60 protein-coding genes (2 of these 60 running past the window's edge) are annotated in these 56,410 nt (G+C 69.5%); 48 read left to right on the top strand and 12 right to left on the bottom strand.

What is annotated here, in order from left to right:
• The 6 genes from BM199_RS04780 to BM199_RS04755 form a co-directional block, all read left to right on the top strand.
• Positions 1-1,302, top strand: the 3' portion of a protein-coding gene (locus tag BM199_RS04780; protein ID WP_245788163.1) for a lyase family protein. 54 nt of this gene lie to the left of the window's left edge; only the last 1,302 of its 1,356 coding nucleotides appear in the window; its start codon lies off the left edge, out of view; its stop codon occupies positions 1,300-1,302.
• A complete protein-coding gene (gene pcaD, locus BM199_RS04775) occupies positions 1,299-2,096 on the top strand; it encodes a 3-oxoadipate enol-lactonase (protein WP_091670146.1) in 798 nt (265 codons plus the stop codon). Before BM199_RS04780 ends, pcaD begins: the two co-directional genes overlap by 4 nt.
• Positions 2,089-2,493, top strand: a complete 405-nt coding sequence (pcaC, locus tag BM199_RS04770; protein ID WP_091670144.1) for a 4-carboxymuconolactone decarboxylase — start codon at positions 2,089-2,091, stop codon at positions 2,491-2,493. The genes pcaD and pcaC overlap by 8 nt, the downstream gene beginning before the upstream one ends.
• Before the next feature lie 9 nt (positions 2,494-2,502).
• Positions 2,503-3,306: an IclR family transcriptional regulator gene (locus BM199_RS04765; protein WP_091670141.1), complete on the top strand. Its 804-nt coding sequence runs from the start codon at positions 2,503-2,505 to the stop codon at positions 3,304-3,306.
• Positions 3,303-3,878 (top strand): nucleotidyltransferase family protein, encoded by a 576-nt coding sequence (locus BM199_RS04760; RefSeq protein ID WP_091670139.1) that lies wholly within the window; start codon positions 3,303-3,305, stop codon positions 3,876-3,878. Before BM199_RS04765 ends, BM199_RS04760 begins: the two co-directional genes overlap by 4 nt.
• 238 nt (positions 3,879-4,116) lie before the next feature.
• The gene (locus BM199_RS04755; protein ID WP_091670136.1) at positions 4,117-5,004 is read left to right on the top strand and encodes an AAA family ATPase; all 888 of its coding nucleotides are present in this window, start codon (positions 4,117-4,119) and stop codon (positions 5,002-5,004) included.
• A 105-nt stretch (positions 5,005-5,109) separates the two neighbouring features.
• Here BM199_RS04755 and BM199_RS04750 read toward each other — a convergent pair whose 3' ends face one another.
• Both BM199_RS04750 and BM199_RS04745 read right to left on the bottom strand, forming a co-directional pair.
• Positions 5,110-5,460 carry an STAS domain-containing protein gene (locus BM199_RS04750; protein WP_091670133.1) on the bottom strand — a complete coding sequence of 117 codons (351 nt, stop codon included), beginning with the start codon at positions 5,458-5,460 and terminating at the stop codon, positions 5,110-5,112.
• A gap of 170 nt (positions 5,461-5,630) precedes the next feature.
• The gene (locus BM199_RS04745; RefSeq protein ID WP_091670130.1) at positions 5,631-5,939 is read right to left on the bottom strand and encodes a WhiB family transcriptional regulator; all 309 of its coding nucleotides are present in this window, start codon (positions 5,937-5,939) and stop codon (positions 5,631-5,633) included.
• A 301-nt stretch (positions 5,940-6,240) separates the two neighbouring features.
• Between BM199_RS04745 and BM199_RS04740 the strand changes: the two genes are divergently transcribed.
• From BM199_RS04740 to BM199_RS04695, 10 genes are all read left to right on the top strand, one after another.
• Positions 6,241-6,615, top strand: a complete 375-nt coding sequence (locus tag BM199_RS04740; RefSeq protein WP_245788162.1) for an ATP-binding protein — start codon at positions 6,241-6,243, stop codon at positions 6,613-6,615.
• A 62-nt stretch (positions 6,616-6,677) separates the two neighbouring features.
• Positions 6,678-7,406, top strand: coding sequence for a SigB/SigF/SigG family RNA polymerase sigma factor (locus BM199_RS04735; RefSeq protein WP_091670857.1), 729 nt, complete (start codon positions 6,678-6,680; stop codon positions 7,404-7,406).
• A gap of 74 nt (positions 7,407-7,480) precedes the next feature.
• A complete protein-coding gene (locus BM199_RS04730; protein ID WP_245788161.1) occupies positions 7,481-8,875 on the top strand; it encodes a PP2C family protein-serine/threonine phosphatase in 1,395 nt (464 codons plus the stop codon).
• 60 nt (positions 8,876-8,935) lie between these two features.
• Entirely contained in the window at positions 8,936-10,042 is a 1,107-nt protein-coding gene (locus tag BM199_RS04725) for a vWA domain-containing protein (protein ID WP_091670125.1), read from the top strand.
• Positions 10,035-11,147: an XdhC family protein gene (locus BM199_RS04720; protein WP_091670122.1), complete on the top strand. Its 1,113-nt coding sequence runs from the start codon at positions 10,035-10,037 to the stop codon at positions 11,145-11,147. Before BM199_RS04725 ends, BM199_RS04720 begins: the two co-directional genes overlap by 8 nt.
• Positions 11,148-11,400: 253 nt before the next feature.
• On the top strand, positions 11,401-11,952 hold the full coding sequence (locus tag BM199_RS04715) for a (2Fe-2S)-binding protein (protein WP_091670119.1): 552 nt from the start codon (positions 11,401-11,403) through the stop codon (positions 11,950-11,952).
• Positions 11,952-14,420, top strand: coding sequence for a xanthine dehydrogenase family protein molybdopterin-binding subunit (locus BM199_RS04710; RefSeq protein ID WP_091670116.1), 2,469 nt, complete (start codon positions 11,952-11,954; stop codon positions 14,418-14,420). The genes BM199_RS04715 and BM199_RS04710 overlap by 1 nt, the downstream gene beginning before the upstream one ends.
• Complete coding sequence (locus BM199_RS04705) at positions 14,417-15,271, top strand: FAD binding domain-containing protein (protein ID WP_091670113.1); 855 nt, start codon at positions 14,417-14,419, stop codon at positions 15,269-15,271. The genes BM199_RS04710 and BM199_RS04705 overlap by 4 nt, the downstream gene beginning before the upstream one ends.
• 84 nt (positions 15,272-15,355) lie before the next feature.
• Entirely contained in the window at positions 15,356-16,063 is a 708-nt protein-coding gene (locus tag BM199_RS04700; protein WP_091670110.1) for an SRPBCC family protein, read from the top strand.
• A gap of 32 nt (positions 16,064-16,095) precedes the next feature.
• Positions 16,096-17,199 (top strand): NAD(P)-binding domain-containing protein, encoded by a 1,104-nt coding sequence (locus BM199_RS04695; RefSeq protein WP_245788160.1) that lies wholly within the window; start codon positions 16,096-16,098, stop codon positions 17,197-17,199.
• Positions 17,200-17,373: 174 nt separating this feature from the next.
• Here BM199_RS04695 and BM199_RS04690 read toward each other — a convergent pair whose 3' ends face one another.
• The 5 genes from BM199_RS04690 to BM199_RS04670 all read right to left on the bottom strand — a co-directional run bounded on the left by BM199_RS04690 (position 17,374) and on the right by BM199_RS04670 (position 21,100).
• Positions 17,374-18,729 carry a nucleobase:cation symporter-2 family protein gene (locus tag BM199_RS04690; RefSeq protein WP_091670105.1) on the bottom strand — a complete coding sequence of 452 codons (1,356 nt, stop codon included), beginning with the start codon at positions 18,727-18,729 and terminating at the stop codon, positions 17,374-17,376.
• A 34-nt stretch (positions 18,730-18,763) separates the two neighbouring features.
• A complete protein-coding gene (gene pucL / locus BM199_RS04685) occupies positions 18,764-19,666 on the bottom strand; it encodes a factor-independent urate hydroxylase (RefSeq protein WP_091670102.1) in 903 nt (300 codons plus the stop codon).
• Between the two features lie 6 nt (positions 19,667-19,672).
• Positions 19,673-19,999 carry a hydroxyisourate hydrolase gene (gene uraH / locus BM199_RS04680; RefSeq protein ID WP_091670099.1) on the bottom strand — a complete coding sequence of 109 codons (327 nt, stop codon included), beginning with the start codon at positions 19,997-19,999 and terminating at the stop codon, positions 19,673-19,675.
• Positions 19,996-20,496 carry a 2-oxo-4-hydroxy-4-carboxy-5-ureidoimidazoline decarboxylase gene (gene uraD, locus BM199_RS04675; protein WP_091670096.1) on the bottom strand — a complete coding sequence of 167 codons (501 nt, stop codon included), beginning with the start codon at positions 20,494-20,496 and terminating at the stop codon, positions 19,996-19,998. Before uraD ends, uraH begins: the two co-directional genes overlap by 4 nt.
• A gap of 133 nt (positions 20,497-20,629) precedes the next feature.
• Positions 20,630-21,100 carry a helix-turn-helix domain-containing protein gene (locus BM199_RS04670; RefSeq protein WP_177242471.1) on the bottom strand — a complete coding sequence of 157 codons (471 nt, stop codon included), beginning with the start codon at positions 21,098-21,100 and terminating at the stop codon, positions 20,630-20,632.
• Between the two features lie 124 nt (positions 21,101-21,224).
• On the opposite strand from BM199_RS04670, the gene BM199_RS04665 reads away from it, so the two are divergent.
• The 6 genes from BM199_RS04665 to BM199_RS04640 all read left to right on the top strand — a co-directional run bounded on the left by BM199_RS04665 (position 21,225) and on the right by BM199_RS04640 (position 27,990).
• Positions 21,225-22,052, top strand: a complete 828-nt coding sequence (locus tag BM199_RS04665; RefSeq protein WP_091670091.1) for a hydroxypyruvate isomerase family protein — start codon at positions 21,225-21,227, stop codon at positions 22,050-22,052.
• Positions 22,049-22,939: a 2-hydroxy-3-oxopropionate reductase gene (locus BM199_RS04660; RefSeq protein WP_091670088.1), complete on the top strand. Its 891-nt coding sequence runs from the start codon at positions 22,049-22,051 to the stop codon at positions 22,937-22,939. Before BM199_RS04665 ends, BM199_RS04660 begins: the two co-directional genes overlap by 4 nt.
• Before the next feature lie 6 nt (positions 22,940-22,945).
• Positions 22,946-24,670, top strand: coding sequence for a glyoxylate carboligase (gcl, locus tag BM199_RS04655; RefSeq protein ID WP_091670085.1), 1,725 nt, complete (start codon positions 22,946-22,948; stop codon positions 24,668-24,670).
• Entirely contained in the window at positions 24,667-26,004 is a 1,338-nt protein-coding gene (gene allB / locus BM199_RS04650; RefSeq protein ID WP_091670082.1) for an allantoinase AllB, read from the top strand. Before gcl ends, allB begins: the two co-directional genes overlap by 4 nt.
• Before the next feature lie 2 nt (positions 26,005-26,006).
• Positions 26,007-27,032, top strand: a complete 1,026-nt coding sequence (gene alc / locus BM199_RS04645; RefSeq protein WP_091670079.1) for an allantoicase — start codon at positions 26,007-26,009, stop codon at positions 27,030-27,032.
• 82 nt (positions 27,033-27,114) lie between these two features.
• Positions 27,115-27,990: an aldo/keto reductase gene (locus tag BM199_RS04640; protein ID WP_091670077.1), complete on the top strand. Its 876-nt coding sequence runs from the start codon at positions 27,115-27,117 to the stop codon at positions 27,988-27,990.
• 9 nt (positions 27,991-27,999) lie between these two features.
• Here the strand turns inward: BM199_RS04640 and BM199_RS04635 are convergent, their stop codons facing one another.
• Positions 28,000-28,671, bottom strand: coding sequence for a (2Fe-2S)-binding protein (locus BM199_RS04635; RefSeq protein WP_091670850.1), 672 nt, complete (start codon positions 28,669-28,671; stop codon positions 28,000-28,002).
• 35 nt (positions 28,672-28,706) lie between these two features.
• Entirely contained in the window at positions 28,707-29,585 is an 879-nt protein-coding gene (locus BM199_RS04630) for a methyltransferase domain-containing protein (RefSeq protein ID WP_091670074.1), read from the bottom strand.
• Positions 29,586-29,900: 315 nt separating this feature from the next.
• On the opposite strand from BM199_RS04630, the gene BM199_RS04625 reads away from it, so the two are divergent.
• From BM199_RS04625 to BM199_RS04530, 20 genes are all read left to right on the top strand, one after another.
• Positions 29,901-31,190 carry an ammonium transporter gene (locus tag BM199_RS04625; RefSeq protein WP_091670071.1) on the top strand — a complete coding sequence of 430 codons (1,290 nt, stop codon included), beginning with the start codon at positions 29,901-29,903 and terminating at the stop codon, positions 31,188-31,190.
• Positions 31,187-31,525 (top strand): P-II family nitrogen regulator, encoded by a 339-nt coding sequence (locus BM199_RS04620; protein WP_091670069.1) that lies wholly within the window; start codon positions 31,187-31,189, stop codon positions 31,523-31,525. Before BM199_RS04625 ends, BM199_RS04620 begins: the two co-directional genes overlap by 4 nt.
• A 32-nt stretch (positions 31,526-31,557) precedes the next feature.
• A complete protein-coding gene (locus tag BM199_RS04615; RefSeq protein ID WP_425425492.1) occupies positions 31,558-33,906 on the top strand; it encodes a [protein-PII] uridylyltransferase in 2,349 nt (782 codons plus the stop codon).
• A gap of 524 nt (positions 33,907-34,430) precedes the next feature.
• The gene (gene ffh, locus BM199_RS04610) at positions 34,431-35,996 is read left to right on the top strand and encodes a signal recognition particle protein (protein ID WP_091670066.1); all 1,566 of its coding nucleotides are present in this window, start codon (positions 34,431-34,433) and stop codon (positions 35,994-35,996) included.
• Between the two features lies 1 nt (position 35,997).
• Complete coding sequence (locus BM199_RS04605) at positions 35,998-37,065, top strand: amidohydrolase family protein (RefSeq protein WP_177242470.1); 1,068 nt, start codon at positions 35,998-36,000, stop codon at positions 37,063-37,065.
• A 94-nt stretch (positions 37,066-37,159) separates the two neighbouring features.
• Complete coding sequence (locus tag BM199_RS04600; RefSeq protein WP_091670064.1) at positions 37,160-37,906, top strand: CPBP family intramembrane glutamic endopeptidase; 747 nt, start codon at positions 37,160-37,162, stop codon at positions 37,904-37,906.
• A gap of 59 nt (positions 37,907-37,965) precedes the next feature.
• Positions 37,966-38,775 carry a CPBP family intramembrane glutamic endopeptidase gene (locus tag BM199_RS04595; RefSeq protein WP_091670062.1) on the top strand — a complete coding sequence of 270 codons (810 nt, stop codon included), beginning with the start codon at positions 37,966-37,968 and terminating at the stop codon, positions 38,773-38,775.
• A 208-nt stretch (positions 38,776-38,983) separates the two neighbouring features.
• Entirely contained in the window at positions 38,984-39,469 is a 486-nt protein-coding gene (gene rpsP, locus BM199_RS04590; RefSeq protein WP_091670059.1) for a 30S ribosomal protein S16, read from the top strand.
• Positions 39,466-39,705, top strand: coding sequence for an RNA-binding protein (locus BM199_RS04585; RefSeq protein ID WP_091670056.1), 240 nt, complete (start codon positions 39,466-39,468; stop codon positions 39,703-39,705). The genes rpsP and BM199_RS04585 overlap by 4 nt, the downstream gene beginning before the upstream one ends.
• A 22-nt stretch (positions 39,706-39,727) precedes the next feature.
• The gene (rimM, locus tag BM199_RS04580; RefSeq protein ID WP_091670052.1) at positions 39,728-40,312 is read left to right on the top strand and encodes a ribosome maturation factor RimM; all 585 of its coding nucleotides are present in this window, start codon (positions 39,728-39,730) and stop codon (positions 40,310-40,312) included.
• An 8-nt stretch (positions 40,313-40,320) separates the two neighbouring features.
• Complete coding sequence (gene trmD, locus BM199_RS04575; RefSeq protein ID WP_091670049.1) at positions 40,321-41,085, top strand: tRNA (guanosine(37)-N1)-methyltransferase TrmD; 765 nt, start codon at positions 40,321-40,323, stop codon at positions 41,083-41,085.
• 151 nt (positions 41,086-41,236) lie between these two features.
• Positions 41,237-41,596: a 50S ribosomal protein L19 gene (rplS, locus tag BM199_RS04570; protein WP_091670046.1), complete on the top strand. Its 360-nt coding sequence runs from the start codon at positions 41,237-41,239 to the stop codon at positions 41,594-41,596.
• 42 nt (positions 41,597-41,638) lie between these two features.
• Positions 41,639-42,595 (top strand): signal peptidase I, encoded by a 957-nt coding sequence (gene lepB / locus BM199_RS04565; RefSeq protein WP_091670044.1) that lies wholly within the window; start codon positions 41,639-41,641, stop codon positions 42,593-42,595.
• Between the two features lie 3 nt (positions 42,596-42,598).
• Positions 42,599-43,429, top strand: a complete 831-nt coding sequence (locus BM199_RS04560; RefSeq protein ID WP_245788158.1) for a ribonuclease HII — start codon at positions 42,599-42,601, stop codon at positions 43,427-43,429.
• Positions 43,426-43,749: a DUF2469 domain-containing protein gene (locus tag BM199_RS04555; RefSeq protein ID WP_091670041.1), complete on the top strand. Its 324-nt coding sequence runs from the start codon at positions 43,426-43,428 to the stop codon at positions 43,747-43,749. The genes BM199_RS04560 and BM199_RS04555 overlap by 4 nt, the downstream gene beginning before the upstream one ends.
• Before the next feature lie 224 nt (positions 43,750-43,973).
• Positions 43,974-44,375, top strand: a complete 402-nt coding sequence (locus BM199_RS04550) for a YraN family protein (protein WP_245788157.1) — start codon at positions 43,974-43,976, stop codon at positions 44,373-44,375.
• Positions 44,375-45,886 carry a YifB family Mg chelatase-like AAA ATPase gene (locus tag BM199_RS04545; RefSeq protein ID WP_091670038.1) on the top strand — a complete coding sequence of 504 codons (1,512 nt, stop codon included), beginning with the start codon at positions 44,375-44,377 and terminating at the stop codon, positions 45,884-45,886. The genes BM199_RS04550 and BM199_RS04545 overlap by 1 nt, the downstream gene beginning before the upstream one ends.
• Positions 45,883-47,055, top strand: coding sequence for a DNA-processing protein DprA (gene dprA / locus BM199_RS04540; protein ID WP_091670035.1), 1,173 nt, complete (start codon positions 45,883-45,885; stop codon positions 47,053-47,055). The genes BM199_RS04545 and dprA overlap by 4 nt, the downstream gene beginning before the upstream one ends.
• A 33-nt stretch (positions 47,056-47,088) precedes the next feature.
• Positions 47,089-48,126, top strand: coding sequence for a tyrosine recombinase XerC (locus BM199_RS04535; protein ID WP_091670032.1), 1,038 nt, complete (start codon positions 47,089-47,091; stop codon positions 48,124-48,126).
• A 157-nt stretch (positions 48,127-48,283) separates the two neighbouring features.
• Positions 48,284-49,093, top strand: a complete 810-nt coding sequence (locus BM199_RS04530; protein ID WP_342741692.1) for a FliA/WhiG family RNA polymerase sigma factor — start codon at positions 48,284-48,286, stop codon at positions 49,091-49,093.
• A gap of 19 nt (positions 49,094-49,112) precedes the next feature.
• Here the strand turns inward: BM199_RS04530 and BM199_RS04525 are convergent, their stop codons facing one another.
• Positions 49,113-49,661: a M23 family metallopeptidase gene (locus tag BM199_RS04525; RefSeq protein WP_177242469.1), complete on the bottom strand. Its 549-nt coding sequence runs from the start codon at positions 49,659-49,661 to the stop codon at positions 49,113-49,115.
• 423 nt (positions 49,662-50,084) lie between these two features.
• Here BM199_RS04525 and rpsB point away from each other — a divergent pair, with 423 nt between their 5' ends.
• The 5 genes from rpsB to BM199_RS04500 all read left to right on the top strand — a co-directional run bounded on the left by rpsB (position 50,085) and on the right by BM199_RS04500 (position 54,293).
• Positions 50,085-50,966, top strand: a complete 882-nt coding sequence (rpsB, locus tag BM199_RS04520) for a 30S ribosomal protein S2 (protein ID WP_091670022.1) — start codon at positions 50,085-50,087, stop codon at positions 50,964-50,966.
• 108 nt (positions 50,967-51,074) lie between these two features.
• Positions 51,075-51,899: a translation elongation factor Ts gene (gene tsf, locus BM199_RS04515; protein WP_091670019.1), complete on the top strand. Its 825-nt coding sequence runs from the start codon at positions 51,075-51,077 to the stop codon at positions 51,897-51,899.
• A 112-nt stretch (positions 51,900-52,011) separates the two neighbouring features.
• The gene (pyrH, locus tag BM199_RS04510; RefSeq protein ID WP_091670016.1) at positions 52,012-52,758 is read left to right on the top strand and encodes a UMP kinase; all 747 of its coding nucleotides are present in this window, start codon (positions 52,012-52,014) and stop codon (positions 52,756-52,758) included.
• 55 nt (positions 52,759-52,813) lie between these two features.
• Positions 52,814-53,371: a ribosome recycling factor gene (gene frr / locus BM199_RS04505; RefSeq protein WP_091670013.1), complete on the top strand. Its 558-nt coding sequence runs from the start codon at positions 52,814-52,816 to the stop codon at positions 53,369-53,371.
• A gap of 25 nt (positions 53,372-53,396) precedes the next feature.
• The gene (locus BM199_RS04500) at positions 53,397-54,293 is read left to right on the top strand and encodes a phosphatidate cytidylyltransferase (protein WP_091670010.1); all 897 of its coding nucleotides are present in this window, start codon (positions 53,397-53,399) and stop codon (positions 54,291-54,293) included.
• 309 nt (positions 54,294-54,602) lie between these two features.
• Here the strand turns inward: BM199_RS04500 and BM199_RS04495 are convergent, their stop codons facing one another.
• Positions 54,603-55,439 (bottom strand): VOC family protein, encoded by an 837-nt coding sequence (locus BM199_RS04495; RefSeq protein ID WP_091670834.1) that lies wholly within the window; start codon positions 55,437-55,439, stop codon positions 54,603-54,605.
• 160 nt (positions 55,440-55,599) lie between these two features.
• On the opposite strand from BM199_RS04495, the gene BM199_RS04490 reads away from it, so the two are divergent.
• Entirely contained in the window at positions 55,600-56,406 is an 807-nt protein-coding gene (locus BM199_RS04490) for a class I SAM-dependent methyltransferase (RefSeq protein WP_245788156.1), read from the top strand.
• Here BM199_RS04490 and BM199_RS04485 read toward each other — a convergent pair.
• Positions 56,361-56,410, bottom strand: the 3' end of a protein-coding gene (locus BM199_RS04485; protein WP_245788155.1) for a PadR family transcriptional regulator. Its footprint extends 562 nt past the window's final position; the window shows 50 of its 612 coding nt (coding positions 563-612); the start codon falls outside the window, past its right edge; it ends in the stop codon at positions 56,361-56,363. The genes BM199_RS04490 and BM199_RS04485 overlap by 46 nt on opposite strands.

Below are 56,410 nucleotides of genomic sequence, written 5' to 3'. Positions count from 1 at the left end.
CGCGGCGAGGTCGGCGACCGTGCCTGGCTGCGGGCGATGCTCGACGTCGAGTCCGCGCTCGCCGCGGCCGGGGCGGACGCCGGCCTGATCGAGCGGGCACACGCCGACCGGATCGCGGAGGTGTGCCGGATCGGGAACTGGACGACCGAGGACCTCGCGGTACTGGGCGAGCAGGCAGCGGGCACCGGCAATCCGGCGGCGCCGCTGGTCAGGATGATCACCCGGCGCGCGGGGGAGGCAGGCCGCTTCGTGCACCTCGGTGCGACGAGCCAGGACATCGTGGACTCCGCCGCGATGCTCCTGTTCACTCGTGCCCGCACCCTGCTGCTGGCCGACCTGGATGCGTGTGCCGAGGCTGCGGCGACTCTGGCCGAGGCACATGCCACGACCGTCCAATCCGGACGGACGTTGGGGCAGCAGGCTTTGCCCGTCACCTTCGGCCTGGTCGCGGCGGGCTGGCTCGGTGCGCTCGAGCGCGCGGCCGCAGGGCTGCGAGAGCCGCGTCCCGCCGTGCAGCTCGGCGGGGCGACCGGCACTCTCGCCTCGCTCGGCGTCGAAGGGCCTGTCGTACTCGCGGCGTTGAGCCGCAGGCTCGGCCTCGCCGAGCCTGTGCTGCCCTGGCACACCGAAAGGACGCGGATCACCGAGCTCGCGGGAAAGCTGGGCACGGCCGCGGGCGCGGTGTCCGGGATCGCCCGCACGATCACCCTGCTGGCGCAGACAGAGGTGGGGGAGGTGACCGAGCAGGGGCCATCCGGCAGCGGCGGGTCGTCCACGATGCCGCACAAGCGAAATCCGGTCGCCGCCGTCGCCGCTGTGGCCTGTGCCCGGCAGGCCCCCGGCCTGGTCGCGACGTTGCTCGCCGCGGCAGAGCAGGAGCACCAGCGAGCGGCCGGAGCCTGGCACGCGGAATGGCGCCCATTCAGCGAACTGTTGCGCAGCACCGGATCCGCGGTGCACTGGCTGAGCAGGAGCCTGCACCGCCTTGACGTCGACCCGGCGCGGATGCGACGCAATCTCGAAGCGACCGGTGGGCTGATGCTCGCCGAACGGATCACCACCGAACTCGCTCCGGTGGTCGGCAGGCTGACCGCGCACGACGCCGTCACGGCCTGCTGCTCGCGGGTCGCCGAGGGGGAGGGTGAGCTGACCGAGCTGCTTGCCGCCGATCCGGTGGTCGGTGCCGAGCTGTCGCGGGAGCGGATCGCCGAGCTGCTCGACCCCGCGGACTACCTCGGCAGCGCGGGAGAGTTCGTCGGGCGTGCGGTGGGGCAGTACCGGAATCGAAGGGAGAACAGGTGACGGTCGCGGTCAACCATGTCGTCGACGGCCCCGGGAACGGCAGGGACGGCGGGGACAGTGAGGTCGTCGTGCTCAGCGGATCGCTCGGAAGTGACCTGCGGATGTGGCAGCCGCAGGTCGCGCCGCTCACCGGAGCCGGGTACCGGGTGGTGCGCTACGACCACAGAGGACACGGTGGTTCTCCCGCTACGCAGGGACCGTACGATCTTTCCGACCTCGGCGGGGACCTGTTGTCCCTGCTGGACGCGTTGGGCGTCGAGGCCGCGCATGTCGCCGGCCTCTCGCTCGGTGGCATGGTCGGGATGTGGGTCGGGGCGCATGCGCCGGAGCGCGTCCGGAGCCTGACCCTGTGCTGCACGTCCGCCGAACTCGGTCCGCGTGGCATGTGGTCCGAACGTGCGGAACTCGTGCGGGTGCGGGGAATGGCGCCGATCGCGGACGCGGCCCTCGAGCGCTGGTTCACCCGGGGCTGGCGTGCCGGGAACCCGCGGCGCGCCGAGGAGTTCGGCGAAATGATCCGTGCGACGGATCCTGTCGGCTACGCGGGCTGTTGTGCCGCGATCGAGAACATGGACCTGCTCGGAGCGCTCCCCCGGATCACCGCGCCGACGCTGGTGATCTCCGCGGCCGAGGACCCGTCGACACCGCCGGAGCACGGCCGCCGGATCGCCGAGGCCGTGGCCGGCGCCCGGCTGGAGATCGTGCGAGAAGCCGCGCACCTGGGCAATGTGCAGCAGCCGGAGCGCTTCGCCGACCTGATGGTCGAGCACCTGGAGGTGCAGAAGCATGAGTGAGCAGGACAGCTACGAGGCCGGGATGGCGGTGCGCCGCGAGGTACTCGGTGACGAGCACGTGGATCGTGCCGTCGCCGGCACCACGGAGTTCACCGCGCCGTTCCAGGAGTACATCACCAGGTCCGCGTGGGGCGCGGTGTGGACGCGGGACGGGCTGGACCGAAGGACCCGCAGCTGCATCACCCTCGCCGTCCTGACCGCGTTGCACTGTCACGACGAACTCGCCATGCACGTGCGAGCGGCTGTCCGCAATGGACTGACCGCGGCCGAGATCGGCGAGGTGTTGCTGCACACCGGCGTTTACGCGGGCGTGCCTGCCGCCAACGCCGCGTTCGCCATCGCCCAGCGGACGCTCGGTGAACTCGGTGAGTTCGGCGACGTCGCCGAACCCGGATAGGCTGGCGGGATGGACGACACCGCACCGGAACCGCGCGGAGCGCACCATGTGCAGTCGCTGGAGCGTGGGCTCGCGGTGATCCGAGCGTTCGGCACGGGGGCGCAGACGTTGACGCTCAGCGACGTCGCCCGCACCACCGGGCTCACCCGGGCCGCCGCCCGGCGGTTCCTGCTCACCCTGGTCGATCTCGGCTACGTCGCCTTCGACGGCAAGTTCTTCTCCCTGACGGCACGGGTGCTTGAGCTCGGCTACTCGTTCCTGTCCGGACTGTCGTTGCCCGAGGTCGCTCAGCCGCATCTGGAGCAGCTGTCCACGGAGGTGCACGAGTCCTGTTCCGCCTCGGTGCTCGACGGCACGGACATCGTCTATGTCGCGAGGGTCGCGGTGTCGCGGATCATGACGGTGAGCATCAGCGTCGGGACGCGGTTTCCCGCGCACGCCACCTCGATGGGGCACGTGCTGCTGGCCGGGCTGGACAAGGACGCGCTCGACGACTACTTCGCGGACGCCCGGTTGAACCGGCTCACCTCGCACACCCTGACCGCTCCCGAGGATCTGCGCGCCGAGCTGGCGCGGGTACGGGAGCAGGGATACGCGCTGGTGGACCAGGAGCTAGAGGAGGGACTGCGATCGGTGGCAGCTCCGGTGCACGACCGCCACGGCAGGGTCACAGCTGCGGTGAACGTCTCGACGCATGCCAGCCGGACCACCTCGGAGGCGCTGCGCGGGGACATCCTGCCACGACTGGTGGCGGCCTGCCGCAGGATCGAGGCGGACCTGGCCGTCACCGCGCCGGCGCGGTCCGATCGGTGAGTACCGCTGGACTGTTGCTCGCCGCGGGTGCAGGCCGCCGCTTCGGCAGGCCCAAGGCGCTCGTCGAGTCCGGCGGGGAACGGTTCGTGCAACGCGGGCTGCGCACTCTCGTCGACGGTGGCTGCGAGCCGGTGCACGTGGTTCTGGGGGCGGGCGCGGGCGAGGCACGGGCGTTGCTGCCCGAGGACACGGTCACGGTCGAGGCAGCGGACTGGGCGTCGGGCTTGGGTGCGTCGCTGCGGGCGGGACTGGACTCGCTGCACACGGTGGACCGGCAGGTGCAGGCGGTGCTCGTGCAGTTGGTGGACCTGCCGTGGGTCGGGCCCGAGATCGTGACCAGGCTGCGCAGGCTGAGCGCTGCGGACGTCGTCGCACGGGCGGCCTACGCCGGAGTGCCGGGCCACCCCGTGCTGCTCGGCCGCCGCTGGTGGGCGGAGATCGCCGAGGGGGCCGTCGGCGACCGCGGTGCCCGGGACTGGCTGGCCGCACGCCCGGACCTGCGGCTCGTCGAGTGCGCGGACCTCGGCAGCGGCGCCGACGTCGACACCCCCGCCGATCTCCCAGACCCCTGACCCAGCCCTCCCGCACTCAGCTTGGAGGGCCTGCAAGTACTACCAAGCAAGATCAAGACCACCCCCAACCCACTCCAACCGAGCCCACTCGAGGCGCTGGGTTGGTGGCAGTTGAAGACGGAGTCGATCTTGCTTGGTAGTACTTGCAGACGCCCTAACCTGGTGCGGGAGAGACGGGTCGTCAGGGGCGCCGGGTTGGGCGCGCTGCGGAAGATCGCCGAGGCTTTAGACTGCGGGTGTGACAGGTGCCACCGAGTTGCCGGGCTCCCCAGCAAAGGTCGCCGACGCGCTGGAGAAGGCCGGGTACCTTGCCGACGCCGGGGTGGCCACCGCAGCCTTCCTCGCCATGCGGATGCGCAAGCCACTGTTCTGCGAGGGCGAGCCAGGCACGGGGAAGACCTCGTTGGCGCTGGCCCTTGCCGAGGCGCTCGGTCAGCCGTTGATCCGTCTGCAGTGTCACGAAGGGATCGACGCTTCGCAGGCGCTGTACGAATGGGACTTTCCCCGGCAGTTGCTGCACCTGCGCGCGATGGAGGCCGCGAGCGGCGGCACTCTCGACGTCGACGCCGCGGAGCAGTCGCTCTACACCGATCGGTTCCTGCTGGCCCGGCCACTGCTCCGGGCGCTCACGACCGCGCCCTGCGTGCTGCTGATCGACGAGATCGACAGGGCCGACGACGAGTTCGAGGCGTTCCTGCTGCAGCTGCTCGACGAGAACGCGGTCACCATTCCCGAGTACGGCGAGGTCCGTGCGCAGACGCCGCCGCTGGTCGTGCTGACATCGAACCGGACAAGGGAGGTGCACGACGCACTCAAGCGCCGCTGCCTCTACCACTGGCTCGAGCACCCGGACCTGGCGAGGGAGATCGCCATCCTGCGGGCCCGGATACCCGGGATCGGTGCACGACTGGCCGGCCAGGTCGCCGATGCGGTGCGCAGGCTCAGGGAACTGGAGCTACTCAAGCCACCCGGTGTGGCCGAGTCCCTGGACTGGGCACAGGCACTGCTGGCGCTGGACCGTGACGAACTCGACGCCGAGGCCGCCGCGCTGACGCTCGGCGCGGTGCTCAAGTACAGCGAGGATGCCGAGCGGGTGCGAGCGAAGCTGGACGCCTTGCTCGCGTGACCGGCGCAGGCTCAGTGGCCGTGGCGAGAACTCGGGTCCGCTGCCCGAGTCGCCAGGGCTCTGACTCGCCACGACCACGCAGACCACAGTTCCTCAGCCGCCCACTCAGGCCTGTGCCGCACTCCAGGTCAGGTGCTCGTCCACGCCGGCCAGCGTGATCACCCGTTCCACGGCGCTGCTCGCCACCACCGACATGGGCACCTTGCGCTCCTGTGCATGCCGCTGCACCTGAAGCAGCGTGTTGAGCGCCGACGAGTCGAAGAACGTCACGCCGGACAGGTCGGCCACCAGGCTCCCGGGCCGTTCGTCGTTGACGACCGAGGCCAGGGCCTCCTGCAACCGCGGACTGGTCAACAGGTCGAGTTCCCCGGCGACGGCCACACGCCACTCGCCGTCTCCGGCCGTGGTGGTGATGCTGAAGCCGGGCGTCTGGGCATCCAGACCAGGGACGCTCATAGGAACTCTCCTCAGGCTTACCGATGCGCCCCCGGTTTGCGCCTGTGGTCTCAAGCGCCGGCTGCGGCATCGGGTGGGGTACTCACACTGGACGGTGAGCGCTGTCCATGCAACAGAACAGCCCCGACTCTAGCCGAGCGGATGAGGAGCTTGTCGATCACCCGGAGTGTTCAGTTTCTCCCTGCGGTCTCCCTCGGTGCGCGGCGCTGCCGCCGGAACATCTCGCGCCGCTCGATCTCGCCGAGTCCGCCCCAGATCCCGTACGGCTCCTGCACCGAAAGGGCGTGTTCCCGGCACTGCTCCAGCACGGGACAGGACCGGCAGATCGCCTTGGCGCGCTGCTCCCGGGTCTCCCGCGCCAGTCCGCGCTCATTGTCGGTATGAAAGAAGAGGCTGCTGTCCGCGCCTCGGCAGGCGCCGTGCAGTTGCCAGTCCCACTCCTCAGCGACCACGACCGGCAGTCGGCTCACATCGGCCATCTCGTCCCCGCCCTTTCAGCGATCTTCACGTCCGGTGTGCTGCTACCCGGCTGTCGCCGCGGTCAAACGTCGCTGTCTTGTTCACGAGTCGGGTTGGTCACCCGCCGACGTGCGGTCGTGTCCGTGGCCCACCTTCAGTCGGCAGTGAGGGGCCTCCCCGTCCACCGACTTGTGAATAGCCTTCCGGGTTTGAACTACCGTGTGAGGGGGCATCTCAGCGGCGCAGCCGCGATCGATGGAGGAGGCGACAGTGCCGCAGGATTTCGTGGCGAGGGAATCAGCAGGGCATGCGATGCACTCGATGACAGTGCAGACCTCCGCCACGGCGGAGGTGATCCCCACGTTGCGTACGATTGGCGCAGACCTGGCGATGCGTCTGGACTTCGATCTCGATGCGATCGACGATCTGCGGATGGCCGTGGACGAAGCCTGCTCGCTGTTGCTTCCTGCGGCCTCGGACGGCCTGCTCGACTGCGCTTTCCGGTACGGCGCCGGACGGATCGAGTTGAGTGTCTCCGTCTTCACGGAGCAGCCCGACCTGGTCGTCCAGGACGCGCTCGGCTGGCAGCTGCTGAACGCGCTGGTCAGCTCCGTCGACAGGTCGATGGATCAGGTGGACGGGGGCTTTCGGGCCAAGGTCGACCTCGCGCGGGACAGCGCGACGGTCGCCCGGTGACCGAGCGGGAACACGACGGCAGGCGCGGCTCGGTCGGCATCCGCGACGAGGACGTCCCGGAGATGTTCCGGCAGCTGCGTGCGCTGGCGCCGGGGGACCGCCGCCGCGAACGCCTGCGTGAGCAGCTCGTACACCATCATCTCGGCCTCGTGCGCAATCTCGCCCGCCGGTACCGCGGCCAGACGGAGTCGATGGAGGACCTGCTCCAGGTCGGCACCGTCGGCCTGATCAATGCCATCGACCGGTTCGATCCCGAGCACGGCACCGAGTTCCTCGGCTATGCCGTCCCGACGATCACCGGCGAGATTCGCCGCTACTTCCGCGATTCCGGCTGGTCGGTACGCGTACCCCGCAGGCTGAAGGACCTGCACGGCAAGCTCGCGACGGCACGGGAGGAACTCACCACGAGGCTGGCGCGGGCGCCTCGGCCGAGCGAACTCGCCGAGTATCTCGGCATCAGCAGGGAAGAGGTGCATGAAGGTCTGCTCGCCGAGCGAGGGCAGTACGGCACCTCCCTCGACGCGCTGATGGAGGAGTCGGCACATCCCGTTTTCGGTTCGGCTGACGACAACCTCGACCAGGCCGAACTGCGCGCGCTGATCGGTCCCTTGGTCGAGGACCTGCCGGAGCGGGAACGCAAGATCGTCCTGCTGCGATTCGGTTTCGGCCTGAGCCAGTCCGACATCGCCCGCCGGGTCGGCGTTTCCCAGATGCAGGTGTCCCGGCTGCTGGCCAGCACCCTGCGCCAGCTACGTGACCGGATCGGGGATAGCGCCGGACCCCTGGGGTGACACACAGTTGACCTCGCGGCACGTAGTGTCGGCAGCGTTGAGGTCGGCCGGATTCGGGCGAAGGAGGCCGCGAGATGGATGCGTTGCTCGGGGACAGCACCGGTGCGTCCGCGTCGTCACCGGCATCCACGTCATCCGCGTCACGGGAGCGGATGGCCGCCGAGAACTCGGCACTGGAACACGCGCTGGAACGAGCTGCGTTCATGCAGGACGTCTCCCGTCAGCTGGCCGGGTCCCTCAACGTCCGCAGGACGCTGCTGCGGCTGCTCCACCTTGGCGTGCCCTATCTCGGTGACTGGATGATGCTCGCGATATTCGAAGGACATGGTGTCCGGCTCGAGTCCGTGGGCGCGGCGGGATCGGTCGCGGAGCCCGTCTTCCTCACCGAACTGGGCGACGGGGCGACTGCCCTCGACCGCATTCGCCGGAGCGGGCAGACGGAAACTCTGCAGTCGCCGGAAGACCTGTCCGGTACCGCTGCGGGGCAGCGGGAGGACAGTCTCGGCATGCTCATCCCGGACGAGCGCATGCGACAGCGTGCCGCCGCGCTACGGCCCGCCGACGTGCTCGGAGTCGGGCTGACCTCTCGGGGAACGACCATCGGCGCACTGGTGCTGGTGCGCAGGACGAGCCGTGGATTCGACGCGGCGGAGCTGAAACTGGCCGAGGAGTTCGCCCGCAGGGCAGCGGTGACACTCGACTCCGCGGCCCTGTACGAGGAACGCAGCGAGGTCGCCTCGGTCTTGCAGGCGAGCCTGCGCCCGCCGGTGCTGGAACAGATCCCCGGAATGCGGGTATCCGCCCGGTTCCGCGCCGCGATGGAACACATGGCGATCGGTGGTGACTTCTACGATCTGCACGGCGCGAACGACGACTGGTCGCTCGTCATCGGTGACGTCTGCGGCAAGGGCGTCGAAGCCGCGGTGCTCACCGGCCGGGCGCGGCAGACCATCCGCACCGCGGCGCACTTCGACCGGTCACCGGCGACGATTCTCTCCGCGCTCAACGACGTCCTCTACAGTGCCGACTCGGACCGGTTCGTCACCGTCGCCTGTGCGAGGGTCCGGCCGGGGTGTGCGGACGGCAGCGCCGAGGTGACACTGGCGCTCGCCGGGCATCCCGCGCCGCTCGTCCTGCGCGGCGATGGCACTGTCGAGGAGCCCGAGCTGTCCGGAACGCTGTCGGGCGTGCTGCCTGATCTCTCGTACGCGGAGATCACGATCCAGCTGCGCCGAGGTGACCTCATGCTGTTCTACACCGATGGGGTGTGTGAGGCGAAGGGACCGGAGGACATGTTCGGTGTGGAGCGCCTGCGTGCCCTGCTGCCCGCCTACGCCGGGGCGGAGCCGGACGCCGTGTGCGAGGCCGTTGAGCAACGGGTGATCGACCACCTCGACGGCAGGGCACACGATGACATCGCGCTGCTCGCGCTGCGCTGTGAAGGCGTGGCCGTCGAGGCCTCCGGCTGAATCGGGAGACGAGGTACGGTTCGCCGCCCAGCACGCTTGCGACGGGGTGACAATGGCGGGATGGGCGAACCGATCCCGGGACTGGTGGGGTTTCCCGCCGCACTGCGCGCGGCGGGCCTGCCGTGTGACGCGCACCGCGTGCAGGCCTTCCTCGCTGCCGCGGAGCTGCTGGATCTGGCCGACCCCGGCGAGGTCTACTGGGCGGGCAGGCTGACGCTCTGCGCCGATCCTGACGATCTGCCCCGCTACGACGAGGCGTTCACCGCCTGGTTCGCCGCTGCACCGCCGCGCCGGACCTCCCGTCCCGTGCGGCAGAAGCAGAGCGTCCTCGCCGCGCTGACCGCCCCCACTCAGCCCGACGGGGTCGCGGCGGCCGATCGCTCCGGCGACGAGCTGCGGGTCGCGGCCAGCGAAGCCGAGGTACTGCGCGGGCGCGACCTCGGCGAACTCACAGCGGCCGAGCGGGCGCATCTCCGTGAGCTGTTCACGCTGCTGCGCCCGGTGCCGCCACGGCGGTCGTCCCTGCGCAGGCGCAGGGCGCGGCGTGGCAACCTCGATCCGGCCCGGACGATGCGCGCGATGCTCGCGGGCGGTGGTGAACCCGTCCGCCTTTCGTACCGTGCGCGATCGCGACGCCCGCGGCGGGTGGTGTTGCTGATCGACGTCTCCGGCTCGATGACGCCGTATGCCGACTCGCTGTTGCGGTTCGCGCACGTGGTGATGCGCTCCGCTCCGGCGTCGACGGAGGTGTTCACCCTGGGCACCCGCCTGACCCGGGTGTCCCGCCAGTTGCGGCAGCGGGACGCGGAGCGCGCCATGCTGGACGCCGGGCACGCGGTGGCCGATTTCGCGGGTGGCACGCGGCTGGGGGAGACACTGCGGGTGTTCCTCGACCGGTGGGGCCAGCGCGGACTCGCGCGGCAGGCGGTCGTGGTCGTCTTCTCCGACGGCTGGGAGCGGGGCGACACCGCGTTGCTCACCGAGCAACTCGCGCGGATGCGCAGGCTGGCTCGCACCGTGCTCTGGGTCAACCCGCACGCGGGTCGGGCGGGTTACGCTCCCGTGCAGTCCGGCATCGCCGCCGCGCTGCCGCACCTTGACCGGTTGCTGGCCGGACACAGCCTGGCCACACTCGAACGACTGCTGCGGGAGATCCGAGATGCGTGACGTGCTGGACGAACTGCACCGGCGGTGGTCGGCGGGGGAGAGCGTGGGTGTGGGAACGGTCGTGGCGACGTTCTCCTCGGCGCCCCGGGCACCGGGCGCCGCGATGCTTGTCGGAGCCGGCGGCGACGTGGTCGGCAGTGTGTCCGGCGGGTGCGTCGAGGGTGCGGTGTACGAACTGGCACAGCAGGTGCTCGCCGACGGCACACCGGTGTCGCAGCGCTTCGGGGTCAGCGACGACGACGCCTTCGCCGTGGGGCTGACCTGCGGCGGGATCATCGACATCTTCGTGGAGCGGATCGACCGCGAGTCGCTGCCGGAACTCCCGGACATCGTCGGGGCCGTGCACGAGGGCCGGCCGGTCGCGGTCGCGACCGTGGTGGAGCACCCCGAGCCGGAACGGATCGGTCGCAGGCTGATCGTCTGGCCGGATCGGGTGGCAGGCAGCCTGGGATCGGACCGCAGCGACGACGCCGTCGCCGACGACGCGCGCGGGCTGCTGGCGAGTGGGCGCAGCGAGATGCTGCACTACGGGCCGGACGGCCAGCGCCGTGGTGAGGGTATGGCGGTGTTCGTGAACTCGTTCGAGCCCCGGCCACGGATGCTGGTGTTCGGCGCGATCGACTTCGCCGCGGCGATGGCGCGGCTCGGCGCGTATCTCGGTTATCGGGTGACCGTGTGCGATGCGCGGCCGGTGTTCGCCACCGCCAGCCGGTTCCCGGACGCCGACGAGGTGGTGGTCGACTGGCCGCACCGGTACCTCGCGGCGGAGGCCGAAGCGGGCCGGGTGGACCAACGGACCGTGATCACCGTGCTCACGCACGACCCGAAGTTCGACGTCCCGCTGCTGGAGGTCGCGTTGCGGCTGGACGTCGGGTACGTCGGCGCGATGGGCTCGCGGCGCACGCACGACGACCGGATGAAGCGGCTGCACGACACCGGCCTCACCGAGGCGGAACTCGCCCGGCTGTCCTCGCCGATCGGGCTTGACCTCGGCGCGCGCACGCCGGAGGAGACCGCTGTTTCCATCGGTGCGGAGATCATCGCGCTGCGCTGGGGCGGCGGTGGGCGACGCCTCGCCGAACTCGACGGCCGCATCCACGGCTGAGGCGCCAGTCCCCGTCCGCACCAGCTGTGGCACTTTCCCGGGAAAGTGCCGTACGTGCACGCGCAACGAGGGCACTTTCCCGGGAAAGTGCCGCTGGATCGGACGCCAGATCAGCGGATTCGGTACAGATCTCGATCAGGGGCTTGTCCCAACGGGACAGAAGTAGCACGCTCAAATAGTCTCGACTGTGAGGCCCGTCACTGAGTCGATCACAGGGAGCCCGTGTACTGCCAGCCCCACCACTGGAGACGCCATGCGCATCACCGTCACCGTCGACGGCACCAGGTACACCGATGACATCGAGCCCCGTTTGTTGCTGGTCCACTACTTACGCGAGCAGTTGGGCAAGGTCGGCACAGTGGTCGGCTGTGACACCAGCAACTGCGGCGCGTGCACCGTCCACCTCGACGGCCACAGCGTGAAGTCCTGCTCCGTGCTCGCGGTGCAGGCCGACGGCTGCGAGGTCAACACGATCGAGGGACTGTCCCGGGACGGCGAACTGCACCCGGTGCAGCAGGCGTTCCACGACAACCACGCCCTGCAGTGCGGCTTCTGCACGCCCGGCATGATCATGCAGTCCCTCGACCTGCTCGCCGACAACCCGACTCCCGACGAGAAGGCCGTTCGCGAAGGCCTGGAGGGCAACCTCTGCCGTTGCACCGGGTACCAGAACATCGTCCGCGCCGTTCAGGACGCGGCCCACCACATGCGTCCCGGCGCAGGGCCCGACGTGGAGCGGGTCGCCGACGAACGGGCCGACATCGCCGGGCGTACGGCCAGCAGTGTCGGCGGGGGTGGTGAGTGATGACCGCCACGATCGAGCCCGAGGTCGGCAAGGCGAGGCTGCGCAAGGAGGACGCCCGGCTGATCACCGGCCGCACCCGTTGGACCGACAACATCTCCTTGCCCGGCATGCTGCACCTCGCGGTGCTGCGCAGCCCGATGGCACACGCCAGGATTCTCTCGATCGACACCTCCGCGGCCAAGGAGCTGCCCGGTGTGATCGCCGTACTCACCGGCGCCGACCTCGACCCCGGCGGTGAGATCGGGATGCCGTGCGCGTGGCCGATCACCGAGGACATGCTGCATCCTCGCCGCCCGATACTGGCCACGGACCAGGTCAACTTCGCCGGCGAGGGCATCGCGGTGGTGGTGGCTCGCAGCGACTACGAGGCGCACGACGCGCTCGAGGCGATCGACGTCGACTACGAAGACCTGCCGGTCGTGCTCGGGCTGGAGAACGCACTCGCCGAGGGCGCCCCGCTGGTCCACGAGGAACTCGGCACGAACCGCAACGCCCTCTGGGTGTTCGACTCCGCCGAGGCGGGCTCCGGTGGTGACGTCGAGGAGGCCATTCGCACGGCGGAGTCCGACGCCGAGGCGATCGTGCTTACCCGGCGCTTCCGCCAGCAGCGGCTGGTGCCCGCGTTCATGGAGCCACGTTCGTGCGTTGTCGACCCGACCGGGCCACAGCTCACGATGTGGTCGGCCACCCAGGTGCCGCACATCCTGAAGACGATGTCGGCGCTGACGCTCGGCATTCCCGAGCACAAGCTGCGCGTCATCGCGCCCGACGTGGGCGGTGGCTTCGGTGGCAAGATCGCCGTCCTGCCAGAGGAGACCATGGCGCTGCTGGTGGCGCAGAAACTCGGCAGACCGGTCAAGTGGACCGAGTCGCGGTCGGAGACCATGCTCGCCGCGCACCACGGCCGCGACCAGATCCAGGACCTGACCATCACCGCCAAGCGCGACGGGACGGTCACCGGGCTCAAGGTGGACCTGATGGCCGACATGGGCGCCTACCTCGGGCTCGTCGGGCCCGGAGTGCCGATCCTCGGCGCGTTCATGTTCAACGCGATCTACAAGATCCCGGCGTACCGGTTCGCGTGCACCAACGTCTTCACCAACACCACCCTGACCGACGCCTATCGCGGTGCCGGGCGTCCGGAGGCGACGTTCGCCATCGAGCGGATGATGGACGAACTCGCGGCCGAACTGGGCATGGACCCGATGGAGGTCCGCGAGAAGAACTGGATCAAGCACGAGGAGTTCCCGTACACGACGGTCTCGACGCTGACCTACGACTCGGGCAACTACGAGGCCGCCACGGCGAGGGCCAAGGAGCTGTTCGACTACGACGGCCTGCGGGCCGAGCAGCGCAGGCGGCGGGAGGCCGGTGATCCGGTGCAGCTCGGCATCGGGATCTCGACGTTCACCGAGATGTGCGGACTGGCACCGTCCCGGGTGCTCGGCTCGCTGTCCTACGGTGCGGGCGGCTGGGAGCACGCGGCGATCCGGATGCTGCCCACCGGCAAGGTCGAGGTGATCACCGGGGCCTCGGCGCACGGGCAGGGACACGAGACGGCGTGGAGCCAGATCGTCGCCGACCAGCTCGGCGTCGGCTTCGACGACATCGAGGTGCTGCACGGCGACACCCAGTCCTCGCACAAGGGCCTGGACACCTACGGCTCCCGGTCGCTGGCCGTCGGCGGGATCGCGGTGGTCAAGGCCGCGGAGAAGGTCGTCGCCAAGGCCAAGCCGATCGCCGCGCACATGATGGAGTGCTCGGAGGACGACCTGGAGTTCGCGAACGGCAAGTTCACGGTGAAGGGCACGGACAAGTCCACCGGCATCCAGGACATCGCGCTGGCGGTGTTCGCCGCGCACGACCTGCCCGACGGAGTCGAGCCCTCGCTGGACTCCGATGCCACCTACGACCCGGAGAACTTCTCCTTCCCGCACGGCACTCACCTGTGCGCCACCGAGGTGGACACCGAAACGGGGCGGGTGTCGATCCGCTCCTACGTCTGTGTGGACGACGTGGGGTCCGTGGTGAACCCCGTCATCGTGGAGGGGCAGATCCACGGCGGCCTGGCGCAGGGCATCGCCCAGGCACTGTTCGAGGAGGCCGTGCACGACGAGGGCGGGACGCTCACCACGGGCACGTTCGCCGACTACCTGTTGCCCTCAGCGGCAGATCTGCCCTCGTTCGTCACCGACCGCACCGAGACGCCGTCCACGACGAACCCGTTGGGCGTCAAGGGAGTCGGGGAGGCAGGCACCATCGCCTCCACACCGGCCGTGGTCAACGCCGTCGTCGACGCGGTGCGTCACTTCGGTGTGAACGACATCGAGATGCCCTGCTCGCCGATGCGCGTCTGGTCGGCGATCCACACCGGGTCGGCCGAGGCGGGCGGTGTCGGCGCCGAAGCCGGTGGCGGCCTTGGCTCGATGGACGCGTCCGGCTCAGGAACCACGGGAGGTGCGCAGTGATTCCCGCTGCCTTCGACTACGTTGCTCCGACCACTGTGGACGACGCTGTCCGCGCACTGGCCGACGCGGGGGAGGACGCCAAGGTGCTGGCAGGTGGACAGAGCCTGCTGCCGGTGCTGCGGATGCGGCTCGCCACGCCGACCAAGCTGATCGACCTCGGCCGGATCCCCGAGTTGCGCGGCGTCCGCGAGGACGGCGACATGCTGGTGATCGGGGCGATGACCACGCACTACGACGTGCAGCGGGATCCGCTGGTGGCCGAGCACGCGGCACTGCTGCGCAAGGCCACCGACACCGTGGCCGACCCGCAGGTGCGCCATCGGGGCACCTTCGGCGGCTCGATCGCCCACGCCGACCCCGCCGGTGACCTGCTGGCGCCCGCGCTCGCGCTGGACGCCGAGATGGTGATGACCGGAATGGACGGCAGGCGAACGGTGCCCGCGGAGGAGTTCTTCGCCGACTTCTTCACCACGTCCATACGGCAGGGCGAGATCCTGCTCGAGGTCAGGGTGCCGAAGTACACCGGCTGGCACGCGCACTACGAGAAGTTCAACAGAGTGGCGCAGGCCTGGTCGATGGTGGGGGTCGCCGCGGCGATCCGCACCGACGGCGACACCATCGCGGAGGCAAGGGTGGGCCTGACGAACATGTCGTCGGTGCCGGTCCGTGCCACGGCCGTCGAACAGGCGCTCGTCGGCAGGCCCGCGACGGCGGAGTCGATCAACGCGGCCGCCCAGCAGGCGGCCGAGGGGACCAGTCCGGCCACCGACGGCAACGCCGACGCCGCGTACCGCCAGCACCTGGCGCGCGTACTGACCGGACGTGCCCTCACCTCCGCGGTGAGCGCATAGCAAAAGCTCACCATGGCCACTGCGGGGAGCGTTCCCGCAGTGGCCATGGTGACTTCTTCCATTTCGACGAAGGGAGACCGGCCCGTGCGGCTCGACCACGAGTTCTCCGTACCCGCGCCCATCGAGGACGTCTGGAAGGCCGTCGTCGACCCCGAACGGGTGGCGCCGTGCATGCCGGGCGCCACGCTCTCCGGGGTGGACGGTGACACGTTCCGCGGGACGGTCAAGGTCAAGCTGGGCCCGATCTCGTTGACCTACAAGGGGGCCGGTGAGTTTCTGGAGAAGGACGAACAGGCCCGCAGGGTCGTCATCAAGGCCGCGGGCAAGGACGCGCGCGGCGCGGGTACCGCCTCGGCCACGGTGACGGTCACGCTCACCGCCGCGGGGGACACCACGACGGGCGCTGTCGCCACCGATCTCACTGTCACCGGCAAGCCCGCCCAGTTCGGCCGCGGAATGATCTCCGAGGTCGGCGGGAAGATCCTGGATTCCTTCGCGTCCTGCCTTGCCGAGAAACTCGGTTCCACACCGGAACCGGTCCGCGCGACCGAGCCTGCGTCGATGGCCGAACCGGTGCGGGAGGAGGCGTCCGCGGAGAAGCCGGGCCCCGCCATCGCGCCGCGTACCGAGAGCGCCCGCGATACGGAGGCGATCGACCTGTTCGAGTACGCGGGCGGTTCGGTGGCCAAACGCCTCGGCCCGATGGTCGCCGGTGCGGCGGCGGTGCTGGTCCTCGTCGCTGTCGTGCGGGCGTTACGCCGACGCAGAACCGGTGGCCCGGATGTGACCTGAGTCCCTGATCGGGCGGGAAATACCCGGCCCCGATGGCTGTTGTACCCGGTATGCGTAGCGGGCAGGCGGACCATCGGACGGACGTGGTGGTGATCGGCGCCGGACAGGCCGGGCTCTCGGCCGCGTACTTCCTGCGCCGCGCCGGACTGGCGAACGGCAGCGGCTTCGTCGTGCTCGACCACGCGAAAAACGCGGGCGGAGCCTGGCAGTACCGCTGGCCCTCGCTGCGACTGGACCGGGTGCACGGGCTGCACGAGCTACCGGGAATGGCGCTGGGCTCGCCGGACGGTTCCCGGCCTGCTTCCGACGTCGTTTCCGAGTACTTCGACCGCTACGAACGCACCTTCGACCTGCCCGTGTTGCGGCCGGTGGACGTGCGCTCCGTCCGCGAGGGCGAGGGTGCCGAGGCCGGCAGGCTGGTGGTCGAGAGTGCCACCGAGAGCTGGGCCGCTCGCGCGATCATCAATGCCACCGGCTCCTGGGACCGGCCGTTCTGGCCGTACTACCCCGGTCAGGAGACCTTCGCAGGCCGTCAGTTGCACACCGCCGACTACACCGGTCCCGGCGGTTTCGCGGGACAGCGGGTCGTGGTCGTCGGCGGGGGAACGTCGGCCGTGCAACTGCTCATCGAGATCGCCGAGCAGGGCGCCCCCGCTGGCACGACGTGGGTGACCCGCAGGCCGCCCGTCTTCCACGAGGGGCCGTTCACCCACGAGGACGGCAGGGCCGCGGTCGCGCGCGTCGAGCGGGCGGTGCGTGCGGGCAGGCCGCCGGAGAGCGTGGTCAGCGTGACCGGCCTGCCGTTGACCGAGGACATCGTCAGGGCTCGCGACTCCGGGCTGCTCGACCGCAAGCCCATGTTCGAGCGCATCGCCCCGCACGGTGTGGTTTGGGCGGACGGCACCGAACAGCACGCGGACGTGATCCTCTGGGCCACCGGGTTCCGAGCCGCCGTGGACCACCTCGCGCCGCTGCGCCTGCGCGAGAACGGCGGCGGAATCCGGCTCGACGGCACCAGAGCCGTCGCCGACCCACGGGTGCACCTGGTGGGCTACGGCCCCTCGGCGAGCACGATCGGCGCCAACCGAGCAGGTCGCGTAGCCGTCCGCGAACTCAAGCGCCTGCTGCACCTCTGAGCCGTCCCCGACAGAGGTTGAGGCGTCTGCAAGTACTACCAAGCAAGATCAAACAGGCAGTTTCTGCCGCCCACGCCGCCCAGCTTGGTAGCGGTTAGCGACGCTGTCGATCTTGCTTGGTGGTACTTGCAGACGCACCAAGCCGGGGACGGCACCCAGGGCAGCACGGCCGCGCTAGTCCTGGCTGAGCTCTGGGGTCACCGGGGCCGGTTGGGGGCGGCGGGCGCGTTCGCCGAAGATCAGGTTGAGGACCACAGCGGCGATACAGCCCGCGCTGATCCCGGAATCCATCACGGTCTGCACCGCTGAGGGGAAGCTTTCGTAGAACGTCGGGGACGCGATCGGGATGATGCCGATGCCCAGCGCGGCCGCGACGATCGTGGTGTTGGCAGGTCGCTCGAACGACGCCCTGGCCAGGGTGCGCACGCCGCTGACCGCCACGCTGCCGAACAGCACCAGGCCCGCGCCGCCGAGCACCGGCTGCGGGACCAGCGCGACGATTCCGCCGGTCACCGGGAACATGCCCAGCAGCACCATGATCGCGCCGCTGGCGGCCACGACGTACCTGCTCACCATTCGGGTCAGCGCCACCAGTCCCACGTTCTGCGCGAAGGCGGTGCAGGCGAACCCGCCGAACATCGTGCTGACGGCGGTGGCGAACCCGTCGGCCCGCAGCCCGTTCGCCAGCGTCGTCTCCGACGTCGGCTTCTCCACGATCTCACCCAGCGCGAGCATGTCCGCGGTGCTCTCCGCCATCACCACGAGCATCACGATCGCCATCGAGACGATCGCGGCGATGTCGAACGCGGGCACGCCGAAGTGGAACGGAGTGACGATGCCGAACGCGGGTGCGCCGTCCAGCGTCGAGGTGTCCACCGCGCCGAGCGGCCACGCGACGAGCGTGCCGATCACCAGTCCCAGAAGTAGCGCGATCCGGCTCCAGAATCCGGAGAGGAACCGGTTGAACGCCAGCACCGCGGCCATGGTGACCCCGGCGAGCAGCAGCCCGGTCGGGGCGACCGTGTCCTCCTGGTCGGAGATCCAGCGCACCGCCACCGGCAGCAGCGAGACCCCGATCAGGGTGATCACCGTGCCGGTGACCAGTGGCGGGAAGAACCGGGTGAGCCGGGAGAAGAACGGCGCCGCGAGCACCACCAGCGCGCCGCCGACCAGCGTGGCGCCGTAGACGACGCCGAGCGAGTCCTGCGGGCCGTGCTGGCTGACGATCGCGAGCACCGGCGCCACGGTCGCGAACGTGACACCGTTGACCAGCGGCAGCCGCGCGCCGAACCGCCACACCCCCAGTGTCTGCAGGAGGGTCGCCAGTCCCGCGGTGAACAGGCTGGCGCTGATCAGCAGGCTCAGCTGCCCTGGATCGAGGCCGACGGCCGCGCCGATGATCAGCGGTGGCGCGACCACTCCGGCGTACATGGCGGCCACGTGCTGGAGGCCGCCCGCGATCAGTTGTGGCAGGGGTGGGCGCTGGTCGACGGGATGGACTTCGGTGGTCGTGGTGGGGATGGAAGGCATGCGGGCTCCACAGCTGCTACGGCCACGTCCGGAACTAGAACGCGGCGAGGGTGTGCCAGGCCAGTCCCGGGTCCTCCGCGGCGGGGTCGCCGTTCTCGCGCTGCACGGTTCCCTCGATCAGGCCATAGGGACGGTCGGCGGCGTAGAAGACCTCGTTGTCGTTCTCCAGCCCGAACGGGCTGAGATCGACCAGGAAGTGGTGCTTGTTCGGCAGGGAGAGCCGGATCTCGGCGATCTCCTCGCGCGCGAGGAGCACTGCCTCGCCCATCGCGTACAGGGTCTGCTGCAGCGAGAGGCTGTGCTTGGTGGCGAAGGTCTCCAGCAGGATCCGGCGCACGTCGGTGCAGCAGGCGGCCCAGTCGTGCTCGCCGGAGCGGTAGCGCCAGCGCGCGGTCAGCGCGGTGGCCAGGATGCGGTCGTTCGTCTCGGCCAGCGTGGTGTACCGGTCGCGCGGGAATCCGTGGAACTCCGAGCCGGTCGACTTGAGCAGCACCAGTCCGGTGACGCCGGAGACGACCCAGGTCCGCTCTCCCGCGACGGTGACCGCCGTCGTCCTGCGCTCGTCGCCGGACCGGGAGAAGGAGTGGTCGTGCGGGGTGCCGTCGACGGCGATGCGGTCCCAGCCGTGCTCGTCGACGAGAATTCTCGCCTGCTCGATGTGGCTGAACTCGTCGACGAAGTGCCTGCCGAGTCGCAGGGCGAAGTCCTCGATCTCGCCGACCGGCTGCTCCTTGGCGAACGCGAAGACGGTGTTCTTCTGCGTGTCCGTCGCGACGACGTCGGCGTTGTCCCCGGTCAGGTGGGTGCGTTCGAGCCTGCCACGCAGAGCGGTAGAGACGGTGACGTCCTTGACGTGGTGGACGGGGCCGGCGCGGTTCACCGTGACCAGGCGGACCTCCGCCTTGCCGTACTGGTTGGGGCCCAGGGTGATGGCCACGGATGATCAGCTCCCTCGGTAGGTGGAGTAGGCGAACGGGCTGAGCAGAAGCGGCACGTGGTGGTGCGCGGCGCCGTCGGCGATGCGGAAGCAGATCGTCGCCTCCGGGAAGAAGGCCTCGGGGCCGAGGTAGTTCGCCGTGTCGAAGACCAGTCGGTACACGCCTGGAGCCAGCGAGTCGGGGCCGAGGTCTCTCACCCGCCCGTCGTCGTCGGTGTGCCCGGTCGCCACGGTTCGCCAGCCGCCCTCGCCCCCGGCGTCCAGCGCGACCGGCACGCCCTGTGCGGGCCTGCCGTTCGCGGTGTCCAGCACGTGGGTGGTCACCAGGCTCATGCGGCTACCGCCTTCCTGAGTCGCAGCTCGGCGATCTTCGTCAGTTCCTCGCCCGCCACCGCGAGCTCGGTGTCCGGGTCGTTGTCCAGCCGCTCCCGCAGGTCCGCGAGCAGTCCGTCACCACTGCGCCCGCCCGCACAGACGAGGTAGATGTAGCCGAACCTGCGCTCGTACTCGAAGTTGGCCTCCCGGAACGCCTCCGCCGCCGCGCTGTCCACACCGGACTGCTCACTGCGGGACCACGCCGAGCCGCTGCGTTCCCCGATGCGGGGGTGGGAGTCCAGGGCGCCCTGTACCTCCGCGGTCCTCAGCGGCGCGACCGAGCGGGCGGTCGCGAGCAGGGAGTCCAGGTCCGGATACGGCCTGCCGGCCAGCACCGTGTCCACCCAGCGCGGAACGGCGAGGCAGGCGGTGAGCAACGGCCGGACACGTGTCTCACCCGCGCCGTTGAACTCGGCGAGCGTGACCGTGGCTTCCGCGTCCTGGGTTGGCGACATGCGAGTTCTCGATCCTGTGTGAGCGGAGAGTCTTCTGCATTGCGGAAAAGAAATTCTGATCTGGAGACGGTACGGCCGCTTGTGCCGAGCGTCAACAGTTTGTTGAATCTGCGGTGACGGTGCAGGTGACGGGCTAGGAGGTGTCGCGGTTGAGGTAGTTGTAGACGGTGAATCTGGTGACGCCCAGCGCTTCGGCCACGGCGGCCACCGACTTGCGAAGTTGGAACGCTCCCCGTTCCTCCAGCAGTCGTACGGCCCGCTGCTTGCCCGGCCGGTCGAGTTCCGCCAGTGGGCTCCCGAGCTCCTGCTCCACCTGCTGAACGAGTTGGCCGAGTACGTCGACCGGCGTGCCGACGGGGGCTGTGTCCGTGGCGGAACCGAGGCGAAGGGTGAACCGGGTGGCTCCCGCGTCCAGTGCGGCGCGGGCGATCGCGGGCAGGGCGTCGAGCACGGCCTCCCGCTCGCCTCGCGCCGCGGTCCCCAACGGTCCGAAGTCGACGGAGAGTCCGGCGGTCAACGCGGCGTCTCTGGCCAGCGTCGCGTGCTCGGGTGGGCTGCCCTCGCCGCGAAACGGCTCGGTGGTGAACTCCGCTTCCAGTTCCACGGGCGAACCGTACCCCCCTTGGACGATTCGGCGCCCGACCCGTTGACGTCGGCCAGAATCCATCGCTACTGTCGTTATGTGAAATAGAACTTCCACTATGCGAAATCGCACGGCGAGGTGTCTCATGAGTGATGGCAGCGGGGCGCAACACTCCCTGCGTTACGACGTCAATCTGTCGATCCTGTTCAGCGAACTGCCGGTACCGCGGCGACCTGCGGCGGCGCGGGAGGCCGGATTCGACGCGGTCGAGTTCTGGTGGCCGTTCGCCGAACCGGTGCCGGGCGATCGCGAGGTGGACGAGTTCGTCCACGCGGTGCGGGACGCGGGCGTGGACCTGGTCGGGCTGAACTTCTACGCGGGCGACATGAAGGCGGGTGACCGGGGCCTGGTGTCCTGGGTGGGGCGCGAGCGCGAGTTCGCCGACAACGTCGACGTGGCGGTCGGTATCGCGGACCAACTCGGCTGCCGCAGCTTCAATGCGCTGTACGGCAACCGGATCGACGGCGTCGACCCCGCGGAACAGGACAAGCTCGCATTGTCCAATCTGGAACACGCTGCCGGTGCCGCATCGGCCATCGGCGCCCGGCTCGTGCTGGAGCCGCTCTCCGGGGCGCCCGCCTACCCGCTCACCACGGCCGCGCAGGCGTTCGGTGTCATCGACGAGCTCGGCAGGGACGACGTTCTGCTGCTCGCCGATCTCTACCACCTCGCGGTCAACACCGACGACATCGACGCGGTGATCGCGGAACACACAGCGCGGATCGGACACGTGCAGATCGCCGACGCACCAGGACGTGGGGCGCCGGGAACCGGATCACTGGACATCGAAGGCCACCTGGCGCGACTGCAGGCCGCCGGCTATGCGGGCCACGTGGGAATCGAGTACGCACCGGGCGGCGACAGTCTCGACTCGCTCGACTGGCTGCCGCGAGAACGAAGGGGAACACGATGACGACACTGGGATTCATCGGACTGGGCATCATGGGCGGGCCGATGTCGGGCCACCTCGCCGCGGCGGGGCACACCGTTCGCGGCTACGACGTGCATCCCGAGGCGATCGCGAAGCTCACGGCGGCGGGTGGCATCGCCGCCACCGGTATCGCCGATGCCGCTGCTGATGCCGACGTGGTGATCACGATGCTGCCCAACCACCCTCAGGTCGAGGACGTCGTGCTCGGGCCGGACGGAGTGCTGGCCGCCGCCCGCCCCGGCACGCTGCTGGTCGACATGAGCACCATCCGGCCCGAGACCTCCGTCGAGGTCGCGAGTGCCGCGGCGGAGAAGGGGATCCGGGTGCTCGACGCGCCGGTCTCCGGCGGACAGGCGGGAGCCGAGCAGGCCGCGCTGTCGATCATGGTGGGCGGAGAGGAGGCCGACTTCGCCGCGGCACGGCCGCTGCTGGAGGCGGTGGGCCGCACGATCGTCCACGTCGGACCGCACGGGGCAGGGCAGGTCGTCAAGGCGGCCAACCAGCTCGTGGTCGGTGGCATCTACGGCCTCGTCGCCGAGGCCATCGTGCTGATGGAGGCGTCCGGTGTGGACGCCAAGACCGGGCTCGACGTACTCGCCGGTGGGCTTGCCGCCAACCGGATCCTCGAACTCAAACGAGAGTCGATGGTGGCGCGGGAGTTCCGGCCAGGGTTCCGGATCGATCTGCACCACAAGGACATGGGCATCGCGCTCGCCGCGGCCCGTCAGGCGGACGTGTCGCTGCCACTCACCGGTCTGGTCGCCCAGCTCGTCGCCGCGGGACGCAGCATGGGATACGGCGACCTGGACCACTCCGCGCTGCTCAAGGTGACCGAAGGATTGTCCGGCCGAGCCCAATCTCAGGAGTGAGGGACAATGCCCAGAATTCCCGTCATGCAAGCTGTCGTCGAGGTCCTCGCCAGTGAAGGGGTGGACACCGTCTTCGGCTGCCCCGGCGCCGCGATTCTCCCGCTCTACCAAGCACTGCAGGGCAGCGGGATCGAGCACCTCGTGGTCCGGCACGAGGAGGGCGCGACCCACATGGCCGACGGGTGGTCGCGCACCACCGGCAACGTCGGCGTCGCGATCGGCACCTCGGGCCCGGCTGGCACGAACATGATCACCGGGCTGTACACGGCACAGGCCGACTCGATCCCGATCCTGTGTATCACCGGACAGGCGGTGTCGAGCAAGCTGCATCAGGAGGCCTTCCAGGCCGTGGACATCGTCGAGATCGCCAAGCCGGTGACGAAGTGGGCCGTGCAGATCAAGGAGGCGGCACAGGCTCCGTGGATCTTCCGCGAGGCGTTCCGGCTGGCCCGTTCCGGCAGGCCGGGACCCGTGCTCATCGACCTGCCGCTCGACGTGCAGAAGCAGGAGATCGAGTGGGACTCCACAGTGGACGCGCCGCTGCCGGTCCCGGTCGTGACGCCCGCACCGGCCAGGGTCGAGCGGGCACTCGACATGCTGCTGGCCGCCCGGCGCCCGCTCATCCTCGCCGGTGGCGGCGTGGTGCTCGGTGAGGCCAGCGAGCAGCTGCGCACGGTCGCCGAACGTCTCGGTGTGCCGGTCGGGGTGACGCTGATGGGCAAGGGCAGTTTTCCGGAGGACCACGAACTCTTCGCCGGGATGGCCGGTGTGCAGACCTCGCAACGCTGGGCGAACGCGGCGTTCCTCGACTCCGATCTCGTGCTGGCGCTGGGGGCGCGGTTCGGGGACCGGCACACGGGAGCGCTGGACGTCTACCGGGGCGAGCGCAAGTTCATCCACGTCGACATCGAGCCCACCCAGTTGGGCCGGGTGTTCGGGCCCGACCTCGGCATCGTCTCGGACACGCGGGAGTTCCTCGCTGCCCTGCTCACCGAGGTGGAGCGCCGCGCGGAGCGTCGCGAGCCCGGTGAGTGGGTGCGCCACCTCGGCGAGCTCAAACGCGCGTTGCCGCGCAGGGAGGACTTCGACACCACGCCGATCAAGGCGCCGCGGGTGTTCGCCGAGATCAACAAGACCTACGGCCCGGACACCTACTTCGTGACCGCGATCGGGCTCTATCAGATCTGGTCCGGGCAGTTCCAGCGTGCGCACAAGCCCCGCCACTACCAGGTGTGCGGGCAGGCAGGCCCGCTCGGCTGGGAGATCCCCGCCGCGATCGGGGTGAAGCGGGCTCGCCCGGACGCCGAGGTGGTCGGCGTGGTCGGTGACTACTCCTTCCAGTTCCTGGTGGAAGAACTGGCGGTGGCCGCGCAGTACGACATCCCGTTCGTGCTGATCATGCTGAACAACACCTACCTCGGGCTGATCCGGCAGGCGGAGACCGGGTACGGGATGAACTTCCAGGTGGACATCCACTACGACGAGAACGGAACGGACAACCTCAAGATCATGGAGGCCTACGGCTGTTCGGGCACCAGGGTGGAGGAGGCCGCAGGCATCGCGCCCGCCCTGGAGTGGGCCCGTAAGGAGGCCGAGCGGACCAGCCGTCCGGTGCTGGTCGAGGTCATGATCGAGCGTACGGGCAATGCCGCGATGGGCACGGCACTGGACAACGTGGTCGAATTCGAGGCGATCGAGCCGGAGGCCGACGTGATTGAGTTGGTGCCATGACAGAACTCGACCTGCTTGTCCGAGCGCGGCGCGTACTCACCCCACAGGGCGAGCGCCCCGCGAGCGTGGGGGTGGTCGGCGGCCGCATCGCCGAGGTCGGGCCGTACGACGCGGACCGGTCGGCGGCGGCGGTCGTCGAACTCGACCCGGAACTCGCGCTGCTGCCGGGACTGGTGGACACCCACGTCCACGTGAACGATCCCGGCCGCAGCGAGTGGGAGGGGTTCGAGACGGCGACGCGCGCCGCCGCGGCCGGTGGTGTCACGACCATTGTCGACATGCCGCTGAACAGCCTGCCGCCGACGGTGGACGTCGAGGCGCTGCGGGTGAAGCGCGCGGCGGCTGAGGGCCGGGTGCACGTGGACGTCGGGTTCTGGGGCGGTGCGGTGCCCGGCAACGGCGCCGACCTGGCCGGGCTGCACGCCGAGGGCGTGTTCGGGTTCAAGTGCTTCCTGCTGCACTCGGGCGTCGACGAGTTCCCGCCACTGGCAGGCGACGAACTCGCGGCTGCGATGCGCACCGTGCACGACCTGGACTCGATGATGATCGTGCACGCCGAGGACGCGGACACCATCGAGCACGCCCCCCGGTCGCATGGCCGCGGTTACGACGGCTTCCTGCGTTCACGGCCGCAGGTCGCGGAGACGCTCGCCATCCAGCAGGTGATCGCCCTGGCCGAGACGACAGGGGCGCGGACGCACGTGCTGCACCTCTCCTCCGCCGATGCGATCGGCGTTCTCGCGCGGGCCAGGGCCGACGGCCTCCGGCTCACCGTCGAGACGTGCCCGCACTACCTGAGCTTCCTCGCGGAGGAGGTCCCCGACGGGGCGACGGCGTTCAAGTGCTGCCCGCCCATCCGCGAGGCGGAGAATCGCGAGCGACTGTGGCGCGGACTGGCCGACGGGGTGATCGACTGTGTGGTCACCGACCACTCCCCCTGCACCCCGGAACTCAAGCGCCTCGACAGCGGCGACTTCGGCGCCGCCTGGGGCGGGATCGCGGGACTGCAGGTCGGCCTGCCCGCCGTGTGGACCCAGGCGCGGCGGCGTGGTTTCGAACTCGGGGACGTGGTGCGGTGGATGGCGCAGCGCACCGCGGACCTGGTCGGCCTGCGGCACAAGGGCCGGATCGAGGAGGGTTGTGACGCCGACCTGGTGGCGTTCGCGCCTGACGATGCGTTCGTGGTCGACGCGCGCGCACTGGCGCACCGCAACCCGGTGAGCGCGTACCACGGAAGGCCGCTGGCCGGAGTGGTGCGGCGGACATGGTTGCGTGGCCAGGAGATCACCGGAAACGACCCGAACGGGCGGTTGCTCCGCCGCGGAGAGAGGTAACGATGAACAATCGTCCTGAATGGACAAACGAACCGGATCTGGCTTCGCGGAGGTACGGCGGAACCGTCATGTGGGCAACCGACGAGCTGTTCGCGGAGAAGGAGAACCTGGTCAATCCCTGGACACCGCGGCATCAGCCGGAGACGTTCGGGTCGAAGGGGCAGCTCTACGACGGCTGGGAGACGCGCAGGCACAGGGAGCCCGGTGACGACCGCGCGCTCGTGCGGCTCGGGATCCCGGGTGTGCCGTCCGGCGTGGTGGTGGACACCGCGTACTTCAAGGGCAACTATCCGCCCGAGGTCTCCGTGGAGGCGTGCGCGGTCGACGGGTACCCGGGTCCGGAAGAACTGTCCGAACAGGACTGGACGGTCCTGGTGGACAGGGCCGCGGTTCGTGGCGACGCGGAGAACTTCTTCGCGGTGGACAGCGGTCGCCGCTTCACGCACGTCCGACTGACGATGCACCCGGACGGAGGTGTCGCCCGGCTGCGGGTACACGGGCGGGCCGTGCCCGATCCAACGCTGCTCGATCCGGCCGCGCTCGACCTCGCGGCACTGGAGAACGGGGGTCGGATCGTCGGCTGCAGCAACATGTTCTACTCGTCGCCCGACAACATGCTCGCGCCGGGACTCGCCGCGCACCAGGCCGAGGGCTGGGAGACGGCACGCAGGCGCGACGACGGCAACGACTGGGCGATCCTCCGCCTCGCCGGAGAGGGAGTCGTGCGGTTCGCCGACGTGGACACCGGCAACCTGCGCGGCAACGCTCCAGGGCGGTTCTCGCTGAGCGGCGCGGTCGCATCCGACGAAACGGATGTTCCGGACTCCTGGTTCGAACTGCTGCCCCGGACCCGGCTCCAGCCGGACACCCGGCACCGGTTCGCCGTGCCACCCGAGCAGGAGGCCACTCACGTGCGACTAGACATCTTCCCGGACGGGGGAGTGGCGAGACTGCGGCTGCACGGCGGGCTGTCCGAGCGCGGGCTACGCGGACTGCGGGCCCGATTCGGAGCCACCTCCTCGCGCTGACCTGCGATGGAACAGCATTTGTTCCCCACGAGTTGAACTACGTAGGAAGCATCGACAGCAACGCCGAGAACGAGGAGACAACGTGGCAGACGCGCAGGCGACCCAGACGGCCAGGCAACCCGGCGGCGAGTTCCGGCTCGGCGGGGACCTTCCGGTCCATCGCCTCGGATACGGCGCCATGCAGATCACCGGCAAGGGCATCTGGGGCGAGCCGTCCGATCGCGACGGCGCGATCGCGGTGCTGCGGCGGGCGGTGGAGCTCGGGGTGAACTTCATCGACACGGCCGACTCGTACGGGCCGTTCGTCAGCGAGGAGCTGATCCGGGAGGCGCTGCACCCGTACCCGGAGAACCTGGTGATCGCGACGAAGGGCGGTCTGCTGCGGACCGGCCCGGACGAGTGGGTCCCGCTCGGCAAGCCGGCCTACCTGCGCCAGCAGGTCGAGACGAGCCTGCGGCGGCTCGGCGTGGAGCGGATCGACCTGTACCAGCTGCACCGGGTGGACCGTGACTACCCGCTCGCCGACCAGGTGGGCGAGCTGAAGTCGCTGCAGGACGAGGGCAAGATCCGCCACATCGGACTGTCCGAGGTGGACGCCGGGCAGATCGAGGAAGCCGGGAAGACCGCCGAGATCGTGAGCGTGCAGAACTTGTTCAACCTCGCCACCCGGCATCACGAGGCCGTGCTGGACTACGCGACGGAGCACAACATCGGCTTCATCCCGTGGTTCCCGATCGCCACGGGCGAGCTGGCCAAGCCGGGCAGCGTGCTGGAGCAGGCGGCGAAGGAGCACGGGCGCTCACCGGCGCAGCTCGCGCTCGCGTGGCTGCTGCGTCGTTCACCGGTGATGCTGCCGATTCCCGGCACGTCCAAGGTGGCCCACCTCGAGGACAACATGGCCGCCGCCGACATCGAACTCACCGACGAGGAGTTCGAGCAGCTCTCCGCCCTCGCCTGAGCTCCGCGTTCAACCCAGCAGCGAGCGGAGCCGGGCCTCGCGGACCGCGGGGGTCTGGCGGGGACAACTGGTGCACTTCTCGCCCCCGGTGGCCTCGTAGATCAGGCAGCAGGAGGCCCTGCGCACGATCGGGGTCCGGCCCACCTTGGCGAACCGAGGTTCCGGCAGCCGCGGATCGATGGCCGCGAGCAGGGGCATGGCCAATGCCATGGCGCTGGCCACGTCCCCGCTCGCGGTGCCGGACCACAGCAATCGGTTGCAGATCGAGTCACCGGCGATCGCCCACAACGAGCGCTCACTCGCGCCGGTGACGGCGGCGATCGCCCGCACCGCCGCGCCGAGGGCCGAGCCGAACGCCGCGCCCAGTTCGCCGACGTCGCCGCCCAGCACCCGGTTCGACCGTGCGCCGGGCAGCCTGCCGTCCGGGAGCACGTCCACCGTTACGGCGGACAGCGAGGGGTCCAATGCGGTCCCGGCCAGCACCAGGGACTCCACGGAAGGGGCCACCAGCACCGACGACGCGGAGTACCACCGGATCGTGCCCAGCACTCGGCTGGTCGAGTTGCCGTACATCCGCGCCGCTCGGTCGAGGTCCTCGCGCAGCCAGCCCGGATCGGTGAACGCGGTGGCCGGAAGCCGGTGCACGCCGGTACCCGTCGTGCTGCCGGCGTGGTGGGGCATCCGGGTGGAGAGCAGGCGGTAGACGTCGTCCGGGGTCATCGCGTCACGGCTTCCGCGCGGGGCCGGTAGGTGGACACGACGAACGACGCCGTCGTGGTCACCGGTTCGGTCAGTGCGGCAAGTCGTTCGCCGAGTCCGTCCCGGTGCAGGTGATGCGCGTTCGGGCCCATCAGCACAGCCTGCCGCGCCTGTTCGGGCTCCAGCACCAGCCGCGTCCCCCGTTCTATCCGATCCGCCAGTTCGAAGTGCCCGCCGAGCGTGCTGTCCAGCCGCTGTTCCTTGTCCTGGTCGACGTCGAGCAGGCCGAGTGCCGTGGCCAGCTCCGCCAGGTGACCCGGCCCAGGGGACGCGACGAGCAGCGTTCCGCCCGGTCGCAGCACGCGGTGGAACTCCGCCGCGTTGCGCGGGGCGAACACGTTGAGCACCAGATCAGCGGCCCCGGACGCGACCGGCCAGTCCTGCCACAGGTTCCACACCACAGCCCCGATACGCGGATGTGCCCGTGCGGCCCGCTTGAGGGCCGCCGCCGAGACGTCCAGCGCGAGCCCCGTGGCGTCCGGAACGGCGTCCAGCACTTCGGCCAGGTAGTGGCCGGTGCCGGCCCCGGCGTCGAGCACCAGACCCGGCGCGAGCCCCGCGGCGGTGGCGGTCAGTGACTGCGACAGCGGCGCGTAGTGCCCCGATCCGAGGAACGCGACCCTGGCCGCCACCATCTCCGGGGTGTCCGCCGTGCCCGCGTCGACTCCGGCACGGCGCAGGTTGACGTACCCCTGCTTCGCGAGATCGAACGAGTGCCCTCGGGGGCAGCGCAGTGCGAGACCGTCCTGGCCGAGTTCGTCGGCGCAGACGGAGCAGCGCAATGCCGCGACGGTAGCGGAGGGTAAGCCTCGGCCGCCCGAGCCGGTGGTGGTCATGAGTGTCACGCACAACTCGGTCGACGGGTGTGGCACTGAGCATGCGAAGGGCTGCTCGTGGCGACCGAGTGCAGGTGACAGGCGCACAGTGGCCGCACCCGCGCGGTGTGCGTGACGCTCAGTTGCATAGGACGCATGCTTCCTATTCGACCATGAGGTTTCGCGAACGGACGAAACGGTACGGGGACCACGAAACGCAGCCGTAACATCGGTCACCATTTGGTTCACGGAGCCGAAACGCCATGCGTCATCCCGTGCAACAACGCTTTTCCATGATTCCTCCCAAATGCGACCGTGCGAGTTCTAGGAGGAAGCGTGGAGGGAAATACGGCCTGGTTGCTGACCAGTGCCGCTCTGGTGCTGCTGATGACACCGGGGTTGGCGTTCTTCTACGGAGGTATGGTTCGCTCGAAGAGCGTGCTGAACATGCTCATGATGTGCTTCGGCGCGATTGGGCTCGTCGGTGTGCTCTGGGTGATCTACGGGTACTCGATGGCGTACGGGAGCAATGTCGGTGGCCTGTTCGGCAACCCGTTCGAGTACCTCGGGCTGAGCGGTCTCATGACGTCCGAGGGTGACCCGACCGCGGGCACTGTGGACGTCGCGTTCCAGGCGATGTTCGCCATCATCACGGTCGCCCTGATCGCCGGTGCCGTCGCGGACCGGATGAAATTCAGCGCCTGGCTGGTTTTCGCCGGCCTGTGGGCCACGATCTCCTACTTCCCGGTGGCGCACTGGGTGTGGGGTGACGGGGGCTGGATCGGCGAGATGGGCGCACTCGACTTCGCCGGTGGAACCGCCGTCCACATCAACGCCGGTGCTGCCGCGCTCGGCCTCGTGCTGGTCCTCGGCAAGCGCGTCGGCTGGCCGAAGGAGCCGATGAAGCCGCACAATCTTCCGTTCGTGATGCTCGGCGCCGGTCTGCTGTGGTTCGGCTGGTTCGGGTTCAACGCGGGATCCGCCTACGCCGCGGACGGCATCGCCGGTGTCGCGTTCATCAACACCCTGACCGCCACCTGTGCCGCGATGCTCGGCTGGTTGCTCGCCGAGCGGATCCGGGACGGTCACGCCACGAGCCTGGGTGCGGCCTCCGGTGTCGTCGCCGGTCTCGTGGCGATCACCCCGGCGTGCGCGTTCGTCGACACGTGGGGCGCCCTCGCGATCGGCGCGGTCGCGGGCATCCTCTGCGCACTGGCCGTGGGCCTGAAGTACCGCCTCGGTTACGACGACTCCCTCGACGTGGTCGGTGTCCACCTGGTCGGTGGTCTTGTCGGCACCATCATGATCGGATTCGTTGCCACTGTCAGTGTCAACCCCGACGGTGCGGACGGTCTCTTCTACGGTGGCAGCGCCGGACTGCTCGGCACGCAGGTGGTGAGCGCACTCGCCGTGATGGCCTTCTCCCTGGTGGTCGCGGTGGTCCTCGGGCTGCTCATCAAGTTCACCATGGGTATCCGGGTGTCCCCTGACGAAGAGGTGACCGGCATCGACGAGGCCGAGCACGCGGAGACCGCGTACGAGTTCGGTGGCAGCCGCGGTCGTGGCGTCACGGCGGGCACCGGCGTGGCCGGTGCGTCGAAGAAGCTGGAGGAGAGCAAGCCATGAAGCTGATCACCGCGATCGTCAAACCGTTCACCCTCGACGACATCCGCTCCGCCCTCGAACAGCTCGGGGTGCTCGGCATGACGGTGAGCGAGGTACAGGGATACGGCAGGCAGAAGGGGCATACCGAGGTCTACCGCGGCGCCGAGTACGCCGTCGACTTCGTGGCCAAGCTGCGGGTCGAGGTCGTCACCGACGACGCCGGTGTGGAGAAGGTGATCGACGCGATCGTCAACGCCGCGCACACCGGCAAGATCGGCGACGGCAAGGTGTGGGTGACCAATGTGGACACCGTGATCAGGGTTCGCACCGGCGAACGCGGCACGGATGCCCTGTAGGGCGCGGGCCGTGGTCGTAGGGGGGTAAGGGCGTGTCTGACGAATCCGATCTCGCTCGCAACGGATCCATCAGACACGCCCTGGTCGAGGCCACGGAGAGGTTGCTGGAAGGCAGGCACGGTCGGCTCGGTGCCTCGGCACTGCGCGACGCGCTCGTCGACCTCTACGAGTTCTGGCTTGGCAAGGCCGCCACGGCGGCCGGCGTGGACACCGCCGAACCGGGTGTCGCGCTGGTCGCCGTCGGCGGGCTCGGCCGACGCGAACTCGTTCCCTTCTCCGATCTTGACCTGGTACTGGTACACAACGACAATCCGCGCGTCGGGGAGATCGCCGACGCGCTTTGGTATCCGTTGTGGGACGCCAGGGTCGGGCTGGACCACTCGGTCCGCACTCCGGCACAGGCCCTGCAGGTCGCTTCCGAGGATCTGCGGACGGCGATCGGCCTGCTCGACGCGCGGCATATCGCGGGCGACGCCGAGTTGACCGGCAGGCTGGGCACGGCAGCACGGGACGCATGGCGCCGCACCGCCCGTAAACGGATTCCCGAACTCGCGGAAGCGACGCGGCAACGCTGGCATCGCAGCGGCGAGATCGCCCAGTCCGCCGAGCCCGACCTCAAGTACGGCAGGGGCGGACTGCGCGATCTCGGCCTGATCGACGCGTTCGCGCTCGCCCAGCTGACCGACCGACCCGGGGAGGAGTTGCGGGAGGCACGCCAGCTGCTGCTGGATGTCCGGACGGAACTGCGCAGGGAACTGCACAGGGACCGCGACGTGCTCGACGCCGCGGACGCGGCCCTGGTGGCCGCCGAACTCGGCTTCGGTGACCGGTTCGCGCTGGCGCGCGAGCTGTCCGGGGCCGGACGAGCGGTCGCCTACGCCGTCGACGTGGCCCTTCGATCCACTGTGGATGTGCCGAGGGCCAGGTTCGGCAGACGGCCCGCCAGGACCCCACTGGACGACGGGGTCGTGTTGCACGGCAGCGAGGTCGCACTCGCCAGGGACGCCGTGCCCGCCCGTGACCCCGGACTGTTGCTCCGGGTCGCCGCCGCCTCCGCCCGAACCGGAAAGCCCGTCGCGCACGGTACACTTCGGACACTCGCGGACACGGCCCCCGAGTTGCGGGCCCCGTGGCCGCCCGGTGCGCGGCAGGCGCTGACCGAGCTGCTCGGCGCGGGAGAGGGTCTCGTCGACGCGGTCGAGGCATTGGACAGGACCGGGCTGTGGGCCAGGTTGTTCCCGGAATGGGGCGCCGTACGCGACCTCCCGCCCCGCGAACCCGTGCACTCCTGGAGTGTGGACCGGCACCTGGTCCAGGCCTGCGTCGAGGCGGCCAGGCTCACGACGACCGTGTCCCGGCCGGATCTGCTCCTGTTCGCGGCGCTGCTGCACGACATCGGCAAGGGCAGGCCCGCGGACCACTCGGAGCTCGGGGCGAAGATCGCGGCCCAGGTGACGGAGCGGCTCGGGCTGTCGCCCGCGGACTGCGCACTGGTCTCCGACGTGGTCCGGCATCACCTGCTGCTGCCGCACACCGCGACCCGGCGGGACATCAGTGAGCCGGACACCATTCGCAGGGTGGCCGACACGCTGAACGACGACCCCGTGTTGCTGGAGCTGCTGCACGCGTTGTCGATCGCCGACTCGATCGCCACCGGTCCAGGGGTGTGGACCGAATGGAAGGCAGGGCTGATCGCCGAGCTGGTGTCGCGCTGCCGGGAGGTGATGCACGGCAACGTTTTCGTCCCACCCGCTCCGGTGACCGCAACGCAGCGGGAACTCATCGCCGCCGCCGTGCGCACCGGAAGGGGGGAGGTGCTCGTGCGCACCGAGGGCAACCTCGCCACGATCACCCTCGCCGTTCCCGCCGCGGTGGAACTGCTCGCTCCCGCCGCCGGCGTACTGGCGCTGCACTCGATGGAGGTGCACACCGCGGCGTTGCGCGCACACGGGGGCGGCCGGGTCGGGGTGTTCACCGCGTCCCCGAAGTTCGGCTCGCTGCCGCAGACGTCCCTGCTGCGCGAGCAGTTCGCCAGGGCAGCGGCCGGAGCGCTGGGCATCACCCCGAAACTCGCCGCGAAGGAACGCGACTACGGGGGGCCTCCCGTGTCCTCCGTGCGGCCGAGGGTGCTCTGGTTCGACGAGGAAACCAGCGGTGCCGACACCGTGGTGCTCGAGCTCAGGGCGGTCGACCGGATCGGCCTGTTGTACAGCGTGGCCAGGGCACTGAGCGGTTACGACGCCGAGGTGCGCTGGGCCAAGGTGGCGACCATGGGCCCCGCCGTCGTCGACTCCTTCGGTGTCTCCCCTCGGCACGGCAGGCTGGATCAGCGGTGGCGCGACGCTGTGGAGGCCGCGGTGCTGGCAGCCTGCCGCAGCTGAATACTCACGCCCGTTCTGAGTAGAAACACCCACTCCTACTTGGGGGTCTTCACGCTGCCGGAACACCCCCGCGGCCCGGCAGTCTTGTGGTCATCACGCGGAGCTGCACCGGACAGTTGCGGAAATCGCCAGGTACTGGGGGTCTGGCGGCGTCCGCAGGCGGGGGGCCGGTGATCCGCGGGACCTGGCCGTCCGGCCGGCTTGAAGAGGGAGCAGGCCGGCTGGACGGACCTCAGTGTCTGTTGGTAGACGCGCGTCACGATCGACTCGGCGAGGCTCGGACCTGGCCCGGACCGTCACCACCGCACGTCACGCGCCCCGCCTCCCCGCTCGTGGGCTCCGCCGCGCGCGTTCTCCGGGGCACCATCGCGACATAGCTCCCGTTCACCAGCGCACTGTCAGCACGGTCGCTGAGCAGGTAGTGCCGCCGTGGCCGCACTCCGTCCGACCCGGGCGACTACCCTCGAAGGTAGCCGGCGGGCGCGCCGGGTGAACAACGACGAACTGCTGGAGCGTGCACACCCGTGTTCGACACCCTCTCCGATCGGCTCACGTCGGTCCTGCAGAACCTGCGCGGCAAGGGGAAGCTCACCGAAGCCGACATCGACGCGACCGCGCGGGAGATTCGCATCGCGCTGCTGGAGGCCGATGTCGCCCTGACGGTGGTGAAGGAGTTCATCGCCCAGATCAAGCAGCGCGCGAAGGGGGAAGAGGTCTCCGGCGCGCTGAACCCGGCGCAGCAGGTCGTCAAGATCGTCAACGAGGAGCTCGTCGGCATCCTCGGCGGGGAGACCCGCAGGCTGAACCTCGCCAAGAACCCGCCCACCGTCATCATGCTCGCCGGCCTGCAGGGATCCGGTAAGACGACGCTGGCTGGCAAGCTCGCGGTCTGGCTGAAGAAGCAGGGTCACGCGCCCATGCTGGTGGCCTGTGACCTGCAACGACCCAACGCGGTGACGCAGCTGCAGGTGGTCGGTGAGCGCGCCGGTGTGCCCACCTTCGCCCCGGAGCCGGGCAACGGCGTCGGCGAGCCCGTGGACGTGGCCCGGCGCGGTATCGACGAGGCCCGCCACGCCCAGCACGATGTGCTGATCGTCGACACCGCGGGTCGCCTCGGTGTCGACGAGGAACTGATGCGCCAGGCCGCGGATATTCGCGACGCGGTGAGCCCGGACGAGACCCTGTTCGTGGTCGACGCCATGATCGGTCAGGACGCCGTCAACACGGCCGAGGCCTTCCGCGACGGCGTCGGTTTCACCGGTGTGGTGCTCACGAAGCTCGACGGCGACGCACGCGGTGGCGCCGCGCTCTCGGTCCGGCAGGTCACCGGCCAGCCGATCCTGTTCGCGTCCAACGGTGAGAAGCTCGAGGACTTCGACGCCTTCCACCCGGACCGGATGGCCAGCCGCATCCTCGGTATGGGTGACATGCTCACCCTCATCGAACAGGCCGAACAGGCCTTCGACCAGGACAAGGCCGAGCAGGCCGCGGCGAAGCTCGGCAGCGGCGAGATGACGCTGGAGGACTTCCTCGAGCAGATGCTCGCGGTGCGCAAGATGGGCCCGATCGGCAACCTGCTCGGCATGCTGCCGGGGGCGGGGCAGATGAAGGACCAGCTGGCGCAGGTCGACGACAAGCACATCGACCGGTTGCAGGCGATCATCCGCGGCATGACACCGGCCGAGCGCGCGGACCCGAAGATCATCAACGCCTCCCGCAGGCAGCGCATCGCGCGGGGCTCCGGGGTCGCTGTCCGCGAGGTCAACGACCTGGTGAACCGGTTCTACGACGCCAAGAAGATGATGCAGCAGATGGCGGGCCGGTTCGGCTTCGGCGGCGGGCCCGGCGGCGGCAACCGGAAGAACAACCGCAAGGGCAAGAAGGGGAAGAAGGGCAAGGGGCGCGGCCCCACCCAGCCCAAGGTGAAGGGCGGCTTCCCCGGCGGCATGCCGGGCTTCCCGCCCGGCGCGTTTCCCGGCGGCGGCGGTGGCGGGGGCGGTATGCCAGACCTGTCCCAACTCGGCGGCGGCCTGAACGACCTGCCGCCGGACTTCGACCCGTCCAAGTTCAAGCTGCCGAAGAACAAGTAGCGTGCTGCACCTGCGTGGCGTGGTGCTGCCCGAGGGTGAGCATCAGGAACTCTGGATCGCGAACGGCCGGATCAGTACCGAGCCGGTACCGGGAGCCGAATCCCTTGACATCGACGGGTACCTCGTTCCCGGCCTGGTCGACGCCCACTGTCACCCCGGCATCGGGATCGGTGGTCCGGTTTCCCTCGAGGAGGCGGCCGAGCAGGCCACGACCGACCGGGACGCGGGCACGCTGCTGATCCGCGACTGCGGAGTGCCGCTCGACATCCGGCCACTGCAGCAGCGGGCGGACCTGCCGCGAATCATCCGCAGCGGGCGGCATCTGGCCCTGCCGAAGCGCTACATCCCCGGGCTGGGGATCGAGCTCGACGCTCCCGAACAGCTACCGGAGGCCGTCGCGGCACAGGCGGCCGACGGCGACGGCTGGGTAAAACTCGTCGGTGACTGGATCGACCGGTCGGTGGGCGACCTCGCCCCGCTGTGGCCGGACGACGTACTGGCCGAGGCGATCGCGGTGGCGCACGACGCCGGAGCGCGGGTGACGGCGCACGTGTTCGGTGAGGAAGCGCTGCCGGGGCTGATCGAGGCGGGCATTGACTGCCTGGAGCACGGCACCGGTCTCGATGCCGAGCAGATCGACCTGCTCGCCACCAGTGGGACCGCGCTCGTGCCCACACTGATCAATATCGAGAACTTTCCCGGCATCGCCGACAAGGCCACCCGGTTTCCGGCCTACGCCGCGCACATGCGGGACCTGCACGCCCGGGTCGGTGCCACCGTGCGTTCGGCGATCGAGGCGGGCGTGCGGGTGTTCGCGGGCAGTGACGCGGGCGGCATGGTCGAGCACGGCAGGCTGGTGGACGAGATCGAAGCACTGCACCAGGCGGGGATGAGCGCGGAACAGGCGCTCGGGGCCGCTTCCTGGGGCGCGCGGGACTGGCTGGGGCACCAGGGCATCGCCCACGGCGCGCCCGCCGACCTGCTGGTCCTCGACGAGGACCCGAGAGCCGATCTCGGTGCACTGCGCAGGCCCCGGCACATCATCCTGCGCGGACAGCTCATCGGCTGAGCAGAACGTCCCCGATGCCACATTGGGGACGTTGAAGGTCCCCAATGTGGCATTGGGGACATCACACGGATGACGAGCGGGGCGGGGAGGCCGGGTGGGGCGCGAGCACGAAGACAACGCACCCGAGGTCCGGGACGGCCTGGTGTTCGGGGTCCACTGGGGCTTTCTGGCCTTCTTCGCCGGGCTGGGTGGCTACTACCTTGTCTCACTGGTGCTGGCCGCGGTGCTCACGGGCAGCGTCGACGATCTGCCCGCGCGGGCGTCCACCGAGATCGGGCCGATCATCCTGCTGGCGTTCCTGCCCAACCTGCTGCTCGGACTCGGCCCCGCGATCGGGTCGTGGCTTCGAGGGCGGGGCCTGCGCGCGGACTACGGACTGATCCCGAACGCGCGAGATCTCAAGGTGGGCCTGGCCTGTGGCGGCTTCGCGCTGCTCGTGGGGTATCTGCTCAACCTCGTGCTGCTCGCCGTGTACGGCCCGGAATCGGTCAACAGCGGCCCGCTCGTCGAGCTCGCGTCGGGCCTCGGCGACGAGCTCGTCTGGCTGATCCTCGCCGCGTTGGTCGTCGTGCTGGCGGCACCGGTCACCGAGGAACTGCTGTTCCGCGGTGCGATGTGGAACTCACTCGCGTTCTACCGCGTGCCGCAGTGGGCGATCCTGCTGCTCACCGCGCTGGTGTTCGCGCAGGTGCACGGTGAGCCCTCGCGGATGATCGCGCTGTTCGGGCAGGGTGTCGCGATCGGCGTGGCGCGGCTGGTCACCGGGCGTACCGGCGCCAGTATGGTCGCGCACGCCGCGAACAACCTGCCGCCCGCACTGCTGTTGTTCACCATGCCCTGACCCCTTGATCCGCTACCGCTAAGCTGCAGTGCACCCCTGTCGAACACGGAAGGATCGGCGTGACCTCACGGCAGTCCAGGGAGTCGGTCCCCGACGCGGACGACACCCTCGATGCCGAGTCCGCCGCGATCGATACTCCGGTCCGCGGCCCCGCGCCGGTGCATCGGTGGGGCTTCGGTGCGTTCCTGCTGGTGGAAGCCGTACTGCTGGCGTCGGCCGCCTTCGTCGGCGTGCTGCTCGGCAAGCCGGCCGACGGTGGCCCACTGCCCGTCTGGCACGTCCTGATCGGCACGATGGCGCCCACGGTCATCGCCGCCTCCGTCGCGATCCTGATCACCGTGGTCAGGGGCAACGGCCCCCTGGCCGACCTGCACCTGTCCTGGCGATGGGACGACGTGCGCCTCGGCCTGCGCCTCGGGGTGGTCGGCCTGATCTGCACGACCGTCGGAGCGTTCGTGTGGACGCAGGCCGTGGGGGAGGAGAACGCCACCTCGGCGATCAGCGCGATGGTCGAGGACCAGCCGATGTCGGTCTCTGCCGCCGTGGCGATGTTCCTGTACCTCTGGCTGCTCGGCCCGATCTGCGAGGAGGTCATCTACCGTGGCCTGCTGTGGGGTGCGGTCGAGCGGCTGAACTGGGGCAATGAGAAGTGGGGCAGGCTGGCCGCGTTCCTGATCTCCACGGCCGTCTTCGCGGTGAGCCACCTGGAGCCGCTGCGCACGACCCTGCTGCTGGTCATCGCCGTCCCGATCGGGCTGGCCAGGTTCTTCACCGGCAGGCTGCTCGGCAGTGTCGTGGCACACCAGATGAACAACTTCCTGCCCGCGCTGGCGATCCTGCTCACCGGGCTGGGAGTGCTCACCATCTGAGCGAGCGCCGGGCAAGGCTCAGCGCCGTTGCGGGGGACCGAGGGCCGGTCGCCAGGTCCCATCTGGCAGAATAATGGACTGCCTGCTCCGGCCGGACCCTCTCACCGCGCCGGGGCGTCCTGACCTGCGGGCGCTCGCATCCGGATCCCCACACGGATCGTGTCCCGAACCTCGAGCATCGAGAGATACGCAAGGAGTACCCACACCAGTGGCCGTCAAGATCAAGCTGCAGCGCCTCGGCAAGATTCGTGCGCCGTACTACCGGATTATCGTCGCCGACGCGCGCAACCGTCGGGATGGCAAGGCCATCGAGACGATCGGCAAGTACCACCCCAAGGAGGAGCCGAGCTTCATCGAGGTCGACTCCGACCGCGCCCAGCACTGGCTGAAGGTCGGCGCCCAGCCGACCGAGCCGGTGCAGCGCATCCTGGAGATCACCGGCGACTGGCAGAAGTTCAAGGGCCTTCCCGGTGCCGAGGGCACGCTGCGGGTCGCCGAGCCGAAGCCGTCGAAGCAGGACCTCTTCAACGCCGCGCTCGCCGCCGCCGGTGACGCCCCTTCGACCGAGGCCACCACGGCCAAGAAGAAGGGCGGCAAGAAGGCCGACTCCGCGGACAAGGCGGAGAAGACCGAGAAGGCCGAGAAGCCGGAGACCGCTGAGAAGGCCGACGAGGCTGACAAGGCCGAGGCGTGAGCTTTCTCGCCGACTCTCTCGAACACCTGGTTCGCGGAATCGTCGACAATCCGGACGACGTCCGGGTCGAGCTGCTCACCACCCGCCGGGGCCGCACCCTCGAGGTGCACGTCCACCCGGATGATCTGGGCAAGGTGATCGGCCGCGGCGGCCGTACCGCGACCGCCCTGCGCACCGTCATGGGCGGTATCGGTGGTCGTGGGGTACGCGTCGACGTCGTCGACACGGATCGCTGACTACGGGCCGGAAACAGCACCGATGGCGACCGAGTCGACGGATCCGGCGCGCCCGACCGGACAGGCAGGACAGGCGCGGCCCGCAGGGGCGACGCAGGTCGCCGTCGGTCGCGTCGCGAAGGCGCACGGCATCACCGGCGAACTCGCCGTGGACGTGCGTACGGATTCGCCCGAGCGGCGATTCGCGGTCGGGTCGGTGCTGATCGGCCGATCCCGTGACGGAAGTACCCGCAGGCTCACAGTGGCAGCCGCCCGCCAGCACGGCGGGCGGCTGCTCGTGCGTTTCGACGAGGTGCCGGACCGGACGGCGGCGGAAGCCGCGCGGGGGCTTCTGCTGCTCGGGGACACCGCCGACCTCCCCGCGACCGAGGACCCCGACGAGTTCTACGACCACGAACTCGAGGGCCTGCGCGCGGAACTGACCGACGGTTCCGTGGTGGGCACGGTGCGCGAGATCGTCCACTCACCGGGCGGTGAACTGCTGGCGGTGGACCGGGACGGCCGGAGCGTGCTGGTGCCTTTCGTGCGGGACATCGTTCCCACCGTCGACGTCCCGGGCGGCCGCGTCGTGCTCGACCCGCCCGAGGGCCTGCTCGACCTGGAATAGGAGCCGTCGTGCGCATCGACGTCGTCACGATCTTTCCCGAGTACCTCGACCCGCTGCGGGCCGCGCTGCTCGGTCGTGCCATTGACCGGGGCCTGATCGAGGTCGGCGTGCACGATCTCCGTGGCTGGACCCACGACGTGCACCGCGCTGTGGACGACGCCCCGTATGGCGGTGGTCCCGGCATGGTGATGAAGCCGCAGATCTGGGGTGCCGCACTCGACGACGTGTGCGCCGAGGGCAGCAGGCTCGTCGTGCCCACCCCCGCGGGAAGGCCGTTCGACCAGGCGCTCGCGCATGCCTACGCCGAGGAAGAGCACCTCGTTTTCGCCTGCGGGCGGTACGAGGGAATCGACCAGCGGGTCATCGACGACGCCGCGCGGCGGATGCCGGTGGACGAGGTTTCGATCGGTGACTACGTGCTGGTGGGCGGCGAGGCGGCGGTGCTCGTCATGGTGGAGGCGGTCGTCCGTTTGCTGCCCGGGGTGCTCGGTAACCCCGCCTCCGCCGAGCAGGATTCCTTCTCCGCCTTCTCCGGCGGGCTGCTGGAGGGCCCGAGCTACACGCGACCGGAGGTGTGGCGGGACATGGCCGTGCCCGACGTGCTGCGCTCGGGCAATCACGCGCTGATCGACCGGTGGCGCAGGGACGAGTCACTGGAGAGGACCGCGCTCCGGCGACCCGACCTGATCGCGGCACTGCCGGAGGACAGCCTGGACGCGCACGACCGGGCCGTGCTCGAACGGCTCCGCGACCAGCCCGAGCGGACCCCGTGACGGGGTCCGCGCCGGGCATCTGTAATACTTGACCGGTTGGCGCTTGTGGACCACATCGTTCACGCGCCCGCCGAACCCCCGGGCCTGCCGCCAGTGAATCAGGCGCGCGCCCGAATATACGTAGGCCACGAAGGACGAGGACGGACTCCCGATGAACACCCTGGACGCCCTGGACGCACAGTCGATGCGTTCCGACATCCCGGACTTCCGCCCGGGCGACACGCTGAAGGTGCACGTCCGCGTTATCGAGGGCAACCGCGAGCGCAACCAGGTGTTCCAGGGGGTCGTCATCCGCAGGCAGGGTGGCGGCATCCGGGAGACCTTCACCGTGCGGAAGGTGTCCTTCGGCGTCGGCGTCGAGCGCACCTTCCCGGTGCACTCGCCGAACATCGCCAAGCTCGAGGTGCACAAGCGCGGCGACGTGCGGCGCGCGAAGCTCTACTACCTGCGCGATCTGCGTGGCAAGGCCGCCAAGATCAAGGAACGCCGCGAGACCCCCACTGCCTCCTGAGTAGCGGACTCGCTACCGTAGCCTGGCTACGTGGTTGAACCTGTGCCGTCCAACGCAGCTGAGGACGAACCCGAGCGCCCCAAGGACGATATGTCGCCGGACTCCCCGGACTCCGCTGGTGCCTCCTCCGATGAGTCGGAGGAGACAGAACAGGAAGCGGCACACCGCCACCGAAAGCAGAAGAAGCAGCGTTCATTCTGGAAAGAGCTGCCGATCCTGATCGTGGTGGCGCTGGTCTTCGCGTTCCTGATCCAGCAGTTCCTGGCCAGGGTCTACATGATCCCTTCGGGATCGATGGAGGAGACGCTGCACGGATGTCCCGGCTGTACGCCGGACCGCATCCTGGTGGACAAGGTCACCTACAACTTCTCCGATCCCGCTCCCGGCGATGTCGTGGTGTTCAAGGGGCCGGAGCCGTGGGTCGAGAACGAACTACCGGCTCAGGAGTCCAGCAACGGCCTGGTCGAGTTCTTCCGCGGCATCGGTTCCATCGTGGGTCTTGCCCCGCCGGACGAGCGCGACTTCGTCAAGCGGATCATCGCGACGGGCGGGCAGACGGTCGAGTGCTGTGATGACCAGAATCGGGTCATGGTCGACGGTCAGCCTCTGGATGAGCCCTATATCCACTGGGAGAACGGGCAGCGGACCCAGTTGGAGTTCGGCCCGGTGACCGTCCCGGAGGGGTCGGTCTGGGTCATGGGCGACAACCGGAACAACTCGCAGGACTCCCGTTACCAGGGTGGTGGCGGTGAGCGCGGCGCTGTTCCGGTCGACAACATCATCGGCAAGGCGCGGATCATCGTGCTGCCGCCGAGTCGCTGGGGCGGGATCAGCGATCACAACCCTCAGCAGGCGTCTGCCCAGGCGAGCGCGATGAGTGCTCCAGGGTGGCAGGACGGCCTGCCGATCGGTATCGGAGCGCTCGCCGCATGGCCGGCCGTGGCGGGCGGGCGCAGGCTTGCCGTTTCCGTCCGCGGGACGGCTGACCGGAAGCGGTAGTACGTGGTCGCGCCCAAGCCGGTCGCGTCGGCCATTCGCCCTCCCCGCGCTGTCGTGCGCGGGGAGATCCAGTGGGGCCTGCAGGCCGCGCTCGATCGTCGAGGTCTCGGCCCGGTGGCGGGTGTCGACGAGGCAGGCAGGGGGGCCTGCGCGGGACCGCTGGTGGTCGCCGCTTGTGTGCTGCGCCCCGGTGACGGGGCACGGCTGCCCGAACTGACCGACTCCAAGCTGCTCACCGCTGCCGCCCGCGAGCGGGTCTACGAGCGTGTGCTGGCGCGGGCACTGGACTACTCGATCGTGGTGGTCCCGACGGAGGAAGTCGACGCGGTCGGCATCCATGTGACCAACGTCGAGGGCATGCGCAGGGCCGTGGCCGGCCTCGACCTGCAACCCGGATACGTGCTCACGGACGGCTTCGGCGTCCCCGGACTGCCCGCTCCCAGCATTCCCGTGATCAAGGGAGACCGCGCGGTCGCGTGCGTGGCAGCGGCATCCGTGCTGGCGAAGGTCACCAGGGACCGGATCATGGCGGGCCTGCACGAGGAACACCCGGTGTACGGCTTCGACATCCACAAGGGCTACACCACCGCCGAGCACGGCGCGGCACTCACCGAACACGGTCCCAGCGAGGTGCACCGGTGGTCCTACACGAACGTCGCGATGGCCGCCGTCGCACATGGCAGGCGTCCGTCCCGCCGCGTCCTGCTCACCGCGGCCGCACTTGTGCGGATGTCGGGCGAGGCGGAACCCGCAGCTGACGGTGGCGTGAGTCAGAATGGACCATCCGCCGTGCAACGGCCGACCAGCTCGCGAGGAGGGGCGCGCATTTCATGAGCGCAGAGGATCTCGAGAAGTACGAGACCGAGATGGAGCTGTCGCTGTACCGGGAGTACCGCGACATCGTCAGCCAGTTCTCGTATGTGGTGGAGACCGAGCGCCGGTTCTATCTGGCCAACGCCGTGGACGTGCAGGTACGTGACGGTGGCGGCGAGGTCTACTTCGAGGTGCGGATGTCCGACGCCTGGGTGTGGGACATGTACCGGCCCGCTCGGTTCGTCAAGCATGTCCGGGTCATCACGTTCAAGGACGTGAACGTCGAGGAGCTGGACAAGCCCGAACTCCGGTTGCCCGAGGATGGCCCCTTCACCGGCTAGGAGGGGCGGAGGAAGGCGCTCGCGTCAGGTGCCGCGGCACGCTCCTCCGGCGCGGCCAACACCTTGTTGCAACTTCCGCCGACCCGCCTGTTCGCGGGTCGGCGGAAGTTGTCCACAGCCCCCGTTTTGTCCACAGGTTCGCGAACTCACTCTGTCGCCTGCCCCTGTCGCACTGGCAGCTTCGGAGGTGACCGAGCTGAGGTTGGCAGAACCTGGGGGTAGCGGTGACCGGAACGATCGAGCGCGTAGCGCCTGCACCTGGCAGTGGCCGTCCTGCCCATCTGGAGCTGGGCCGCAGGGGAGAGGAGCTGGCCGCCGAGTACCTGCGCGATCTCGGACTTGTGGTACTCGACCGGAACTGGCGTTGCCGCGACGGTGAACTCGACCTGATCACCACGGACGGCACGATCGTCGTCGTCTGTGAGGTGAAGACTCGTTCGGGAACCGGTTACGGCGCTCCGGAGGAGGCAGTCACGCCGGTGAAGGCCGCCAGGGTCCGCAGGCTGGCCTACCGTTGGTTACGCGAGAACCGCATTGGCTGGTGCACGGTCCGCTGCGACGTCGTGTCGGTCCTGCTCCGACCGCACCACACGGCAGAGATCCGCCACCTGCCGGGAGTGTTCTGATGCCGCTGGCACGCACCTGGTCGGTCGCGCTGCTCGGGATCGAAGGCAGGCTCGTGGAGATCGAGGCGGATCTCGGCGCGGGGCTACCTGGCATCAAACTGCTCGGCCTGCCGGATCCGGGCCTCCGAGAGGCGAAGGACCGGGTCAAAGCGGCAGTGCGCAACAGCGGACTGTCCTGGCCGGAACGCCACGTCACGCTCGGCTTGTCACCCGCCAACCTGCCCAAGGCCGGTTCCGCCTACGACCTGGGCATCGCGATCGCCGTGCTCACCGCCGCGAGCGTCGTGCCTGCCGACAAGTTGTCCAGCACCGCCCTGCTCGGCGAGTTGGCACTCGACGGACGGCTGCGCCCCGTTCGTGGCGTCCTTCCCGCACTGCTCGCGGCGCAGGGCGCAGGCCTCACGCGAGCGGTCGTGCCCGCGGAGTCGCTGCCGGAGGCGGCACTGGTGGACGGGATGGAAGTCGGCGGAGCAGCCTGCCTCACCGAGGTGCTCGCATGGCTCAGGGAGGAGCAGTCGCTGGTGGCACCCAGCGCCCGCGTGGGGGAGGGCGAGCCACCGGTGCCCGACCTTGCCGACGTCGTCGGCCAGCCCGAGGCGCGGTGGGCGCTGGAGGTGGCGGCGGCGGGCGGGCACCACCTCCTGCTCACCGGCCCTCCCGGGATCGGCAAGACGATGCTCGCGCGCCGCCTGCCGGGACTCTTGCCCCTGCTCACCCCCGCGGAATCCCTCGAGGTCACCGCGGTCCACTCGGTCCACGGGTCACTCGCGCCGGCGTCTCCGCTGGTGCGCGTGCCCCCGATCGTCGCGCCGCACCACTCGATCTCGGTGGCCGCGCTCATCGGGGGCGGCAGCGGCCTCGCGGTACCAGGGGCGATCAGCCGAGCGCACCGCGGCGTCCTTTTCCTCGACGAGGCATGCGAGTTCGGCCCGCAACGGCTGGAGTCGCTGCGCACCGCACTGGAGGAGGGAGAGGTGCGAATAGCGCGGCAGCGTGGGGTCGCTCGCTACCCCGCGCGTTTCCAGCTCGTGCTCGCCTGCAATCCATGTCCGTGCGCGCCTGCGCGGGAGACCGACTGCGCGTGCTCTCCCTCGGTGCGGCGCCGGTACATGGCCCGGCTGTCCGGTCCGCTGCTGGACCGGGTGGATCTGCGTGTCCGGATGCGTCCGCTCACCGCTATCGCCAATCTTGACGGCGGTGAACCCGAGAGTTCGGAAACGGTCCGGCTGCGGGTTCTGCGGGCCCGTGAGCGAGCCGCACACCGGTGGGCGGGTCGCGGCTGGCGGCACAACGGCGAGGTGCCAGGCCCGGTACTGCGCCGCGAATTCACCCTGCCCACCTCGGTCACCGCGCTGCTCGAACGTGCGCTGAGCCGGGGCTCACTCACTGCGCGAGGCGCAGACCGGTGCCTGCGCATCGCCTGGACGCTCGGTGACCTGGCCGGGGCCGCGAGGCCGGACTCGGACCACGTCGCCGCCGCACTCGAGTTCAGGGACAGGAGAGCGGCATGACCGGCTCCGATGCCGGAGGTGAGGCGCGCCGTGCACGGGCCTACCTGCTCCGGGTCGCGGAACCACCCGCGCCCGCGCTGGCCGCGTTCGCATCCGCACGAGGAGTGTGCGAAGCGGCGGCGCGGGTACGCGCTGGCCAGGTGCCTGATCCAGTTGCCCAGGAGACCAGCGCGCGGCGCGAACTGGAGTTGGCCAACCGCGATCTCGCCGAGGCCGCCCGGCTCGGCATGCGGCTGATCACCCCGGAGGACGAGGAATGGCCCGCGTGGCCCCTGTTGTCGCTGGACATCGCCACCGGCAGGGGACTGCGCGGGCTCGCACCGCCGATCGCGATCTGGGGCCGCGGCGAAGGGAGGCTCGACGGGCTCACGGAACGAGCGGTGGCCGTGGTCGGCGCGCGGGCCGCCACAGGCTACGGCGAGCACACCGCGGCCGAGTTGGCCCATGGGCTCGCCAGTGCGGGTCTGACGGTGGTCTCCGGAGCGGCCTACGGCATCGACGGGGCAGCACACCGCGGGTGCCTCGCCGCTGAAGGGCCGACCATCGCCGTACTTGGCTGCGGGCTGGACGCGGGCTATCCGGCAGGGCACGTGGGTCTGCTCGGCCGGGTAGCCCGAACCGGACTGGTGATCAGCGAATACCCGCCAGGAACGCCTCCCGCCCGGCATCGCTTCCTGGTGCGCAACCGGCTGATCGCCGCGCTCAGCAGTGGCACGGTCGTCGTCGAGGCCGGCGGGCGTAGCGGTGCTCGCAACACGGCGGGGCGGGCGAGCGCACTGGGCAAGGTGGTCATGGCCGTGCCGGGACCGGTGGGCTCCGTGCTGTCAGTCGGCTGCCACTCGCTGATCCGGGAAGGTGAGGCGACGCTGGTGGCTTCGGTCGGTGATGTGCTGGACAGCGTCGGTCCGCTCGGATCGGCCTCGCCGGAGGCCGCCCGGCCGCAGCGCTCGACGGACGGTCTCAGCGCGCAGGCGTTGCGCGTCCATGAAGCACTGGGTGGAAGGCAAGGGAAATCACCTGATGGTGTGGCGACCGAATCGGGAGTGCCGCTCTCGCGTGTCCGAGCGCTGTTGCCCGAGCTGGAGCTGGAGGGGCTGGCCGAACGTTGCGAGAGTGGGTGGCGGCGGACCGGCCGAGGCAAGGGTGCCGGAGGGCGTGGCGATGCTTGACCGCGGCCTCCCGGTGGCGCAGCGTCCAGGGTTATGGCGTCATCGGCACGACGAGCAGACCTCCTCCGCATCCGTTCCCGGTTGCCGCGCGCCGCCGACGAACTCGTCGCCGCCTACGAGCGGCACCTGACTTTCGAGCGTGGGCTCTCCGCCCACACGGTGCGCGCCTACCTCGGTGACGTGGTTTCGCTGCTGGGATTCCTGCACGGGGTGACCGAGGCCGAAGCTCAGGAACAGGAGCAGGGCGCTTTCGGCGGCTCCACCTCGGCCGACGACACGGGCGGTCCGCTGGACGGACTCGACATCGCCGAGCTGCGTGCGTGGCTCGCAGGCCAGCGAGCAGGCGGGCTGAGCAGGACGACACTGTCCAGGCGCACGGCTGCTGTGCGCACCTTCACCGCATGGGTCCACAAACGGGGATTTCTGCCGACGGACCCCGGTGCGCGCCTGGTCGCTCCGCGTCCGCAGCGCACGCTGCCCGGCGTGCTGCGGCACACCGAAGCCGCCGAGGTGATGCGTGGCTCCGCCGCGGGGGCCAGGGAGCGCGATCCGGTCGCGTTGCGTGATCACGCGATGCTGGAACTGCTTTACGCCACCGGGATCCGGGTCGCGGAGTTGTGCGGTCTCGATGTCGGAGACGTCGACTTCGACCGGCGCGTGCTCAGGGTCCTCGGTAAGGGCTCACGAGAGCGGACCGTGCCGTTCGGTGTTCCGGCCGCGCGAGCCGTTCGCGACTGGATCGACGACGGGAGGCCGCAGGTACTCGCAGGCCGCGGGCGCGACTCGACCGAAACGGCTCTGTTCCTGGGGGTCCGGGGGGCCCGCCTCGACCCCCGTGCGGTCCGCCGCGTGGTGCACGACGCGGTTGAATCCGTGCCGGGAGCGGCGTCAATGGGCCCACATGGCCTGCGCCACTCGGCGGCGACTCACCTGCTGGAGGGAGGCGCTGACCTTCGCAGCGTTCAGGAACTGCTTGGTCACGCTACGCTTGCGACAACGCAGCTCTACACTCACGTGACCGTCGAGCGGCTGAAGGCGATCCATGACCAAACCCACCCCCGAGCCCGATGAGGGTGCGCCGCCGACTTCGCACGAGCCGGGAGACCACCCTGACCGCGTTACTGACCGAGCGTCTGAGAACCGGAACATGCCTGGCCCGCCTCACCAGCCGAGCGGGGGCGCTGCTGCGCCCCCGCGCTTCCAGACGGGCCCTGAGACCGGGGCTCTCATGACAGCTCAGTACGAGCTCACCGAGGCGGGTGAGACCGAAGGCAGCGACGTCGACGCGGGTATCCAGGCGTTGTGGCGGCAGTTCTCCCGTGCTCCTGAACAGCGCATCCGCGACCGTCTCGTGCTGCACTACGCACCGCTGGTCAAGTACGTCGCAGGGCGGGTCGGCACCGGTCTGCCCACACACGTGGACGTCGGCGATCTGGTGCAGTCCGGCATCTTCGGGCTCGTCGATGCGATCGAGAAGTTCGATCCCGAACGCGGGCTGCGGTTCGAGACCTACGCGATGCAGCGCATTCGCGGCGCGATTCTGGACGACCTGCGGTCGCAGGACTGGGTGCCGCGGGTGGTGCGCAGCCGGGCCCGCGAGGCGGAGCGTGCCCTGGAACGGCTGGGTGCCCGGCTGCACCGGACGCCGACCGACGCCGAACTGGCCGCCGAGTTGGGCATCACGGTGGCCGAACTCCGAGACCTCTACGGCCAGCTGCGGTTGACCAGCGTCGTCGCACTGGAGGATCTGGTCGCGGCGGGCAAGGAGACCGGCTCCTTGGTGGACACGCTGCCCGACGACGATGCCGTCGACCCCGTGGCGGTCCTTGTAGACCAGGACAACCGTCGCCAGTTGGCCGAGGCCATCGCACAACTCACCGAGCGCGACCGGGTGGTGGTCAGCCTCTACTACTTCGAGAGCCTGACCCTGGCCGAAATCGGGAAGGTCCTCGGGGTGACCGAGTCCCGCGTGAGCCAGCTGCACACTCGTGCGGTGCTGCGGCTGCGGGCGAAGCTGGTCGAGCAGGCCACTGTCTGAACTTGTCGGTGAACTGGGGTTACGGCTCCCACGGCTTGAGTCGCAGTCTGGTGTCCGGCCGGACCAGGCGCAACGGATTCAGGTACTCGCCTGCCCTGAGTGCGCCCCAGTGCAGACATGCGGCCACGGGGCAGGCCTCGTGGCCCGCGGCGACCTGGCCGATCACCTGGCCGCGATGGATCTGCTCCCCGGTGCTGACCGTGGGCACCACCGGCTCATAGGTGGTGCGGAGTTCGCCGTCGTGTTCGATCGACACCACTCCACGACCCGCGACCGTCCCGGCGAACCGCACCGTGCCCTCGCCCGCGGCGAGCACGGAATGCCCCACCTCGGTGCTCAGGTCGACCCCGCGGTGCCCCGGCCCGTACGGATGAGCGGGCTCCTCGAAATTCCTGGTCACCGCCGGTGCTGGCAGTAGCGGCCAGCTGAAGCGCGGCTCGAGACCGGCCGCCGCGGCGGGTATCGCCACCGCCTGCGGGTGCGGCCACGGCAGGAGGAGCAGGCTGATTGTGACCACCAGTGCGAGCGGCGCGTGCCGCCGGTGGACGTGGGCTCGGTCGGAACTCATGGAACTCATGGAACTCAGCCTGGGGCAGCAGGCGATCGGGTGGGCGAGCCGCGCAAGATCTGTGGACAACCGCGTGCGCCGGGAACAACCAGGCGCGATGGTCGTCGCGTGCGACCGGCCCGGGCCGCGTGCGGTGCCCTGGTCGGCCCCGGTGCTGGTCGCGTGGCGTACAATCTGTGCCGCAGTCTGTGCATGCACTGACTGACTCCGCAGTGACGTGCGCGTTCCGCCGGGATTTCTCCGGAAACTCCTGGTCAGCGGGACACACAACGTTCGGCGGTCCCCCCGGTTCAAACCCCCGAGGGGTCCGGACGTTGGCACGGCACCAGGGCGAGCGGCCACCCGGCCGATCGCGACAAAACCGACCGCGCATGTCGGGCGCAAGCACGGCATGCCCAAGATAGAAGAGGTGCGAATCCGGCTATGGCCGTCGTCACCATGAAGCAGCTGCTCGATTCCGGCGTGCACTTCGGGCACCAGACCCGCCGCTGGAACCCGAAGATGAAGCGCTACATCTTCACCGAGCGCAACGGCATCTACATCATCGACCTGCAGCAGACGCTGACCTACATCGACCGCGCCTTCGAGTTCATCAAGGAGACGGTCGCGCACGGCGGCACGATCATGTTCGTGGGCACGAAGAAGCAGGCCCAGGAAGCGATCGCGGCCGAGGCCCTGCGCGTCGGCATGCCCTTCGTGAACCAGCGCTGGCTCGGCGGAATGCTGACCAACTTCCAGACCGTGCACCGTCGTCTCCAGCGGCTCAAGGAGCTGGAGTCGATGGAGCAGACCGGCGGTTTCGTGGGACTGAACAAGCGCGAAATCCTCACGCTCACCCGCGAGAAGGACAAGCTGGAGAAGACTCTCGGCGGTATCCGCGACATGTCCAAGGTGCCAAGCGCCGTGTGGATCGTGGACACCAAGAAGGAGCACATCGCCGTCGGCGAGGCGCGCAAGCTCAACATCCCGGTGGTCGCGATCCTGGACACCAACTGCGACCCGGACGAGGTCGACTACCCGATCCCGGGTAACGACGACGCGATCCGTTCCGCGGCGCTGCTGACCAAGGTCGTCGCCGAGGCGGCCGCGGCCGGGCTGATGGCCCGCTCGGGCCGCAACGGCGCCGCTGTCGACGGTCAGGACAAGCCGGAGCCGGGTGTGGCGACGGATGAGCCGCTGGCCGAGTGGGAGAAGGAGCTTCTCGCCGGATCCGACTCCGCCGCTGGTGACGCCGAGAAGGCCGAGACCAACGTCGAGGCCGCCACCGAGCAGCCCCAGCAGACCGAGCAGACCACCGCGTCCTGACGGCGGTTCGAACACCGACTTCGATGTTGTCCCGCGGCCGTTCCGGCGGCCGCGGGGCACAGCCACCAAACCATCCCGCGTACAGGGGAAAAGGAACGGAAACGCACGATGGCGAACTACACCGCGGCGGACGTCAAGCGCCTCCGCGAACTCACCGGCGCCGGCATGATGAACTGCAAGAAGGCACTGGAGGACAGCGACGGCGACTTCGACAAGGCCGTTGAGTTCCTGCGCATCAAGGGTGCCAAGGACGTCGGCAAGCGCGCCGAGCGGGCGACCGCCGAGGGTCTGGTCGCCGGTGACGGCGGCGCGCTGATCGAGCTGAACTCCGAGACCGACTTCGTTGCCAAGAACGAGGAGTTCCAGCAGCTGGCCGCGAAGATCGTCGAGGCCGCCAGGGCCGCCAAGACCAACGACGTCGAGCAGCTGAAGGCTGCCGACCTCGGCGGGAAGACGGTGGACGAGGCCGTGCAGGAGCTGGCCGCCAAGATCGGCGAGAAGCTCGAGCTGCGCAGGGCCGCCTACTTCGACGGCACCGTGTCCACCTACCTGCACCGCCGTGGCTCGGACCTGCCTCCCGCGGTCGGCGTCCTCGTCGAGTACACCGGTGAGGGTGACGCCGCAGCCGACGCCGCTCGCGGTGCCGCGCTGCAGGTCGCCGCGCTGAAGGCGAAGTACCTGACGCGCGACGAGGTCCCGAACGACCTCGTGGAGAACGAGCGGCGCATCGCCGAGCAGACCGCCCGCGAGGAGGGCAAGCCGGAGCAGGCTCTGCCCAAGATCATCGAGGGCAAGGTGAACGCCTTCTACAAGGACGCCGTGCTGCTTGACCAGCCTTCGGTGACCGACAACAAGAAGACGGTCAAGGCTCTGCTCGACGAGGCGGGTGTGACCGTTACCCGGTTCGTCCGCTTCGAGGTCGGCCAGCAGTAGAGCCGACGCGCGCGACACGGACAGTGCCCCGTCTCCGGCAGCATCGGGGACGGGGCATCGTCATGACAGGACCGGACAGCGGTGCCCGCCGAAGCAGGAGGCTGAGCAAGACATGGGTGAAGAGCGACCGGAGGGCGGCTACCGGCGAGTGCTGCTCAAGCTGGGCGGCGAGATGTTCGGTGGCGGCGCGGTCGGAGTCGATCCCGATGTCGTGCACTCGGTGGCCGTGCAGATCGCGGACGTGGTCCGCGACGGCGTGCAGTTGGCCGTGGTGATCGGCGGTGGCAACTACTTCCGGGGGGCCGAGCTGTCCCAGCGGGGGATGGACCGGGACCGGGCCGACTACATGGCGATGCTGGGCACCGTGATGAACTGCCTCGCACTGCAGGACTTCCTGGAGAAGGAAGGCGTTCCGACCAGGGTGCAGAGTGCGATCACCATGGGACAGGTCGCCGAGCCCTACATCCCGCGGCGCGCCGAGCGTCACCTGGAGAAGGGGCGCGTGGTGATCTTCGCGGCAGGCGTGGGGATGCCCTACTTCTCGACCGACACGGCCGCCGCGCAGCGTGCGCTGGAGATCGGCTGTGACGCGGTTCTGATGGCCAAGGCGGTCGACGGGGTCTACACCGCGGACCCGAAGACCGATCCCGAGGCCAAGATGTTCCACGAGATCACGCATCGGGAGGTGCTCGAGCGCGGCCTCAAGGTCGCCGACGCCACCGCCTTCAGTCTTTGTATGGACAACAACATGCCGATCATCGTCTTCAACCTGCTTACCCAGGGGAACATCGCTCGCGCGGTGAGTGGTGAGAGGATCGGCACATTGGTCAACACCCCCGCAGGTCGCATCCAGGTGTAGACCCTGCCGGGTTCCGCCACAGCCACTAGCAGCGCCACATGAGCAAGGAGTAGCCGTGATCGACGAGACCCTCCTCGACGCCGAGGAGAAGATGGAAAAAGCGGTGTCCGTCGCCAAGGAGGATCTGGCGTCGGTGCGAACCGGCCGGGCGACGCCGTCGATGTTCTCCCGTATTCACGTCGAGTACTACGGCGCTCCCACGCCGCTGAACCAACTCGCCAGCGTGAACATTCCGGAAGCGCGCATGGCAGTGGTGAAGCCCTACGACGCCAGCCAGCTCAACGAGATCGAGAAGGCGATCCGGGACTCCGACCTCGGCGTGAACCCGAGTAACGACGGCACCGTCATCCGCATCTCCATCCCGCAACTCACCGAGGAGCGGCGCAAGGAGATGGTCAAGGTGGCCAAGGGCAAGGGCGAGGACGCCAAGATCTCCATCCGCAGCGTGCGTCGCAAGGCCAAGGAAGAGCTCGACCGGATCGCCAAGGACGGCGAGGCGGGTGAGGACGAGGTGGCCCGTGCGGAGAAGGAGCTGCAGCACCTGACCGACAGCTACGTCTCCCAGGTCGACGAGCTCGTGAAGCACAAAGAAGCCGAACTGCTCGAGGTGTGAGCGGGTGCCCGGGGCGGGAGTCAGCGTGAGCGAGGAGCGCGAGGGCGCGGATCCATCCGACGGGCCTGTCGCATCGGAAGGGGCAACCCAGCCGGTACCGCCGATGGAGAACTCCTCGCGGGCGGGCAGGAATCTGCCCGCCGCCATCGCGGTCGGGGTCGTACTCGGTGCGGCGATCCTGGTGTCGCTGTTCACCGTCCGGTTCCTGTTCATCGGGATCGTGGCCGCGGCGATAGCGCTGGGCACGATCGAGCTGGCCAGGGCTCTGCGCAGGGCGGCCGACATCCGGATCGCGCTCATCCCGGTGCTGGTCGGCGGTCAGGCGACGATCTGGCTGGCCTGGCCGTTCGGCCGGGAGGGCGCGCTCACCGCGTTCGTGCTCACCGTGCTCGCCTGTCTGCTCTGGCGGCTTCCCGGCGGTGCCAACGGCTACCTTCGTGATGTCGGCGCGTCCATCTTCGCGAGCGCGTACTTGCCGTTGTTCGCGGCGTTCGCCGCGATGCTCGTACCGCCCGACGACGGCGTCGGCAGGGTACTCGCGTTCATGATCGGCGTGGTCGCCTCCGACACCGGTGGCTACATCGCCGGAGTGCTCAGGGGAAAGCACCCGATGGCACCGTCGATCAGCCCGAAGAAGACGTGGGAGGGCTTCGCCGGCTCGATGATCGCCGGGATCGGCGCCGGTGCGCTGACGCTGAGCCTGATCCTCGGCGGTCAGGCTTGGCAGGGCATCATCTTCGGCGCGGCGATCGTGCTCACCGCCACGCTCGGCGATCTTGTCGAATCGCTGATCAAGCGGGACCTGGGGATCAAGGACATGGGCGACCTGCTGCCCGGCCACGGCGGAATCATGGACCGCCTCGACTCGCTGCTGCCCTCAGCCGTCGTCTCCTGGCTCCTGCTCAGCGCGTTCATCCAGTAGGCGGAGATGTCCCCAATGTGGCATTGGGGAACTTCAGCGTCCCCAATGCCACATTGGGGACGTGCGGTGGGGTGGCTGGGGCGTGCGGGGTGACTTGAGTACGGGGGTCGCTTCGCCTCAGGCTGTGCTTATTTGGCACCACTCCGCAGGCTCCGTGCTGCGTGCGTCTCCTTCGGCGGGCGGCTTTCGTTGTGGTTTCTTTTTCTGCCCGCCTCAGTCGGTGTCTGATTGGCAGCACTTCGCAGGCTCCGTGCTGCGTGCGTCTCCTTCGGCGGGCGGCTTTCGTTGTGGTTTCTTTTCGTTGCCGCCTCAGTCGCCGTACGGATCGTCTACTTCCGCCCTGCCCCAGCCCTCGATCGGGTTGCTGTGGTCGATCACCGAGAACGTGCCGCCGCCGGGGTCCGCGAGCACCGCGGTCCGGCCGAAGGGGGTGTCGAACGGTGGTGCCACGATCCGGCCGCCCAGCTTCTGCGCCTGCGCCGCGGTCAGATCCGTGCCCACTGACGGATCCACCTCGAAGTAGACCATCCAGTGTGGCTGCGTGGTCGCCTGGTATTCCGTGCCCATCACGTAGCGGTAGAGCACCGGCTGCTGACCGAGGCGCCATTCCGCGTAGTCCAGCCCCTCGGCGCCGATCTGCATGTTGCTGTAGCCGAACAGCCGACAGAAGAACCCATCCGAAGCCGCTCCGTCGTGCGTGTTGAGATCGGCACCCCCGAACATTCCCGGGGCGCCGAAGCCGAAGCTCCACGAGGTGGCCGGCTGCCACAGAACGACCGGCACGCCGCTCGGGTCGACAACGTGCAGGATGCTGCCCCGGTTCGGGATGTCGACCGGACCCAACGTGGTGCGGCCACCCAGATGCTCGACCCAATCCGCCGCCGCGGCGGTGTTGTGCACGCACAGGTGCAATGTCCACCCCGGCGCCTGTCCCGCCCCCGCGAGGTACATCCCGCCCGTGGGCACACCGGCAAGGGTGGCGAGTGTGTAGCGACCAGTCGCAGGGTCCGGTTTGTCTTGATAGGTCCAGCCGAACAGCGCCGAGTAGAAGTACTGTGCAGCCGACTCGTCCGGCGTTGCGAGTTCCACCCAGCAGGGAGTTCCTGGCAGGAGGTCCGGCGTGGTGGCGGAAAGGTCGAGCGACATGATCATCACCTCCGGTGAGCGAACCATGTTACGACCTGAGCAGGCTGCGGATGGTGGGATTTCCTGAATTGGCATGGAGAAGTCCCCGCCGTGAGAACTCCCCGCCGTGAGAACTCCCCAAGTGGTCCCGGCGACCGCCCCGACCGAATACGCTGGTCATGTGATCAGGTTTGTGCGCAGGGCGGAAATCCTGCCCAGTCCCAATATCTGGTATCACCCCGATGCTTACGAGCTGGAGAACCACGCGCAGGACGTGGGCGGCGAGCTCTGGCGCACGCTGCGGGCCGAGGTCGACTGGGCAGGCAAGGATGTCGTGGACGTCGGCTGTGGCGACGGCTTCCACCTGCCGCTGTTCGCCGAGACGGCAAGGTCCGTCGTGGGCGTCGAACCACATCCACCGCTGGTACGGCGCGCTCGCCGGCGGGTGAATGAGATCACTGGCGTCAACGTGAAGCAGGGCGCGGCGCAGCGGTTGCCGCTCGCGTCCGCCAGCGTTGACCTCGTCCACGCGCGCACCGCCTACTTCTTCGGCCGTGGCTGCGAACCGGGACTCAACGAGGCGGACCGGGTCCTGCGCAAGGGAGGGGCGCTGGCGATCGTCGACCTCGACGTGCGGCACCAGCCCTACGGCGACTGGATGCGAGCCGATCTGCCCGACTACGACCCGGCAGACGTCGACAGGTTCTTCGCCGAGCAGGGATTCCGTTGCCTCCGTGTGGAAACCATATGGCGCTTCGAGAATCTCGCCGCGGCGGAGTCGGCTCTGCGGATCGAGTTCAGCCCCTCAGTCGCCGAACGCGCCATCGGCGAGGTGGTCCGGCGCAACGGCGCCGGTCCGGCGCGTCCGCTGACCGTCCCGGTCGGCTACCGCGTACTCGTCCGCGAGAAGCCTTCCGGGTTGGTCCGCCTGACGCGCCCGGCTCATTCGGCCGGTCCGGATTCCTCGATCTCGCCGAGGATCCCGTAAAGCG

It is taken from the genome of Amycolatopsis marina, assembly GCF_900111885.1.
Lineage (GTDB): Bacteria > Actinomycetota > Actinomycetes > Mycobacteriales > Pseudonocardiaceae > Amycolatopsis > Amycolatopsis marina.
This window is presented reverse-complemented; position numbering and strand designations above follow the sequence as displayed.

What these genes read in the sequence shown, in the direction of transcription:
- BM199_RS04725 (WP_091670125.1), top strand. Translation starts at nt 8,936, where the DNA reads ATGGGCGAACCGATCCCGGGACTGGTGGGGTTTCCCGCCGCACTGCGC.
- BM199_RS04740 (WP_245788162.1), top strand. Translation starts at nt 6,241, where the DNA reads ATGACAGTGCAGACCTCCGCCACGGCGGAGGTGATCCCCACGTTGCGT.
- BM199_RS04730 (WP_245788161.1), top strand. Translation starts at nt 7,481, where the DNA reads ATGGATGCGTTGCTCGGGGACAGCACCGGTGCGTCCGCGTCGTCACCG.
- BM199_RS04690 (WP_091670105.1), bottom strand. Translation starts at nt 18,729, where the DNA reads ATGCCTTCCATCCCCACCACGACCACCGAAGTCCATCCCGTCGACCAG.
- BM199_RS04555 (WP_091670041.1), top strand. Translation starts at nt 43,426, where the DNA reads ATGAGCGCAGAGGATCTCGAGAAGTACGAGACCGAGATGGAGCTGTCG.
- rimM (WP_091670052.1), top strand. Translation starts at nt 39,728, where the DNA reads ATGGCGACCGAGTCGACGGATCCGGCGCGCCCGACCGGACAGGCAGGA.
- BM199_RS04765 (WP_091670141.1), top strand. Translation starts at nt 2,503, where the DNA reads ATGGACGACACCGCACCGGAACCGCGCGGAGCGCACCATGTGCAGTCG.
- dprA (WP_091670035.1), top strand. Translation starts at nt 45,883, where the DNA reads ATGACCGGCTCCGATGCCGGAGGTGAGGCGCGCCGTGCACGGGCCTAC.
- pyrH (WP_091670016.1), top strand. Translation starts at nt 52,012, where the DNA reads ATGGGTGAAGAGCGACCGGAGGGCGGCTACCGGCGAGTGCTGCTCAAG.
- BM199_RS04525 (WP_177242469.1), bottom strand. Translation starts at nt 49,661, where the DNA reads ATGAGTTCCGACCGAGCCCACGTCCACCGGCGGCACGCGCCGCTCGCA.
- BM199_RS04750 (WP_091670133.1), bottom strand. Translation starts at nt 5,460, where the DNA reads ATGAGCGTCCCTGGTCTGGATGCCCAGACGCCCGGCTTCAGCATCACC.
- BM199_RS04710 (WP_091670116.1), top strand. Translation starts at nt 11,952, where the DNA reads ATGACCGCCACGATCGAGCCCGAGGTCGGCAAGGCGAGGCTGCGCAAG.
- gcl (WP_091670085.1), top strand. Translation starts at nt 22,946, where the DNA reads ATGCCCAGAATTCCCGTCATGCAAGCTGTCGTCGAGGTCCTCGCCAGT.
- BM199_RS04720 (WP_091670122.1), top strand. Translation starts at nt 10,035, where the DNA reads ATGCGTGACGTGCTGGACGAACTGCACCGGCGGTGGTCGGCGGGGGAG.
- alc (WP_091670079.1), top strand. Translation starts at nt 26,007, where the DNA reads ATGAACAATCGTCCTGAATGGACAAACGAACCGGATCTGGCTTCGCGG.
- BM199_RS04695 (WP_245788160.1), top strand. Translation starts at nt 16,096, where the DNA reads ATGGCTGTTGTACCCGGTATGCGTAGCGGGCAGGCGGACCATCGGACG.
- BM199_RS04495 (WP_091670834.1), bottom strand. Translation starts at nt 55,439, where the DNA reads ATGTCGCTCGACCTTTCCGCCACCACGCCGGACCTCCTGCCAGGAACT.
- BM199_RS04545 (WP_091670038.1), top strand. Translation starts at nt 44,375, where the DNA reads ATGCCGCTGGCACGCACCTGGTCGGTCGCGCTGCTCGGGATCGAAGGC.
- BM199_RS04735 (WP_091670857.1), top strand. Translation starts at nt 6,678, where the DNA reads ATGTTCCGGCAGCTGCGTGCGCTGGCGCCGGGGGACCGCCGCCGCGAA.
- BM199_RS04530 (WP_342741692.1), top strand. Translation starts at nt 48,284, where the DNA reads ATGACAGCTCAGTACGAGCTCACCGAGGCGGGTGAGACCGAAGGCAGC.
- tsf (WP_091670019.1), top strand. Translation starts at nt 51,075, where the DNA reads ATGGCGAACTACACCGCGGCGGACGTCAAGCGCCTCCGCGAACTCACC.
- BM199_RS04715 (WP_091670119.1), top strand. Translation starts at nt 11,401, where the DNA reads ATGCGCATCACCGTCACCGTCGACGGCACCAGGTACACCGATGACATC.
- BM199_RS04665 (WP_091670091.1), top strand. Translation starts at nt 21,225, where the DNA reads ATGAGTGATGGCAGCGGGGCGCAACACTCCCTGCGTTACGACGTCAAT.
- BM199_RS04635 (WP_091670850.1), bottom strand. Translation starts at nt 28,671, where the DNA reads ATGCCCCACCACGCCGGCAGCACGACGGGTACCGGCGTGCACCGGCTT.
- BM199_RS04660 (WP_091670088.1), top strand. Translation starts at nt 22,049, where the DNA reads ATGACGACACTGGGATTCATCGGACTGGGCATCATGGGCGGGCCGATG.
- BM199_RS04535 (WP_091670032.1), top strand. Translation starts at nt 47,089, where the DNA reads ATGGCGTCATCGGCACGACGAGCAGACCTCCTCCGCATCCGTTCCCGG.
- BM199_RS04620 (WP_091670069.1), top strand. Translation starts at nt 31,187, where the DNA reads ATGAAGCTGATCACCGCGATCGTCAAACCGTTCACCCTCGACGACATC.
- BM199_RS04630 (WP_091670074.1), bottom strand. Translation starts at nt 29,585, where the DNA reads ATGACCACCACCGGCTCGGGCGGCCGAGGCTTACCCTCCGCTACCGTC.
- uraD (WP_091670096.1), bottom strand. Translation starts at nt 20,496, where the DNA reads ATGTCGCCAACCCAGGACGCGGAAGCCACGGTCACGCTCGCCGAGTTC.
- uraH (WP_091670099.1), bottom strand. Translation starts at nt 19,999, where the DNA reads ATGAGCCTGGTGACCACCCACGTGCTGGACACCGCGAACGGCAGGCCC.
- rplS (WP_091670046.1), top strand. Translation starts at nt 41,237, where the DNA reads ATGAACACCCTGGACGCCCTGGACGCACAGTCGATGCGTTCCGACATC.
- allB (WP_091670082.1), top strand. Translation starts at nt 24,667, where the DNA reads ATGACAGAACTCGACCTGCTTGTCCGAGCGCGGCGCGTACTCACCCCA.
- BM199_RS04745 (WP_091670130.1), bottom strand. Translation starts at nt 5,939, where the DNA reads ATGGCCGATGTGAGCCGACTGCCGGTCGTGGTCGCTGAGGAGTGGGAC.
- pcaC (WP_091670144.1), top strand. Translation starts at nt 2,089, where the DNA reads ATGAGTGAGCAGGACAGCTACGAGGCCGGGATGGCGGTGCGCCGCGAG.
- rpsB (WP_091670022.1), top strand. Translation starts at nt 50,085, where the DNA reads ATGGCCGTCGTCACCATGAAGCAGCTGCTCGATTCCGGCGTGCACTTC.